The sequence below is a fragment of the Streptomyces atroolivaceus genome (assembly GCF_000717025.1).
GTDB classification, from domain to species: Bacteria; Actinomycetota; Actinomycetes; order Streptomycetales; family Streptomycetaceae; genus Streptomyces; species Streptomyces atroolivaceus.
In genome coordinates, this window is sequence record NZ_JNXG01000005.1 from 1 (window position 1) to 57,671 (window position 57,671).

42 protein-coding genes (1 of these 42 running past the window's edge) are annotated in these 57,671 nt (G+C 69.5%); 25 read left to right on the forward strand and 17 right to left on the reverse strand.

Going from position 1 to position 57,671, the window contains the following annotated elements; translation table 11 throughout:
• The first annotated feature begins 433 nt into the window (after window positions 1-433).
• Both yicI and OO67_RS13325 read left to right on the forward strand, forming a co-directional pair.
• Window positions 434-2,671: an alpha-xylosidase gene (yicI, locus tag OO67_RS13320; RefSeq protein ID WP_033300049.1), complete on the forward strand. Its 2,238-nt coding sequence runs from the start codon at window positions 434-436 to the stop codon at window positions 2,669-2,671.
• 224 nt (window positions 2,672-2,895) lie between these two features.
• On the forward strand, window positions 2,896-3,519 hold the full coding sequence (locus OO67_RS13325) for a histidine phosphatase family protein (protein ID WP_033300051.1): 624 nt from the start codon (window positions 2,896-2,898) through the stop codon (window positions 3,517-3,519).
• Window positions 3,520-3,525: 6 nt separating this feature from the next.
• On the opposite strand, the gene OO67_RS13330 is transcribed toward OO67_RS13325, so the two are convergent.
• Both OO67_RS13330 and OO67_RS13335 read right to left on the reverse strand, forming a co-directional pair.
• Window positions 3,526-3,732 carry a DUF397 domain-containing protein gene (locus OO67_RS13330; protein WP_033300052.1) on the reverse strand — a complete coding sequence of 69 codons (207 nt, stop codon included), beginning with the start codon at window positions 3,730-3,732 and terminating at the stop codon, window positions 3,526-3,528.
• Complete coding sequence (locus tag OO67_RS13335; protein WP_033300407.1) at window positions 3,729-4,562, reverse strand: helix-turn-helix domain-containing protein; 834 nt, start codon at window positions 4,560-4,562, stop codon at window positions 3,729-3,731. The genes OO67_RS13330 and OO67_RS13335 overlap by 4 nt, the downstream gene beginning before the upstream one ends.
• Before the next feature lie 386 nt (window positions 4,563-4,948).
• On the opposite strand from OO67_RS13335, the gene OO67_RS13340 reads away from it, so the two are divergent.
• Complete coding sequence (locus OO67_RS13340; protein ID WP_033300054.1) at window positions 4,949-6,646, forward strand: LCP family protein; 1,698 nt, start codon at window positions 4,949-4,951, stop codon at window positions 6,644-6,646.
• 102 nt (window positions 6,647-6,748) lie between these two features.
• Here OO67_RS13340 and OO67_RS13345 read toward each other — a convergent pair whose 3' ends face one another.
• The 3 genes from OO67_RS13345 to OO67_RS13355 form a co-directional block, all read right to left on the reverse strand.
• On the reverse strand, window positions 6,749-7,399 hold the full coding sequence (locus OO67_RS13345) for a class F sortase (RefSeq protein ID WP_033300055.1): 651 nt from the start codon (window positions 7,397-7,399) through the stop codon (window positions 6,749-6,751).
• A 52-nt stretch (window positions 7,400-7,451) separates the two neighbouring features.
• Window positions 7,452-8,213 (reverse strand): hypothetical protein, encoded by a 762-nt coding sequence (locus tag OO67_RS13350; protein WP_033300056.1) that lies wholly within the window; start codon window positions 8,211-8,213, stop codon window positions 7,452-7,454.
• A 551-nt stretch (window positions 8,214-8,764) separates the two neighbouring features.
• Window positions 8,765-12,613 carry a GH92 family glycosyl hydrolase gene (locus OO67_RS13355; protein ID WP_033300058.1) on the reverse strand — a complete coding sequence of 1,283 codons (3,849 nt, stop codon included), beginning with the start codon at window positions 12,611-12,613 and terminating at the stop codon, window positions 8,765-8,767.
• Window positions 12,614-13,110: 497 nt separating this feature from the next.
• Between OO67_RS13355 and ngcE the strand changes: the two genes are divergently transcribed.
• Entirely contained in the window at window positions 13,111-14,559 is a 1,449-nt protein-coding gene (gene ngcE / locus OO67_RS13360; RefSeq protein ID WP_033300059.1) for an N-acetylglucosamine/diacetylchitobiose ABC transporter substrate-binding protein, read from the forward strand.
• Between the two features lie 35 nt (window positions 14,560-14,594).
• Here ngcE and OO67_RS13365 read toward each other — a convergent pair whose 3' ends face one another.
• Window positions 14,595-15,821: an RNA-guided endonuclease InsQ/TnpB family protein gene (locus OO67_RS13365; RefSeq protein WP_051709356.1), complete on the reverse strand. Its 1,227-nt coding sequence runs from the start codon at window positions 15,819-15,821 to the stop codon at window positions 14,595-14,597.
• Window positions 15,822-15,849: 28 nt separating this feature from the next.
• On the opposite strand from OO67_RS13365, the gene OO67_RS36515 reads away from it, so the two are divergent.
• From OO67_RS36515 to OO67_RS13425, 12 genes are all read left to right on the forward strand, one after another.
• The gene (locus OO67_RS36515) at window positions 15,850-16,011 is read left to right on the forward strand and encodes an Arc family DNA-binding protein (protein WP_033300060.1); all 162 of its coding nucleotides are present in this window, start codon (window positions 15,850-15,852) and stop codon (window positions 16,009-16,011) included.
• A 138-nt stretch (window positions 16,012-16,149) separates the two neighbouring features.
• The gene (locus OO67_RS13375) at window positions 16,150-17,073 is read left to right on the forward strand and encodes a carbohydrate ABC transporter permease (RefSeq protein ID WP_033300061.1); all 924 of its coding nucleotides are present in this window, start codon (window positions 16,150-16,152) and stop codon (window positions 17,071-17,073) included.
• A gap of 97 nt (window positions 17,074-17,170) precedes the next feature.
• Entirely contained in the window at window positions 17,171-18,088 is a 918-nt protein-coding gene (locus OO67_RS13380; RefSeq protein WP_033300062.1) for a carbohydrate ABC transporter permease, read from the forward strand.
• 450 nt (window positions 18,089-18,538) lie between these two features.
• Window positions 18,539-20,797: a glycoside hydrolase domain-containing protein gene (locus OO67_RS13385; protein ID WP_033300063.1), complete on the forward strand. Its 2,259-nt coding sequence runs from the start codon at window positions 18,539-18,541 to the stop codon at window positions 20,795-20,797.
• Between the two features lie 6 nt (window positions 20,798-20,803).
• On the forward strand, window positions 20,804-21,295 hold the full coding sequence (locus OO67_RS13390; RefSeq protein WP_033300064.1) for a hypothetical protein: 492 nt from the start codon (window positions 20,804-20,806) through the stop codon (window positions 21,293-21,295).
• Window positions 21,292-22,053 (forward strand): hypothetical protein, encoded by a 762-nt coding sequence (locus OO67_RS13395; protein WP_051709359.1) that lies wholly within the window; start codon window positions 21,292-21,294, stop codon window positions 22,051-22,053. The genes OO67_RS13390 and OO67_RS13395 overlap by 4 nt, the downstream gene beginning before the upstream one ends.
• A gap of 1,012 nt (window positions 22,054-23,065) precedes the next feature.
• Window positions 23,066-24,265, forward strand: coding sequence for an ROK family transcriptional regulator (locus OO67_RS13400; RefSeq protein ID WP_033300414.1), 1,200 nt, complete (start codon window positions 23,066-23,068; stop codon window positions 24,263-24,265).
• Between the two features lie 122 nt (window positions 24,266-24,387).
• Window positions 24,388-25,485 (forward strand): substrate-binding domain-containing protein, encoded by a 1,098-nt coding sequence (locus OO67_RS13405; RefSeq protein WP_033300066.1) that lies wholly within the window; start codon window positions 24,388-24,390, stop codon window positions 25,483-25,485.
• A gap of 214 nt (window positions 25,486-25,699) precedes the next feature.
• The gene (locus tag OO67_RS13410) at window positions 25,700-26,494 is read left to right on the forward strand and encodes an ATP-binding cassette domain-containing protein (protein WP_078597891.1); all 795 of its coding nucleotides are present in this window, start codon (window positions 25,700-25,702) and stop codon (window positions 26,492-26,494) included.
• Complete coding sequence (locus OO67_RS13415; RefSeq protein WP_033300069.1) at window positions 26,491-27,816, forward strand: sugar ABC transporter permease; 1,326 nt, start codon at window positions 26,491-26,493, stop codon at window positions 27,814-27,816. The genes OO67_RS13410 and OO67_RS13415 overlap by 4 nt, the downstream gene beginning before the upstream one ends.
• Window positions 27,817-28,215: 399 nt before the next feature.
• Window positions 28,216-30,129, forward strand: coding sequence for a 1-deoxy-D-xylulose-5-phosphate synthase (gene dxs / locus OO67_RS13420; protein ID WP_033300070.1), 1,914 nt, complete (start codon window positions 28,216-28,218; stop codon window positions 30,127-30,129).
• Between the two features lie 146 nt (window positions 30,130-30,275).
• Window positions 30,276-31,778: an amino acid permease gene (locus OO67_RS13425; protein WP_033300071.1), complete on the forward strand. Its 1,503-nt coding sequence runs from the start codon at window positions 30,276-30,278 to the stop codon at window positions 31,776-31,778.
• Between the two features lie 4 nt (window positions 31,779-31,782).
• On the opposite strand, the gene OO67_RS13430 is transcribed toward OO67_RS13425, so the two are convergent.
• Together OO67_RS13430 and OO67_RS13435 are read right to left on the reverse strand one after the other, a co-directional pair.
• Window positions 31,783-32,184 carry an NYN domain-containing protein gene (locus tag OO67_RS13430; RefSeq protein ID WP_033300072.1) on the reverse strand — a complete coding sequence of 134 codons (402 nt, stop codon included), beginning with the start codon at window positions 32,182-32,184 and terminating at the stop codon, window positions 31,783-31,785.
• 17 nt (window positions 32,185-32,201) lie between these two features.
• A complete protein-coding gene (locus OO67_RS13435; RefSeq protein ID WP_033300073.1) occupies window positions 32,202-33,296 on the reverse strand; it encodes an LCP family protein in 1,095 nt (364 codons plus the stop codon).
• A 288-nt stretch (window positions 33,297-33,584) separates the two neighbouring features.
• On the opposite strand from OO67_RS13435, the gene OO67_RS13440 reads away from it, so the two are divergent.
• From OO67_RS13440 to OO67_RS13465, 6 genes are all read left to right on the forward strand, one after another.
• Window positions 33,585-34,709: a PLL family lectin gene (locus tag OO67_RS13440; RefSeq protein ID WP_033300074.1), complete on the forward strand. Its 1,125-nt coding sequence runs from the start codon at window positions 33,585-33,587 to the stop codon at window positions 34,707-34,709.
• Between the two features lie 501 nt (window positions 34,710-35,210).
• A complete protein-coding gene (locus tag OO67_RS13445) occupies window positions 35,211-36,653 on the forward strand; it encodes a stealth family protein (protein WP_244300171.1) in 1,443 nt (480 codons plus the stop codon).
• A gap of 15 nt (window positions 36,654-36,668) precedes the next feature.
• Window positions 36,669-38,279, forward strand: coding sequence for a sugar phosphotransferase (locus tag OO67_RS13450; protein ID WP_033300075.1), 1,611 nt, complete (start codon window positions 36,669-36,671; stop codon window positions 38,277-38,279).
• A 92-nt stretch (window positions 38,280-38,371) separates the two neighbouring features.
• Entirely contained in the window at window positions 38,372-40,039 is a 1,668-nt protein-coding gene (locus OO67_RS13455; protein ID WP_244300172.1) for a stealth family protein, read from the forward strand.
• Window positions 40,036-42,132 (forward strand): glycosyltransferase family 4 protein, encoded by a 2,097-nt coding sequence (locus tag OO67_RS13460; RefSeq protein ID WP_033300077.1) that lies wholly within the window; start codon window positions 40,036-40,038, stop codon window positions 42,130-42,132. Before OO67_RS13455 ends, OO67_RS13460 begins: the two co-directional genes overlap by 4 nt.
• Before the next feature lie 21 nt (window positions 42,133-42,153).
• Entirely contained in the window at window positions 42,154-43,545 is a 1,392-nt protein-coding gene (locus OO67_RS13465) for a GDSL-type esterase/lipase family protein (RefSeq protein WP_033300079.1), read from the forward strand.
• A 121-nt stretch (window positions 43,546-43,666) separates the two neighbouring features.
• On the opposite strand, the gene OO67_RS13470 is transcribed toward OO67_RS13465, so the two are convergent.
• The 5 genes from OO67_RS13470 to OO67_RS13490 all read right to left on the reverse strand — a co-directional run bounded on the left by OO67_RS13470 (window position 43,667) and on the right by OO67_RS13490 (window position 50,217).
• Window positions 43,667-45,799 (reverse strand): 3-hydroxyacyl-CoA dehydrogenase NAD-binding domain-containing protein, encoded by a 2,133-nt coding sequence (locus tag OO67_RS13470; RefSeq protein WP_033300080.1) that lies wholly within the window; start codon window positions 45,797-45,799, stop codon window positions 43,667-43,669.
• Window positions 45,796-47,016, reverse strand: a complete 1,221-nt coding sequence (locus OO67_RS13475) for a thiolase family protein (RefSeq protein WP_033300084.1) — start codon at window positions 47,014-47,016, stop codon at window positions 45,796-45,798. The genes OO67_RS13470 and OO67_RS13475 overlap by 4 nt, the downstream gene beginning before the upstream one ends.
• Before the next feature lie 269 nt (window positions 47,017-47,285).
• A complete protein-coding gene (locus OO67_RS13480) occupies window positions 47,286-48,560 on the reverse strand; it encodes an HRDC domain-containing protein (RefSeq protein WP_033300086.1) in 1,275 nt (424 codons plus the stop codon).
• A gap of 117 nt (window positions 48,561-48,677) precedes the next feature.
• Window positions 48,678-49,340, reverse strand: a complete 663-nt coding sequence (locus OO67_RS13485) for a helix-turn-helix transcriptional regulator (protein WP_033300087.1) — start codon at window positions 49,338-49,340, stop codon at window positions 48,678-48,680.
• A gap of 217 nt (window positions 49,341-49,557) precedes the next feature.
• Window positions 49,558-50,217, reverse strand: a complete 660-nt coding sequence (locus OO67_RS13490; RefSeq protein WP_033300088.1) for a DUF3000 domain-containing protein — start codon at window positions 50,215-50,217, stop codon at window positions 49,558-49,560.
• Window positions 50,218-50,375: 158 nt separating this feature from the next.
• Here OO67_RS13490 and hemE point away from each other — a divergent pair, with 158 nt between their 5' ends.
• Window positions 50,376-51,419, forward strand: a complete 1,044-nt coding sequence (gene hemE, locus OO67_RS13495) for a uroporphyrinogen decarboxylase (RefSeq protein WP_157841672.1) — start codon at window positions 50,376-50,378, stop codon at window positions 51,417-51,419.
• 7 nt (window positions 51,420-51,426) lie between these two features.
• Here the strand turns inward: hemE and OO67_RS13500 are convergent, their stop codons facing one another.
• Together OO67_RS13500 and OO67_RS13505 are read right to left on the reverse strand one after the other, a co-directional pair.
• Window positions 51,427-52,806, reverse strand: a complete 1,380-nt coding sequence (locus OO67_RS13500) for an FAD-dependent oxidoreductase (RefSeq protein ID WP_033300091.1) — start codon at window positions 52,804-52,806, stop codon at window positions 51,427-51,429.
• Window positions 52,807-52,857: 51 nt separating this feature from the next.
• Window positions 52,858-53,832 (reverse strand): DUF4349 domain-containing protein, encoded by a 975-nt coding sequence (locus OO67_RS13505; protein WP_033300093.1) that lies wholly within the window; start codon window positions 53,830-53,832, stop codon window positions 52,858-52,860.
• Window positions 53,833-53,958: 126 nt separating this feature from the next.
• Here OO67_RS13505 and hemG point away from each other — a divergent pair, with 126 nt between their 5' ends.
• Both hemG and hemQ read left to right on the forward strand, forming a co-directional pair.
• Window positions 53,959-55,446 (forward strand): protoporphyrinogen oxidase, encoded by a 1,488-nt coding sequence (hemG, locus tag OO67_RS13510; RefSeq protein WP_033300094.1) that lies wholly within the window; start codon window positions 53,959-53,961, stop codon window positions 55,444-55,446.
• Window positions 55,447-55,450: 4 nt separating this feature from the next.
• Window positions 55,451-56,164 (forward strand): hydrogen peroxide-dependent heme synthase, encoded by a 714-nt coding sequence (hemQ, locus tag OO67_RS13515; protein ID WP_033300095.1) that lies wholly within the window; start codon window positions 55,451-55,453, stop codon window positions 56,162-56,164.
• Between the two features lie 277 nt (window positions 56,165-56,441).
• Here hemQ and OO67_RS13520 read toward each other — a convergent pair whose 3' ends face one another.
• Window positions 56,442-57,218, reverse strand: a complete 777-nt coding sequence (locus tag OO67_RS13520) for a TIGR04222 domain-containing membrane protein (protein WP_033300096.1) — start codon at window positions 57,216-57,218, stop codon at window positions 56,442-56,444.
• Window positions 57,219-57,335: 117 nt separating this feature from the next.
• Window positions 57,336-57,671: the 3' end of a TIGR04222 domain-containing membrane protein gene (locus tag OO67_RS13525; RefSeq protein WP_033300420.1), read on the reverse strand. 690 nt of this gene lie beyond the right edge of the window; 336 of the gene's 1,026 nt are visible here — the last part of the coding sequence; its start codon lies off the right edge, out of view; its stop codon occupies window positions 57,336-57,338.

A 57,671-nucleotide genomic window follows, 5' to 3' on the forward strand; every position in this document is an offset into this window, starting at 1 on the left:
CAGCGCGGGACGCGTCGCGTCACCGAACGGGTCGTTGCCACGCCAGCCCACGGTCCACAGACCGAAGGTGAACCTGTCCGCGGGAGTGGGAGTGAAGCGGTCCGACATTGCACAGCCTCTTGTCGACGTCAGGCACGGGCGACAGCTCCGCCGCCCGGGCCAATTTGTTTGGTTGCAGAATTAATACGCCATCCCGTCGAAGGTTTCTAGACCATTTCCGTGACGTATCGGTCACGTGGCGCCAACATGGCTGATCCGGGGCAGCATCCTGCGATCGGGCTGCTCGGGCATTTCGGAAATACCCGTCACGCGTCAACCCTGTCGGTCACATTTGTTTTGTGTACGATCAAAATCGAGAGGACCCGCAGCCGCGCTTGCCGCAGGCGCCCTGACGTCCCGCCCAGCACCCCCTGATCGGCTAAGGACCACCCCCATGAAGTTCACCGACGGCTTCTGGCAGATGCGCAGCGGTGTGCACGCCTCGTACGCCACCGAAGTCCGCGACGTCCGCCTCGACGACGACCGTCTCGCCGCCTACGCCTCCGTCAAGCGCGTCACGCGCCGCGGCGACACGCTCAACGCCCCGCTGATCACCGTGGAGGCCCACGCGCCGGCCGAAGGTGTCATCGCGGTGCGCCTCACCCACCACGCCGGCAGGCGCCGTAAGGGCCCCGACTTCGAACTGCCGGGCGCGGCGCAGCGGTCCGCCGCCACGACCCGCACCCAGGGCGCGGCCGCCGAGCTGAACAGCGGCCCGCTCACCCTGCGACTCCCCACCGAGGGCGCCTTCGGCCTGGAGTTCCTCGACGGGGACGGCCGGGTCCTGACCTCCGCCGGACGCAAGGGCACCGCGTTCGCCACCGTCGAGGACGGCGGCCACCACATGTTCGCCCAGCTCGCCCTCGGTGTGGGCGAGACCGTCCACGGCCTCGGTGAGCGCTTCACGCCGTACGTGAAGAACGGCCAGGTCGTCGACATGTGGCAGGCCGACGGCGGCACCAGCAGCGAGCAGGCGTACAAGAACATCCCGTTCTACCTGTCCTCGCGCGGCTACGGCGTCTTCGTCAACCACCCCGGCAAGGTCTCCTTCGAGGTCGGCTCCGAGGCCGTGGGCCAGGTGCAGTTCAGCGTCGAGGACCAGACGCTCGAGTACTTCGTCGTCGCGGGCCCCACCCCGAAGGACCTCCTGTCCCGGTACGCCGCCCTCACCGGCCTCCCCGCTCTCCCCCCGGCCTGGTCGTTCGGTCTCTGGCTGACCACCTCTTTCACGACCTCGTACGACGAGGCCACCGTCACCTCGTTCGTCGACGGCATGGCCGAGCGAGGCATCCCGCTGAGCGTCTTCCACTTCGACTGCTTCTGGATGCGCGAGTACCAGTGGTGCGACTTCGAGTGGGACCCGGCCGTCTTCCCCGACCCGGAGGGCATGATCGCCAGGCTCAAGGACAAGGGCCTGAAGATCTGCGTCTGGATCAATCCGTACATCGGGCAGAAGAGCGCCCTGTACGAAGAGGGCGTCAGCAAGGGCTACTTCGTCGAGACAGCTGACGGTGACATCTGGCAGTGGGACAAGTGGCAGGCCGGCATGGCGCTGGTCGACTTCACCAACCCGGAGGCCACCGCCTGGTTCCAGGGCAAGCTGAAGGGCCTGCTCGACCAGGGCGTCGACGGCTTCAAGACCGACTTCGGCGAGCGCATCCCGACGAACGTCGTCTGGCACGACGGCTCCGACGCGGAGCGCATGCACAACTACTACACGCACCTCTACAACAAGGCCGTCTTCGAGATCCTGGAGCAGGAGCGCGGCCAGGGCGAGGCCGTCCTCTTCGCCCGCTCGGCCACCGCCGGCGGTCAGCAGTACCCGGTCCACTGGGGCGGCGACTGCTGGTCCTCCTTCGAGGCCATGGCGGAGTCCCTGCGCGGCGGCCTGTCCCTGTCGCTCTCGGGCTTCGGCTTCTGGAGCCACGACATCGGCGGCTTCGAGGGCACCCCCGACCCGGCCGTCTTCAAGCGCTGGCTCGCCTTCGGCCTGCTCTCCTCGCACAGCCGGCTGCACGGCTCGTCGTCGTACCGCGTGCCGTGGGAGTTCGGCGACGAAGCGGTGGACGTGGCGCGGCAGTTCACCCGCCTCAAGCACCGCCTCATGCCGTACCTGTACGGCGTGGCCGTCGAGGCCCACCGCACGGGCGTCCCCACGATGCGCCCGCTGCTGCTGGAGTTCCCGGACGACCCGACGGCCCGCACGGTGGACCGCGAGTACCTGCTGGGCCCGGACGTCCTGGTCGCGCCGGTCTTCACCGACGACGGCGAGGTCGAGTACTACGTGCCCGAGGGCACCTGGACCCACCTGCTGACGGGTGACACGGTCACCGGCCCCGTCTGGCGCCGTGAGACCCACGGCTTCGACAGCCTGCCCCTGCTGGTCCGCCAGGGCGCTGTCCTGGCGCTGGGCGCGGACGAATCCCGCCCGGACGGTGAGTGGCTCGACGACCTCGAGCTCCGTGTCTTCGCCCCCGCCGGAACGGGCGACTTCGTCCGCACGGTGACCGTCCCCGACCGCACGGGCGCGGTGGCGGCGACGTACGAGGTGGTGCGCGAGGGCGGCGAGGTCCGCGTCTCCACGGACACGGACCGGCCGTACACGGTCACGGTCGTCGGCGAACCGGCCTGACGGCCGTCAGGCTCCGAACGGCTCGCGGCATACGGCGGCGGCCCGCCACCACTCGCTGTGGTGGCGGGCCGCCGCACATGGCCCCGTCGTCCGGGCACGTGGTGGTCGGGGGACTCTCCGGGGCGAGCCGCCCCGCGCCTGCCCGGATGGAATGCGATCGTGGGCCGTCAGGTTGGCATTAGCGGCACACACGTACGACCACGGCATACAGAGCGGAAGTTCCCATGGGCGAGTTGATCCTGATCCGGCACGGCGAGACCGAGTGGTCCCGGTCCGGGCAGCACACGAGCTGGACCGACCTGCCCCTGACCGAACTCGGGGAGCGCCAGGCCCGAGCCCTCGTACCGCTCCTCGCCGAAAGGGAGATCGGGCTCACCCTGGTCAGCCCCTACCTCCGTGCCCGCCGCACCGCCGAACTGGCGGGGCTGACCGCGCCCCGCGAGACGCCCGACCTGCGGGAGTGGGACTACGGGGCGTACGAGGGCGTGACCACGGTCGAGATCCGCCGCACCCGTCCCGACTGGAACCTCTGGACGGACGGTGTCGCGCCCGGCCCCGAGGAACACCCGGGGGAGAGTCCGGAGGAGGTGGGCGCCCGCGCGGACCGGATCCTGGCGGAGGTCAGGGCGGCGGCGTCCCGCCTCGGCGACGCGGACATCGCACTGGTGGCCCACTCGCACTTCCTGCGTGTGCTCACCGCGCGCTACCTGCGGCTGACACCCGCGAGCGGGGAGCTGTTCCAGCTCGCCACCGGCGCGGTCTCGCGCCTCGGCACGGAACACGACAAGCCGGTCGTCACGGCGCTGAACATGGCCCTGCCGGAGAGGCTGTTCGCCGCCATCGAATGACCGGTGTCAGAGCGAGCCGCCCCTGAGGGCCTCGACGAACCGCGTCCAGTGGGCGGCGCGGAAGGTGAGCGCGGGGCCGTCGGGGGTCTTGCTGTCGCGTACGGGAACGATGCCGGGGAGGCCGTCGGCGATCTCGACGCACTCACCGCCGTCGCCATTGCTGTAGGACGCCTTGCGCCAGGCAGCCGTACTCAGGTCGGGCGTGGTGGTCATGGCGTCGCGAACTCCTTCGCCGCCGCGGCGATCCGGTCCAGGGATGCCGCCGGCGACAACGCGGCAGCCCTGGCCAGATCGTAGGCGGAGTGGTGCTGCTCCACCAGCACGGGCTCCTCGATGAGTTGACCGCTGTACGCAGCCTCCGTGTACACGACGGCAGGAGCCTCGGTGAACTGCATCAGCGTCATCGACGCATGCAGGAGGGGGTGTGCCCCGGCAGAGAACGGGAGTACCTGAGTGATGAGCCGGGGGCGAGACGCTGTCTGCTCGGCAAGGTGGCCGAGCTGCGCGGCCATCACTGCCGGTCCGCCCACCGGCAGGAGCAGGGCGGCTTCGTGAATCAGAACCCAGAGCACGGGTGCAGTAGGAGAGTCGAGGAGTGATGTCCGCTCCATTCTGGTGCGGACGTACCCCTCGATGACCTCTTGGTCGGCGAACGGGTGGGCGGACCGGGTGAGCGCGCGTGCGTAGGACTCGGTCTGCAGAAGGCCCAGAACGAGCATCGAGGTGAAACTTCCGATGGACGAGGCCTGCAACTGGAGCTCCGCAGCATCCGCGAAGTAGCCGGCAACCTTCGACGTCCGCGCCAGTTGGCACAGGCGCTGAAGGTGTTCGCCGCTCCCCAGCAATTCGTCCAGGGCACGAGAGATCTCCTCCTGCGGCCGCCGCTCGGCCGCCTCGAACAGGCCGATGTACGTGCCCGAGCAGAACACCCGCTCACCCAGCTCGTTCTGCGAGAGGCCCGCCGCCTCGCGAAGGCGGCGCAGCTCCGCACCGTAGAAGGCGCGCGGGTTGGCGTACGGGTCGAGATCCTTCGGCAGTGGCATGCCGGCACCGTAGCGCTTACCCCACCCCCGTATGTGCCGCATGCGACGCCGTCACCCGCACGGGTATCGAAAGGCATTGCTGTACCAGGCGTTTTACACGGTTTCGTGTCGGTGCCACCCTCCGCAGCACGCAGCAGTGTGGGAGCGCTCCCGGCATCGCAGAGTGGCGGCCGGTGCCTGTCCAGGCTTCGGCCGCTCTCGACACCACCGCACGAGATCCCGGCAGACTGACAACTGGGTTGGTCCACAACAGAATTGATGCCACATCAGAACGCTTGCGGCACAGCATGTTTGTGGTGAACAGCATGAAACAACAGACCCCCCAGTAGCATGACGTGTCGAACAATTAGGCGACTCGTGTGGCACCTGACAGAGAACTGGGGAGCATGGACGCGCAGACCTATGGAGGGGCGGACGAGGTAGACCCCGCGGACCAGTGGGTGGTCAATCCCAGGACCGGTGCGTACGAACTGCGCCTGGGCGGCCCTTCAGCACCTCGTCCTGACAGCGATGCCGTCGCCGAACCCCCGGTCCGCGACGACGCCGCCGCCCCCGTGCCCGCCCGCGTTCCCAGGCAGCGCAGCCGCCGCGGCGCGCCCCCGCCGGAGGCCGCGACCGGCTCCGGACGCCGCAAGCGCAAGCAGCGCGGCAGGAAGAAGGTGCTGGTGTGGACCGGAGGTGCCCTGGCGCTGGTCCTCGTCGGTACGTCGGTGTACGCGTACTACTGGTACGACCGCCTCGACGGCAACATCAGCACCGTCGACATCGGCGACGTGGGGAGCGACAGCGTCCTCGAGGGCGGGCCGGTCAACATCCTGATCATCGGCAACGACATCCGCGTCGGCAAGGGCAACGAGGACTACGGCAACCGGGACAACGTCACCGGCCACGCCGACACCACCCTCCTCTTCCACATATCCGGCGACCGCTCCAACGCGACCGTGGTGAGCATTCCCCGCGACCTCATGACCACCATCCCGGACTGCGACACCCGACAGTCCGACGGCTCCACCAAGGTCATCGCGGGCTCGAAGGTCCCCACCAGGTTCAACGAGTCCTTCGGGGTGAACGGCCGCGACCCGGGTTGCACCATGCGTACGGTCGAGGGCATCACGGACCTCGAGGTGGACCACTTCATGATGTTCGACTTCAACGCGGTCAAGACGCTTTCCACCGCGGTCGGCGGCGTCAAGGTGTGTCTGAAGAAGCCCATCAAGGACGAGGGCGGCGGGTCCAAGCTCGACCTGCCGGCCGGGGAGAGCAGGATCGCGGGCGAGGACGCGCTGTCGTTCCTCCGTAACCGGCACGGTCTGAAGAACGAGAGCGACCTGGACCGGATCGAGATGCAGCAGAAGTTCGTCGCGTCGATGATGCGGCAGCTGAAGGAAGACACGCTGAGCAGTCCCATGAAGATGCTCGACGTCGCCGAGGCGGCCACCAAGGCCCTCACCGTGGACAAGGGGATAGGCAGCGCGGGCAAGCTCGTCACCCTCGCCAAGGAGCTCGGCAAGATCGACCTGAAGAACATCACCCTGATGACGCTGCCGGTGATCGACAACCCGGACGAGCCCACGCCCGTCACCGTCGTCCCGAATCCGGTCGAGGCGCCGAAGGTCTTCAGCATGCTGCAGAACGACGTGTCCTTCACCGAGGTGAAGAAGGAGCAGAAGGCGGCCAAGGACAAGCAGGCCGCTCTGCTCGAAGGTCCTCGGGCGGAGGCGCAGGACGTGCGCGTGGACCTCGCCAACGGCGGGGCGCCGGGCGGGTCGGCGAGCGCGGTCCTCGCCTGGTTGCAGAACTCGAAGGGCGTGTCGAAGTCCAGCAACGTCGGCAACGCCCCGAAGGAGGTGGCGAAGACGACACTGGAGTACGCGCCGAACCAGGCCGACCAGGCCCGTGCGCTCGCGGATCTCATGGGTCTGCCGGCCTCGGCGCTGAAGCCCGGCACGACGGACGCCACCGGGACGGAGCCGATGATGCTCGTGCTCGGGGCGGACTTCGAGCAGGCCGGCAAGCCCATCGCCCCGCCGAAGAAGGTGGACGTCAAGCAGTCCCGGGCCGACGAGAGCGTATGCGGCACGTAGTCGCGCAGAGGCGGGGCGGGGCGGGGCGGGACGGGCGAGCAGCGCGGACGGCCGGTACCTCGCCCCCGAGGCACCGGCCGGTTCCGTGTGGCGTGGCCGGACTCAGGCCGCCTTCTTCGTGAGTGACGTGAGGTGGGCGAAGACGACGACGTTGGACGAGTAGCCGCCCTTCTTGTCGAAGCGACCGCCGCAGGTCAGAAGCCTGATCTCCGGGCGGCCGGTGGCGCCGTACACCTTGTCGTCGGGGAATTTGTCCTTCGTGTACGTCTTCACCTCGTCGACGGTGAAGACCGCGGTCCGTCTGTCCGCCCGGGTGACCTTCACGGTGTCACCCCGGCGCAGGACGTTGAGGTTGAGGAAGATGGCCGGCCCCGTCGCGGTGTCCCGGTGGCCCACGAGCAGCGCGGTTCCGGACTCACCGGGGGAGGGGCCCTCGCGGTACCAGCCCACCTCCTTCGGCCTGCTCAGCGGCGGGGCGCCGAGCCGGCCCTTCTTGTCCAGACCGAGGCCGGTGACCGGGGCCTCGATGAAGATCGCGGGGATGGCGACCTTCAGCGGACGGGAGTGCACCAGCGGTGTGTGCGAGACGGGCACCTTCGCCTGCGGCTTGTGAGGTGCCCTCTCGAACGGCGGCGCCCCGCCGCCCGCGGCGTCGCTGCCGCGGGCGGCGGTGACCGACGAGGCGTCATCGGGCGAGTCCGAACTCGCCCACACGACGCCGGTCACCAGCGAGAAGGTCACACTCAGGGTCATCGTGAGCCGGCATGCACGGCTCGGACCCCGTCGTCGCCGTCGGCCGCGCGTGCTATGCCTCGTTGCGGGCACGACGGCGTGCGGATCGGCGGACCATGAGCAGCCCCGCGATTCCGGCGGCACCGGCGACGAGCGCGGCCGAGGTCCCGATGTTCGACTCGCTCTCGTTGCTGACGCCCTCCATGTCGGGGACGCCGCCGCCGCCGGCGGGCACCGCGCCGGACGGCTTCTCGTACGACTTCTCGGAGCCCTTCTCCTCGGAGCCCTTCTCCTCGAAGGTCTTCTCCTCCGCGCGCGTCCCGGCACCCGACTCCGACGCGGAACCACGCCCGCCGTCGTCCGAGCGGTTGCCACCCGGTCCGCCCTGGCCGGGCCTGGAGCAGTCGACCTCGAAGCTCTTGGACTTCAGGGGCGGGACCACCGGCGGGGCGCCGGGGACCACGGTCGGCCACGAGAGCAGGTACGTGCCCTCGGGAAGGAGGTACTCCTGGCTACGGGCCTTGCCCGAGATGAGCGGCAGGGAGGCCGTGAGGGTGTCCCCCGGGGGCACGGTCGGAGGCTGCTCGGCGATCGTCCAGGTGATGAACGGCAGTTCTCCGAAGTTGTTGGCCTCGAGGACGAACTTGCAGACCTCGACCCCCTCGCGCTCACCACGGGAGTGCCAGCCGACCGAACTGATGTCGATGTCGCCGCTCTCCCCGAGGGCGAACGCGTTGGGGGCCCCGGCGAGGGTGACGCCTGCGACGGCGACCACAGCCGCCATCGTGGTGCCCGTACGGACGCTGCGGGAGCGGACGGAAGCGGAAATGCGCATGCTGGGCTCCTTCAAGCCGAGATGATTGTCGTACTGATCACCTGATCGCCTAAGAAATGGCACGGATCACCCGAAAAGCTCGTCGGGACACCGCGAAAGCGCGCAAAAATACCCTGACTAGCCGACAAGGGGCATGGCGTCGGCAGGAGTGAGTGCCTCGGGCGCGGCGAAGAGGAGCCGCGAGCCGCCTCGGTGGCCGGCCGCTCAGGGGACCGGAGGAGTTTCCCGGAGATCAGCTCGGAGCGCGCCGGCCGTCCCTGCGGGCGTGAACGGGGGCGCGGCGATCGCGGCCCGGCCGACGGGCCGGGAGAAGGACGGAGCGGTGAGGCGGGCGAGGGCTTCGGGCAGGACGACCACAGCGCCGCTGCCGGGAGGGCGGTTCTGCGGGTACGGTCCGGACGGTGCCCGGACGGCGCGATCCACCGGGCCGCGCGCCGGCGCGGGAGTTCCCGCTCCGGCGGGTTCCGGGGGCGTACGGAGCAACACGCACCGGGGGCCGGCCACCCGCTCGTGCGGGTGGCCGGCCCCCGGCCGTAACTCCGTTCAGGCGGTCAGGAGATCAGCTCGATCTCCGCCAGCGTCGCCGGCTCCGTGGGCACCAGCCGGTACTTCGCGTACGCCGCCGGGGCCTGCACCGAGAAGACCCGGGTCTGCTTGTCCCAGGCGAACGTCTGGCCGGACCGCTTGTCGAGGTCCTTCCAGGACGTGCCGTCCGCCGATCCCTGCAGCACCCAGCCGGTGGGCGCCTTCGCCGCCGTGGCCGAGGTCAGGGTGTACTGGACCGCCTTCGTGCCCTCGGGGGCCGGCAGCTCCGCCGACTCGACCGCCGCCGTGGTGGCGGAGGTGTCGTCGAAGAGGGCGCCGTCACCCTTGAGCACATCAGCCCTGGGGGCCGGGGCCTTGTCGTCCTTCTGGATGGAGACCGGGGCCGCGTCCTTGCCCGTGCCCCAGGCGGACGGCTCGGCGCCCATGTCGAACTCCAGCGTGCCGCCCTTGGCCAGTACGTCGTGCGGGAGCGCGGTGGAGGTCCACTTCTTGCCGTTGACCTTCAGGCCCTGCACGTAGATGTTCTTCGCGCTGTTCTTCGGGGCCTTGACGACCAGCTTGCGGCCGTTGTCCAGGTGGACGGTCGTCTTCGTGAAGAGCGGCGAGCCGATCGCGTACTCACCGCTGCCCATCACCAGGGGGTAGAAGCCGAGCGAGGAGAACAGGAACCAGGCCGACTGCTCGCCGTTGTCCTCGTCGCCGTGGTAGCCCTGTCCGATCTCGCTGCCCGTGTAGAGCCGGCCGAGGACCTCGCGGACCTTCTCCTGGGTCTTCCAGGGCTGCGAGGCCGCGTTGTACATGTACGTGGCGTGGTGGGCGACCTGGTTGCTGTGCCCGTACTGCCCCATCCGCACGTCGCGTGCCTCGGTCATCTCGTGGATGACGCCGCCGTAGCTGCCGACGAACTCCGGTCCCGCAGTCTCCGGCGTCGAGAAGTAGGTGTCCAGCTTCTTGCCGAGACCCCCGCGGCCGCCGTACAGATTGGCCAGGCCCCGGCTGTCCTGCGGGGCGGTGAAGGCGTAGCCCCAGCCGTTGGTCTCCGTGTAGTCGTAGCCCCAGACGCGCGGGTCGTACTGGCCGGAGGGAAGCCGCCAGTCGCCGTTGGCCTTCTTGCCCTGGAAGAAGCCGGCCTTCTCGTCGAAGAGCTTGACGTACTTCTGTGCCCGGTTCAGGAAGTACTCCGACTCCTCCTTGTAGCGCGCCTTCTTCGTCTTCTTGTAGAGCTCCTGGCCCATCCGCGCGATGCCGTAGTCGTTGACGTAACCCTCCAGCGACCACGACAGACCCTCGTGGGTGGAGGTGTTCGCGTAGCCGGTGAACACGGAGGTGTCCAGGCCCTTGCGGCCTACGCCCGAGGACGGCGGGGCCACCGTGGCGTTCTTGACCGCCGCGTCGTACGCCGCCTCGGCGTCGAACTTCACGCCCTTGACGTACGCGTCGGCGAACGCCACGTCGGAGCTGGTGCCGGTCATCAGGTCCGCGTAGCCGGGGGAGGACCAGCGGGAGGTCCAGCCGCCGTCCTTGTAATGCTGTACGAAGCCGTCGACCAGCTCACCGGCCTTCTTCGGGGAGAAGAAGGAGTACGCGGGCCACGTCGTGCGGTAGGTGTCCCAGAAGCCGTTGTTGACGTACACCTCGCCGTCGACGATCTTCGCGCCGGTCTGCGTCGGGGTGTTCTCCCCGGCCGCCTTGGAGAAGGGGCTCGCGTACTTGTTCTTGCCCTTCACCCGCTCGTGCCCGGAGTTCGGGTAGAGGTAGAGCCGGTAGAGGCTGGAGTAGAGGGTCGTCAGCTGGTCGGCGTTCGCACCCTCCACCTCGATCTTCCCCAGGATGTCGTCCCAGGCGCCCTGGGCCTTGCGCTGCACCCGGTCGAAGGAGGCGGACTCCGGGATCTCCATGGCCAAATTCTTCTTCGCCTGGTCGACACCGATCAGCGAGGTGGCCAGTCGCAGGTTGACCGTGCGGTCCTTGCCCGCGTCGAAGCGGAAGAAGCCGGTGACGTCGTCGCCCCCGCCGCCCTTGAGCTTGCCGCTGTCGGTGACCGGCGCGTCGAAGACGCCGTACACGAACATGCGTGTCGCCCCGGTGGACAGGCCGCTCCTGACGTCGGAGTAGCCGGAGAAGGAGCCCGTCTCCGGGTCGAGGGTGAGCCCGCCCCTGTTGTCGACGTTGTCGAAGACCAGGCTCGCGTCGTCACCGGGATAGGTGAACCGCATCCGCGCCGCGTGGTCGGTCGGCGCCATCTCGGCCTTGAGGCCGTTCTCGAACGTGACGCCGTAGTAGTGCGGCTTCGCCGTCTCGTTCTCGTGCCGGAAGGGCAGCGCGCGCGCCGTGCGGGAGGCGTCGGGAGTGCCGGAGGCCGCCGACGGCATCATCTGGAAGGTCTGGCGGTCACCCATCCAGGGGCTCGGCTCGTGGCTGGCGCTGAACGCCTGGAGCGTGGGGAGGTTGTCCTCGTTGTTGCCCCGGGCGTAGTCGTACAGCCAGCTCGTGGAGCCCGCGTTGGTGACCGGCGTCCAGAAGTTGAAGCCGTGCGGGACCGCGGTCGCCGGAATGTTGTTGCCGCGCGAGAAGCCGCCGCTCGAGTTGGTGCCGCGTACGGTCGAGGCGTAGTCCGAGAGGTGCGCCTTGCGCTTCTCCGGGGCCTTCGGCGTGATGGTGACGTCGTCGACCCAGCCCTGGAACTTCGACGGGCCCTTGGGGGAGTCGTACGCCACCAGGATCCGGTCGACGGTCTTGCCGGCGGCTACCGTGCCGATCCGCGAGGCGACCTTGTTCCACTGGTTCACGTACAGCCGCTTGGCGTCTGCCTGGCCCTGCGGGGTGAGCAGTCCGCCGTGGCTGTCGGTGGCCTTCAGTCCGCTCAGGTAGGTGCCGTCGGTGAACGCCAGGTCCACCGCCACGTGCGTGGCCGGGTAGTTGAGGTCCGTCGCACCCATCTGCGGGTAGACGAGGTAGGAGAGCTCGGTGTCCTTGGTGACCGCCGTATTGACGTCGAAGACCTTGTTGTACGAGTACGCGTGGCCGTCCGGCTTGTGCGTACCCGCGTAACGCAGGGCCTTCCTCCCGGTGAACCCGGCTCCCTGCTTGGCGGTGGGGGAGCCCGAGGGCCCCCGGTCGGCCTGGGTGCGCATGTCGTCGGGGGCGGGGGCCGAGGTGTCCCCGTCCGAGAACTGGACGTCTGCGAGCTGGAGCGCGTCGGACGAGCCGTTGTTCTTGGTGATCTCCAGCCGGAAGTGCTGGTAGGCGGTGTCCGTGGTGAAGTCGTACGTCTTGGTCTGGAAGCGCTCCGAGAACGTCTGGCCGGTGCGGGTGTCGAGGTCCGTCCAGGTCTTGCCGTCGGTGGAACCCTTCAGCGTCCAGTCCTTGGGGTCCCGCTCGTCGTGGTCGTTGGCCGAAGTGAGGGCGTAGGACGTCACCTTCACGGGTTCGGCGAGGTCGAATTCGACCCAGCCGGTGGGCTCGAAGGCCAGCCACTTGGAGTTGGGCTCCACATCGGCCAGGTTCTCCTTGACCTCGCCGCCCGCGGTGTTCTCTCCACTGGCGCGCAGATCCGTGACCTGATCGGTGACATTGCCCGGTATTCCGGCGGAGAATCCACCGTCGACACCGGACGCCCTCTTCTTTCCGTCGGCGCCCTCTTCGACGGTGTTGCGCCAGTCCGGCTGCTTCTCGTCGGTCTCGAACGAGGAGCTGAACGACGTTTCCCCGGACGGCTTCCGGTCGGGGCCCGCCGGCTGGGCGAGGGCCGCTGTGGGGGCCGCCAGGGCCAGGGTGAGAGAGGCCGCGAGGACCGCGGCGGAGTGGCTGTGTCTGTGGCGCGAGCCGTGCTGAGGACCACGTAGGGGCTGCATACGGAGCCGTTCCTCCCGGGGACATGCTCTGGACAACGTTGTCATTGTGGGATGCGGGTTCCAGTAGGGAGCCAAGTGGCTGCATGTGTCAAGGGTGTTGCGTGGGGTCGACGCCGACGATTCGACCGTATTGCGGAAAACGGCGTTTCCTCGCGAGGGCGCGCGGTGCCGAGGTGTCCGTGAGGTCTCAACTCGGGAAAGACTGCCGCTCAACCATGCATTCGATCTTGCTCAGTTGGCGGCGAGTGGACTATACCTGTCGGCGTCTGCACAGCCGCTTCACAACGGCCCGCGGGCACGGGGGAGGGTGGACAGCTGTGGGCGCGCGAGGTGGCCTGCCGTACGTTCTCCCGGAACTCCTCCACTGCATCCGGCAAATCGGCACATCTGCACGACCCAAGCGCAACTGACCGCGGTGGCGGGGCCCTTCGCCTAGGCGAATTCACTACGGGTGACCGGTACACCGCCTGAGTCCTGGAGAAGGCGAGGACTTGAGCATGGGATCCACCTCCGGCCGCACGAATGAGGGCCTTGGCCGTCGCGACGTGATCAAGCGTTCGGCCGCACTCGGCCTGATCGCTGTTCCGACGATGAGCTTCCTTTCGGCTTGCGCCAGCAGCGACAGCGGAAGTGACGAGAAGGTCGACAAGGGCACCAAGAGCGCGAAGAACCCGCTCGGTGTCAACGAGACCGCCGCCCTCGAAGTCGTCATCTTCAACGGTGGCTTCGGCGAGCAGTACGCCATCGACGCGGAGAAGAAGTACAACGAGGCCTTCCCCAAGGCTCCGAAGGTGAAGCACTCCGCCACCGAGAAGATCCAGTCGATCCTGCAGCCGCGCTTCAACGGCGGAACCCCGCCGGACCTGATCGACAACTCGGGCGCCGAGCAGATGGACATGGGCGTCCTGGTCGGCAAGAAGCAGCTGGCCGACCTCACCCCGCTGATGGACGCCCCGTCCTACGACGACCCGGCCAAGAAGGTCCGCGACACCCTGCGCCCCGGTGTCCTGGAGATGGGCCAGTTCGACGGTGACCCGGTCTGGGTCATGTACTACGCGTACACGGTCTACGGCGTCTGGTACTCGCAGACCGCGCTGGAGAAGCTCGACGCGACGTACCCGGAGACCTGGGACGACATGCTCGCGCTGTGCGCCAAGGCGAAGAAGCAGGGCATCGCCGGCTGGACGTACCCGGGCAAGTACCCCTACTACCTGCCGTTCTCGCTCTACCCCTTCATCGCCAAGATCGGCGGCCGGGAGGTTCTCGACAAGATCGACAACCTGGAGCCGAACGCCTGGAAGGACCCGGCCGTCAAGGCCGCGTTCGAGGCGTACTACGAGCTCTTCGCCAAGGGGTACATCCTCAAGGGCACGCCCGGCCTCACCCACATCCAGTCGCAGACCGAGTGGACCAAGGGCAAGGCGCTCTTCATCCCGAACGGTTCGTGGGTGGAGAACGAGGCAGCGCCCACCACGCCCGCGGACTTCAAGATGACGGTCGGTGCGCCGTCGAGCCTCGACGCCTCCGACAAGCTGCCCTTCGGCACCGTCTGGGCGTCCGGCGGCGAGCCGTTCATCGTCCCGGCGAACTCGAAGAACCCCGAGGGCGGCATGGAGCAGCTGCGCATCATGCTCAGCGAGGAGTCCTCCAAGAACTTCACCCAGAAGGTCAAGTCGCTGACGGCCCTCAACGGCGGCACCGACGGCCTGACGCTGTCCACCGCGCTGCAGTCCGGCGTCGACGTCCTCGCCAAGGCCGGCGAGAACGTGGTGAACCCGCGCCTGCAGGACTGGTACGCGAAGCTGCAGAAGGAGCAGATCGGTATCGCCGGAATCGGCGAGATGATGGCCGGCCGCGCGACCCCGGCGGAGACCATCAAGAAGATCCAGGGCTTCGCAGACGCGGCGGCCAAGGACCAGTCCATCAAGCACTACAAGCACCATTGACATCCTCCCTCAGCTGGAGCAGAGGGATTCCTGGCTCAGGCTGCCTCCGGGAGCGACGCTCCCGGCGGTTTTACGCCCTCAGCACCAGCCGGGATGAGACCAGCCCGGACCAGCATCACGCGTGCGGAGTTCTTGTCTCTGGGAGACACGGCTCCGCACGCGGTGCAGGTGTAGGTACGTTCCGAAAGAGGAAGTGCGTGCTTGGTTCTCGCTCCGCACGACGCGCAGTCCATGGTGGTGTGCGCGGGGTGCACGAGGTGGATGTCCCGCCCGTGCTTGCGTCCCATTTCGATCAGGGCACGCTTGGTGGCGCCGATCGCGGCGTCGGCCGCCTTTCGGGCCATGGTGGTTCTGGCGAGGAACCTCGGTCGGAAGTCCTCCACAGCGATGGCGTCGTGGTCGGTCGGGACGCGCTTGGCCCACTTACGGGCGGTGTCCTGCCGCTGCCGTGCGACCTTCTTGTGGAGCTTTGCCGCCGCACGGGACGCCGTCCGGTAGCCCTTCGATGCGGTCGTCCCGCGCGCGGGCTTCCGCCTCGCCATCTGCTTCTGGTACCGGGTGAGCTTCGCGGCGGCACTCTTCCCGTGCTCCGGGTGGGGAAGGTCGTGCAGGTCGCTGGTAGTGGTGGCGGTCTCCTTGACACCCCAGTCGATACCGATCGCCCGGCGAGTCTCCGCGAGAGGCCGGGTCTTGGCGGCGACGACGAACGAGGCGTACCAGTGGCCAATGCTGTCCCGGTACACGCGCACCGACGAGGGAGCGGACGGAAGGTCGCGGGACCACACCACCGTCAGCACGACGCCGCCCGCCAGGTGCAGACGGCCGTCCTTGAGCCGGAAGCCCCGGGTGGTGTAGTTCAGCGTCGGCGGTGCGTCCCGCTTCCTCTTCGCCCTGGGCATGGCCGCACGCTGTTTCACCGGCAGGCGCTTCTCGATGTCCTTGAGCGCCTTGGATCGGGCCTTGGCGAAGTCCCGGATGACCTGCTGCTGAGGGACCGAAGCGCCCTCGCGGAGCCAGGGAAGCCTGGCGCGGGCCTCGGTCAGCATCTTGTCGAGCTGTGCCGGACCGCACGTCAGCCTGCTGGCCGGGTGTGCGCGGTTGTGAGCATGTGTCTGCAGAGACTTGGCGACGCATTCGTTCCACACCCAGCGACAGCGGTCCCACTCGGTGAGCAGCGCCGTGCGGGCGGACGACGACACACGAAGCCGGTAGGTGTACCGGGCGTGGCCAGCACCCCCCGCTGTCTCCTGCAGTGTCGCCATGACACCATTCTACCACTACGCTTGAGGCATGAATCATGAAGAAGTGCGCATCACGCTTCGCTTGCCCGCTGAACTTCACGCGTGGCTGTCCGCCGTGGCCAAGCGAGACCGGCGGTCCCTCAACTCGGAGATCGTTCACAGGCTGGAGGTCGAGCGCGGCAACGTCTCGACAGACGACCAGTCACCCTGACGGCGATCGCTCTTTCCTCACCCCGCTCCGCAGGGGTCCTGTTCCTCCCCGGCCTGGAGGCCGGGGCATCCTCGGAGGTAACCAGTGAGCAACCGTCACCAGCGGCGGCACCCGCTCAGAGATCGGGGTCGGTAAACGATGCAGCACGGTAAGTACCGGTTCATCGTGGGGTTCCTGGTAGCCCCACTGGCGTTGTACGCCATCTTCGTCATCTGGCCCTTCGCCCAGTCCATCTACTACTCGTTCACGGACTGGACCGGACTGAGCCCGGACTTCCAGATGGTCGGCTTCGACAACTACAGCCGGATGCTCGACGACGACATCTTCTGGAAGTCACTGCAGCACAGCGTGCTGCTGGCGCTGCTGCTGCCGCTGGTGACGCTGGGCCTCGCGCTCTTCTTCGCCTTCATGCTCAACGTCGGCGGCCGGCGGCGTAAGAACGCCGCGGTCGCCGGCGTGCGGGGCTCCTCGTTCTACAAGGTCGCCTACTTCTTCCCCCAGGTCCTGTCGATCGTGATCGTCGCCCTGCTCTTCCAGTTCGCGTTCAACCCGACGTCCGGAATGCTGAACGAGACACTGAAGGCCGTCGGCCTCAAGAGCCTTCAGCCGGACTGGCTGGGCGACCCCGATCTGGCGCTGTACTGCGTGATGGTCGTGCTGATCTGGTCGACGGTCGGGTTCTTCGTCGTCCTCTTCTCCGCCGGGATGGCTTCGATCCCGAAGGACTTCTACGAGGCGGCCCTCCTCGACGGAGCGAGCCGCATCACCACGTTCTTCAAGATCACACTGCCGCTGCTCTGGGACACCGTGCAGTCCGGCTGGGTCTACATGGGCATCCTGGCACTCGGGGTGGAGGCCTTCACCGCCGTACAGGTCATGACGGTCGGACCGGGCGGTCCCGACTACTCCACCACCGTCCTGCCGCTGTACGTCTACCAGACGGCCTTCCGGGACGCCCAGGCCGGCTACGCGACCACCATCGGCGTCGGGCTGCTCATCGTCACCATGCTCTTCGCGGCCGTCGTGATGCGGCTGGGCCGGCGCGAGCGGCTGGAGTACTGATGCCGGTCATCCCGAGGTGCGGCGACCGGACGGCCCGCGGCGCGCAGACGAGTTCGGCCCCGGTGGCCGGCCCGACAGTTGTACGAGGTGAGCACACATGAAGGTCACTGAGATTCCTCCCGCCGTCCCGGCCCCGCGCTCACCGGTGACGAAGGAGGACGCCCCGGCCGGCGGGCCGGCGAAGAGCAGCGAGGGCAAGGTCCTCAACGTCTTCTCGCACGGTGTGCTGATCATCTGGGCGGTACTCGTCGTGATGCCGCTGCTCTGGGCGGTGATGTCGTCCTTCAAGTCGGACGACTCGATCCTGTCGACACCCTGGTCGCTGCCGGACAGGCTCCACTTCGAGAACTGGTCACGGGCCTGGAACCAGGCCCACATGAGCGACTACTTCTTCAACACCATCCTGGTGGTGGGCGGTTCGCTCGTGGGTACCCTGCTGCTGGGCTCCATGGCGGCGTACGTGCTGGCGCGGTTCGACTTCCCGGGGAACCGCTTCGTCTACTTCCTCTTCATCGGCGGGATGAGCTTCCCGATCATCCTCGCGCTGGTCCCGCTGTTCTTCGTCATGAACAACATGGGCCTGCTGAACTCGGTGCACGGGCTGATCCTGGTCTACATCGCGTACTCGCTGCCGTTCACCGTGTTCTTCCTCACCTCGTTCTTCCGGACCCTGCCGACCTCGATCGCGGAAGCGGCCATGCTCGACGGCGCCTCGCACACCCGGACGTTCTTCCAGGTGATGCTGCCGATGGCGAAGCCCGGCCTGATCAGCGTCGGCATCTTCAACTTCCTCGGACAGTGGAACCAGTACATGCTGCCGACGGTTCTGAACACCGATCCGGACGGCAAGGTGCTCTCCCAGGGCTTGGTCGAACTGGCCACCAGCCAGGGGTACAAGGGGGACTGGTCGGGTCTCTTCGCGGGCCTGGTCATGGCGATGCTTCCGGTCCTCGCCGCCTACATCGTCTTCCAGCGCCAGGTCGTGGCGGGGCTCACGGCGGGGGCACTGAAGTAGTCCACCGGGTACCAGGAAAGGCCGCGTCCGTGAGGGCGCGGCCTTCTGCCGTCGTACGAGGTTCAGTGGCCTCGAATCAGTGGCCTCGAATCGGGGTGGGCCTACCCCCGTTCCTGTATTCCAAACGGCCTTTCCGTGTGGATGTGGCATCGGTTGGAACACGGGGTCATCACAAGATATGGCCCGTACCAGGCATACGTCCCGCACCCGCGCGAACAGGACTTGATCAACAGTCAGCAGCCCGTAAATAGTGACGGCAGGTCACCTCGGTGGCTGCGACGAGCGCTTGTCGGGCGTCTGTCGGTACGGGGGCCAGGGGGGATCCTCGCCATCTGCGTGAGCGCATTCGACGTGGTGGCGGACCGCGAGTCGCATCGACATCCGCCGGGCGGAACCCTCTCCTTCGCGTGCTCCCGGATCCATTTCTCCGTTCCCGTGAAAGGGGAGCTCATGGCTGACGAGATGGTGCAGCGGGCGCAGAGATTCATCAACACCACCTATGGCAACGGCGCCACCCTGGGGATCTCGAAGCTCGAGGAGGACGGCCGGACGAGCTGGACCGTCATGTACGCCCTCACCAGGGCGCTCCAGTACGAGATGGGTATCAGCGGGCTGTCGAACAACTTCGGCGCGGGCACTCTCGCGGCGATCGCCGAGAAGTACGGCAAGCTCGACGCGAGCACCGTTCCCTCCGCCAACTTCTGCCGCATCCTCCAGTCGGCCCTCTACTGCAAGGGGTACGACGGGGGTGAGATCGACGGCACGTACAACTCGCGGGTCCAGGAAGCCGTGGCGAAGCTGCACCAGAACATGGGCGTCAGCAGCACCTACCCGGGCGGCGCCCTGTGGCCCAAGACGGTCAAGGGCCTGTTCAACATGGACGCCTACGTCACGGTCAACTCCGGGTCCGAGACCATCAGGTCCATCCAGCAGTGGCTGAACGGCCGGTACGTCCTGCGCAAGGACTTCTACGTCATCCCCTGCGACGGCCACCACTCGCGTGATGTCGCCAAGTCGATGCTGTACGCCATCCAGTACGAGCTGGGCATGGCCGACGGTACGGCGAACGGGGTGTTCGGCCCCGGCACGCAGTCCGGGCTCAAGAGCCACACGCTGTCCACGGGCAGCAGCGGTGTGTGGGTGCAGCTCTTCACTGCCGCCATGGTCCTCAACAAGCGCCCGGTGTCCTTCTCCTCCTCGTTCACCTCCTCGCTGTCCTCCTCCGTCAGCACCTTCCAGTCGTTCATGCACCTCGCGGTCAATGGCCAGGCGGACTTCCGCACCTGGTCCTCGCTGCTGGTCTCCTACGGTGACCAGACGCGTCAGGGCGAGGCCTGCGACGGCGTCACGAAGATCACCCCGGCCCGTGCGCAGGCCCTGAAGAGCGCCGGATACAAGTACATCGGCCGCTACCTCTACAACCCCTCCACCACCGACCTGCCCGAGAAGGAGATCCAGCCCGGCGAACTCGCCACGATCAAGGAGTACGGGCTGCGCTGTTTCCCGATCTACCAGACGTGGGCGCGCTCGGTCGACTACTACAGCCCCGCCCAGGGCGTGGCGGACTGCGCCAACGCCGCCTACAAGGCGGAGGAGCACGGCTTCAAACCGGGCAGCCGGATCTACTTCGCGGTCGACTACGACGCGGTCGACGAGGAGGTCACGTCCCACATCCTGCCGTACTTCCAGAGCCTCAGGGCCCAGATGACCCGGATGGGCAGTCCGTTCAGGATCGGGGTCTACGGACCGCGCAACGCCTGCTCCCGGATCTCCGACGCCGGCTACGCCGAGACCAGTTTCGTCTCCAACATGTCCTCCGGCTTCTCCGGGAACCTGGGCTACGCGATGCCGGAGAACTGGGCCTTCGACCAGATCGTCACCAAGTGGATCGGCTCCGGCGACGGCAGGATCGAGATCGACAACAACATCGCCTCCGGACGCGACACCGGCCAGGGCGACTTCGACGCCCCTCCCGCGCAGAAGCAGGACATCGGCTTCGACCTCTCCTACTGGGACGCCCTCGCGGACGAGGCGACCGCCTACATGAAGTTGATCGGCAGAGGTGAGCAGTCGAACAACATCTACACGCGCAGGCAGTGCCTGGAGACGATCATGTCGCTCGACGACGTCATCACCTCCACGGCCCGCCGCTACCGGATGCGCAAGGCGCTCATCCAGACCACCGCGTTCTGGGAGTTCTGCCACTACGGCAAGGAGGACGTCACCGCGGACGGCGGCGTCGGGCTCTACTACACCGGCTACCTCCCCGACTGGGCCGAGGGCCTGCCCGGCGTCACCCGGCTGCAGGACAGCAGCACCGGGGTCGGCCAGATACAGGGCCGCATCGGCATCCTGGCCTGGAACAACTCCATCCGCGCTGGACTGGCCGACGGGACCGTCCTCGATCCGGCGGACGTGTCCCCGAACCCGGACGCCGACCGCTACAAGATGTGGATCCAGCTCCTGGAGGACAACGCCTTCAACGTGCGCACCGTCGCCCACATCCACATCTGGGGCGCCGACGGCAAGCAGGGCGACGTCCCCGAGACCCCGCAGCGCCGGCCGGCCCTCGACTACGACGAGACCGAGATCTACGAGGTGCTGCGCCGCTACCAGGGCCCCTCGGAGCCCGCGTTCAGCGACGCGACCCTGAGGATGCCCCTCTACCGGATCTTCGAGAAGTACAACAGCGCGATCCGGGGAGCCTGACCCTCCGTGCTCGCAGCATCGGACCCCTACCAGGGGCACGGTTTCACGGCGCTCACGGTGATCCTGCTGGCGGGCACTGCGGCCCTGTGCGGTGCCGTGGCCTTCCTGTGCTCACGGTTCACGCGGCAGAACCGCTCCGCCCGTACCCCGGTGGCCGTCTGGCGGGACCTGGCCCTGCTGTCGTCCGCCGGGGGGCTCGCCCTCTACCTGTGGGGCTGTCTGCACCTGTACCTGCTGGACCGCCAGGACCGCGGGACCCGCTGCGCGTACGTCGACGGCGTCCTGCAGCGGCCGGGGGCCGAGGCGACCGTCGGAGAGTTCGTCCCGCTGCGGCTCGTGTGCCGCATGCCCGACGGCAGCAGCCACACCGCCGTCGTCCCCGAATACATCAACCCCACCATCGCCGTACTGCTGCTGCTCGCACTCGCGGCAGGGATCGTCTCCCTCCTGCTCCACCGCAAGCGGCACGCGACCCATCGGAAGGCAGGCAGATCGTGATCCGTACCGAGATGTCCCGCAGACGTGCCCTGACCACGGCAGCCGGCGTCACCGCCGCGAGCCTCGCCACGGGCGGTGTCCTCACCACCCCCGCCGCGGCCGCCCCGGCCGCGCCAGGAGCTCGCCCCCTCGAGAACGACACGCTGAAGAAGGCGCTGAGCGACCTGGAGGGCCGCCGGCGGCGGCTCCTGACCGGCCGTCCGTCCGGCAACGGCTGGGAGATGCAGAAGGCATTCGACGCGGAGGGCGAGATCGTCACGTACTCCGTGCCGGGCACCGGGCTGACCGTCCCCCTGCGCGAGGGCGACGCCGCCGCCCTGCTGGTCCACGTCGTCCGGCGCTTCCACTACGAGATCGAGGCGCTCGGCCTGCCGGGGGAACCGACGCCGATCCAGGGGTGGGTGGCCCCCTCCGAGGTACGCGACAGTGCACAGCCGCAGTCGAACCAGGCGTCCGGCACCGCGGTGGTGATCAGGCCGGGCTCGTACCCCCGTGGGGTGCGCGGCGGCCTCACCGCGGCGCAGCTTCTCGTCGTCCGGGACATCATCGCCGACACCGAGGGCCTGGTCCGCTGGGGCGGCGACGACCGACCCGTACAGGAGGGGCTCTTCTACCTCGTGGCGGGCCCCGGCGACGAGAGGCCGGCACGGGTCGCGGCGAAGCTGCGCGCCTGGCGGGAGGCGCCCGGCCTGGGTGCCGGCGTCGTCGCTGACGTGACGGCGCCGGCCCGGCGCCGCCGCGCCGAGCGCTACCGGTAGGCGCCCTGGAGCGCGCCGACGGCGCGCTGACGCCGGGCCCGCGCGCGGCACGGGTGCGCGGGGCGGATGTTCCTGTCCGCCCCGCACACCCGGGGCCGCACGCCTGCACGTCCGCACGCTCCCCCCCCCCGCATGCCCGCCGGCCGCACACGGTGCGTGACTCCCGCCGGTCTTCGCCGAGCCGCGCACGGTCGCCGGGCCCCGGTGTGCGGTACCCGGGCCGGTGGGGCTGTCAGCGGTGTCCGGCGCCTGTTCAGCTCCTCTTCAACTGCCTGTCGGCGCCCGTTCCCCTTGTTCGGGCAGAGGGCCCGCGGCGCCGCGCGAAGCGCTCCCACGAGCAAATTCCCCCGCGACCCGATACCCCCTCCGTGAGGGCGCGCCCACCGGGGGAGAGGGTCGTCCGGGTGGCCTGCCCCGCACCGGCGGAGGCGGGGTGGAACGTGATCCGGTGGGCGTCCGGGATCCCGCGAAACCCGAGCCCACCGCCCTGCCGTGCTCGTCCCGACCCAACAGGCGTGTCCGCGCCCGGGTGACGAGGAGACGCCGCTCGAGCCATGTCCGCGGTGCCGCTGCGCAGACGTGGCGCCACGGTGTCGGCAGCCCCCGAAAAGGGGAGCCGGTGATGTGTTCAGGCGCAAAGGTGCACCGAGAGAGATCCCGCGCTCAGGACGCGCGCGTCCTGAATGTCCATCAGGACGCAGGCGGGGCTTCGTGGTGAGGTGCGGGCCGGCCGGCCTGTCCGGTTATGGCTTCCGGATCCGTGAAACAGGTGAACGCGTCGGGTGCGGCCGTTCGCGCCCGCGGCCGTCGCGGGCCGCCGCGGGAGGACCGATGCCGGTGTACGGCAGGAGCCGCTTTCCTCCGGGTTCGGGGTGTCGGCGGACCGCGTCTGCCGCGTGCGCGGCCGCCTGCTCGTCCGATGCCTCCACTGCTCAGGTCTTGACGGGGGGCACCCCAAAACGCTCAGCTTAGGGTTCACATGTTGGAGAAAACGGCAGGAGTGAGTGAGTCGATGGAGACTCCGGGGTCGCAGACATCTCTGCATCGGGCCAACCTTGAGCGGGTCGTGCGTGCCGTAAGAATGGCGGGGTCCCTGACCCAGGCCGAGATCGCCAGGAGCACCGGTCTCTCCGCAGCCACCGTCTCCAACATCGTCCGTGAACTCAAGGAGGGCGGCACGGTCGAGGTGACCCCCACCTCGGCGGGCGGGCGCCGGGCCAGGAGCGTCTCCCTGAGCGGGGACGCCGGCATCGTCATCGGGGTGGATTTCGGCCACACCCACCTACGGGTGGCCATCGGCAACCTGGCGCACCAGGTGCTGGCCGAGGAATCCGAGCCGCTGGACGTCGACGCCTCGTCGGCGCAGGGCTTCGGGCGGGCGGAGCAGCTGGTCAATCGTTTGATCGAGACCACCGGGATCAGCCCCGGGAAGGTGATCGGCGTGGGCCTCGGCGTACCGGGCCCGATCGACGTCGAGTCCGGCACGCTGGGCTCCACCTCGATCCTGCCGGGCTGGACGGGCATCAATCCCAGCCAGGAGCTCGCCGGACGCCTCGGCGTGCCGGTGTACGTGGACAACGATGCCAACCTCGGCGCGCTGGGAGAGCTCGTCTGGGGCAGCGGCAGGGGCGTCAAGGATCTGGCGTACATCAAGGTGGCCAGCGGCGTCGGCGCCGGTCTGGTGATCGACGGGACCATCTACCGGGGGCCCGGTGGCACGGCCGGCGAGATCGGCCACATCACCCTCGACGAATCGGGTCCTGTCTGCCGCTGCGGTAACCGGGGCTGCCTGGAGACCTTCACCGCCGCCCGGTACGTCCTGCCGCTGCTGAAGCCCAGCCACGGGTCCGATCTCACCATGGAGCGGATGGTCCAGCTGGCCCGCGAGGGGGACCCGGGCTGCCGCAGGGTGATCGGCGACGTGGGCCGGCACATCGGGAGCGGTGTGGCCAACCTGTGCAACCTGCTCAACCCGAGCCGTGTGGTGCTCGGAGGCTCCCTCGCGGAGGCGGGGGAGCTGGTGCTGGGGCCCATCCGCGACTCGGTCTCGCGGTACGCCATCCCCAGTGCCGCGCGGCAGCTCTCCGTGCTTCCCGGGGCGCTCGGAGGACGGGCCGAAGTGCTGGGGGCGCTGGCCCTCGTGCTGAGCGAGATGGGGGATTCGACCCTTTTGGAGAGCACCCTGCCCGGGGCCACTCCTGCCTTCACTTAGATAACGAATGGCACCGTTGTCATCTCGTTAAGAATTTACTCCTTGACGCCGCCCCGGCGGCCGAGTTGACTTCCAGCCACCTCGGCCGCAACGTTGCGGCCTCGTCAGGGAGGCAAACCCCCATGAACGCAGTGACGCGACGCATCGTCATAGGTACGGCCGCTCTTTCCATGGCAGTCTCGCTTGCCGCTTGCGGCAAGGCGGGTGACGACGCGGACGCAAGCGGCGGCGGTGACAGCAAGACCATCGGCCTGCTGCTGCCGGAGAACAAGACCACGCGTTATGAGACGTTCGACCGCCCCATCATCGAGGCGAAGATCAAGGAACTGTGCGACGACTGCGAGGTCAAGTACAACAACGCCGCACAGGACACCGAGACCCAGAAGAAGCAGTTCGACGCGCTGGTCACGCAGGGTGTGAAGGTCATCATCCTGGACTCCGTCGACTACAAGGCCACCAAGTCCTGGGTCCAGCAGGCCGAGAAGAAGGGCGTCAAGGTCGTCGCGTACGACCGGCTCGCCGAGGGTCCGATCGCCGCGTACGTCTCGTACGACAACGAGAAGATCGGCCGGCTGCAGGGTGAGGCCCTGGTCAAGGCGCTCGGCGCCAAGGCCAAGGACAGCAACGTCGTGATGATCAACGGCTCGCCGACCGACCCGAACGCCCCGTTCTTCAAGAAGGGCGCCCACACCGTTCTGGACGCCCAGGTGAAGAAGGTCGTCTACGAGCAGGACATCCCGGACTGGTCGCCGGACGAGGCCAACAAGAAGATGGGTGCCGCCATCGACTCGCTGGGCAAGACGGGCTTCCAGGGCGTCTACTCCGCCAACGACGGCATGGCCGGCGGCATCATCACCGCACTCGACAAGCAGGGCGTCAAGGTCCCGGTCGGCGGGCAGGACGCCGAGCTCGCGGGCCTCCAGCGCATCCTGGCGGGCACGCAGGCCTTCACGATCTACAAGCAGATCAAGCCGGAGGCCGAGACCACCGCCGAGATCGCCGTCGCGCTGCTCAAGGGCGAGAAGATCGACGACCTCACGCCGGTCAAGGTCGACAGCCTCAGCGGCGAGTTCAAGGGCATCCCCTCGAAGCTCTACGACGCGCAGATCCTGACCAAGGAGAACATCGCCTCCACGATCATCGCGGACGAGGTCTACAAGGCCGAGGAGATCTGCACCGCCGAGTACAAGGCGGCCTGCGACGCCGCCGGCATCAAGTAGGACTCCTCCGGACCGCCCCCGCCCCCGGGCGGCGGTCAGCGGGACGAGACCCCGGGGCCGCGGGAGCACACGACGCCCGCGGCCCGGCCACTCGGCTCCCAGCCGGCCCGGCACCCGCCCTTCCGACGCCCCGCAAGCGCGGGCGGGCGCCGGGCCCACTCCGCACACCCCCTTGCTCAGCAGCACCATCCCCGCCGGTCAGGCGGCGAAGGAGATGATTCACGTGTCCGCTACGCCCGTGCTGGCGTTGCGCGGAATCTCCAAGCGGTTCGGCGCCGTCCAGGCGCTCACCGACGTGGACCTGGAGATTCACCCCGGAGAAGTGGTCGCCCTCGTCGGCGACAACGGAGCCGGCAAGTCGACGCTCGTCAAGACCATTTCGGGCGTCCACCCGATCGACGACGGCGCCATCGAATGGGAGGGAAGGACGGTCCGGGTCAACCGGCCCAACGACGCCCAGGAGCTGGGAGTCGCCACCGTCTACCAGGACCTGGCCCTCTGCGACAACCTCGACGTCGTCGCCAACCTCTTCCTCGGCAGCGAACTGCGCAAGGTCTCCGTCCTCGACGAGATCGCGATGGAGAAGCGGGCCAAGGAACTCCTGGACACCCTGTCCATCCGGATCCCGAGCGTACGGATCCCCGTCGCCTCGCTCTCCGGCGGGCAGCGCCAGGTCGTCGCGATCGCACGCGCCCTGATCGGCGACCCCAAGGTCGTCATCCTGGACGAGCCGACCGCGGCGCTGGGTGTCGAACAGACCGCCCAGGTCCTCGACCTCGTCGAGCGGCTGCGCGAGCGCGGCCACGGCGTCATCCTCATCAGCCACAACATGGCCGACGTCCGCGCCGTCGCGGACAAGGTCGCGGTGCTCCGCCTCGGCCGCAACAACGGTGTGTTCGACGTAGCGAGCACCTCCCACGAAGAGATCATCGCCGCGATCACCGGCGCCACGGACAATGCCGTCACGCGTCGCGAGGCACGCACGGCCACGAAGGAGGACGCGAAGTGAGCGACCTCGCCAAGACCCCGGGGCCCTCCACGGAGAAGCCCGCCTCCGACTCCGCCTCGACGGCACCCGCCGTCGAGCCGTCGGCGGCCCCCATACCCGCCGTCGACCCGCGCCTGCTCATCCGCGAGGAGGGCATCAAGGGCTACTGGTCCGAGTTCACCCGCAAGGTGCGCGGCGGCGAGCTCGGCTCGCTGCCGGTCTTCATCGGGCTGATCGTCATCGCGATCGTGTTCCAGCTGCAGAACAGCAACTTCCTCTCCGCCAGCTCCGTCGCGAACATCGCGGTCTACAGCTCCGGCCTCGGCATCATGGCCGTCGGCATCGTGTTCGTGCTGCTGCTCGGTGAGATCGACCTCTCGGTCGGATCCGTCGCCGGCGTCGGCGCGGCCGTCTGGGCCGTGCTCAACGTCAACAACGGCTGGAACGACTGGCTGGCGATCCTCGTCGCCGTGCTCTCCGGCATGGCCCTCGGGGCGCTGCACGGCTTCTTCTTCGCCAAGATCGGGGTACCGGCCTTCGTCGTCACCCTGGCGGGCTTCCTCGGCTGGAGCGGTCTCCAGGACTGGATGATGGGCGGCGAGGGCTCGATCAACACGCCCTCCGGCAGTGTCGTCGAGAACCTGACCAACTACTTCTTCGAGGACAAGGCCGCCGGCTACGGGCTCGCCCTGGTCGCGGTCCTCGCGTACGCCGCCTCGCTCCTGGTGGACAGCAAGCGCCGCAAGGCGGCGAGCCTGCCCGCCCGCCCCGTCGCCGAGATCGTCCTGCGCACCGCCGTCGTCGCCGTCCTGTGCTTCGCCGTCGCGTACGTCCTGAACGAGCCGGCGGGGGCCCGTGGCCTGCCGCTCGCCCTGGTGCTGTTCCTCGCGGTCCTGATCATCGCGGACTTCGTCGCCCGCCGGACGACCTTCGGCCGCCAGGTCTTCGCGGTCGGCGGCAACCCGGAGGCGGCACGCCGCGCCGGTATCAACGTCGACCGGGTCCGCATCACCGTCTTCGCCCTCTCCGGCACGCTGGGCGCCTTCGGCGGACTCTTCATCGCCAGCCTCTCCGGCGGCGCCACCAAGAGCGTCGGCGCCGGCAACACCCTGATGCTGGTCATCGCCGCCGCCGTCATCGGCGGAACCAGCCTCTTCGGTGGCCGGGGCAAGGTCTGGTCCGCGCTGCTCGGCATGATCGTCATCCAGTCGATCCAGCAGGGCCTGAACATGATCGGCATGGCCAACGCCGTCCAGTACATGATCACCGGTGCGGTGCTCCTGGCCGCCGTGGTCATCGACTCGGTCTCCCGCCGGACGCAGAAGACCGCGGGCCGCGCCTGACGCCGTACGCACCATGGTCTGAGTGCCCGGCATCCCGGCGGATGCCGGGCACGGTCATGCGGCGGCCGGCATCCCCGCGCCCCGTCCGGACGGCTGAGGAATCCGGGCCCGGCCGGCGCCGTCCGGCCGGGCCCGGACACGCTGGTTCCGCCTGCCCGAGATCTCGGGCACATCTGTTCGACTCTGCAGGGCCCTCGCCTCCGGCCGCGAGTGGGCCGACGACGCCCTGAGCGTCCTTCGCTCGTTTTCCCCGAAACGCGGGATGCGAGCCGAATCACATCTTTCCCGCCCAAGGTGTGACACACGACCGCGCCCCCTGAGGACCGGCGCCCTCCGCGGAACATTAGACTCTCCGGGATCGGCAAGAAGTTCGACCGGCTCACACGCAAGGAGGCACGGGTGGACCTGCTGACCCGCATCACGGGACCGCGCGACCTGGACCGGCTCGGCCTCGAGCAGCTCGACCAGCTCGCGGGGGAGATCCGTACCTTCCTCGTCGAGGAGGTCTCCAAGACAGGCGGCCACCTCGGCCCGAACCTGGGCGTGGTCGAGCTGACCATCGCCCTGCACCGGGTCTTCGAGTCCCCGCAGGACAAGGTGCTCTTCGACACCGGTCACCAGAGCTACGTGCACAAGCTGCTCACCGGCCGGCAGGACTTCTCGAAGCTCAAGAGCAAGGGCGGTCTCTCCGGCTACCCGTCCCGCGCCGAGTCCGAGCACGACGTCATCGAGAACTCGCACGCCTCGACGGTGCTCGGCTGGGCCGACGGCCTGGCGAAGGCCAACGAGGTCCTCAAGAAGGACGACCACGTCGTCGCGGTCATCGGCGACGGCGCGCTGACCGGCGGCATGGCCTGGGAGGCGCTGAACAACATCGCCGCCGCCAAGGACCGCCCCCTCGTCATCGTCGTCAACGACAACGAGCGTTCGTACGCCCCGACCATCGGCGGTCTCGCGAACCACCTCGCCACCCTGCGCACCACCGACGGGTACGAGCGGTTCCTGGCCCGCGGCAAGGACCTCCTGGAGCGCACGCCCGTCGTCGGCAGGCCGCTGTACGAGACCCTGCACGGCGCGAAGAAGGGCCTCAAGGACTTCATCGCCCCCCAGGGCATGTTCGAGGACCTCGGCCTGAAGTACGTCGGTCCCATCGACGGCCACGACATCGAGGCCCTCGAATCCGCACTCCAGCGGGCCAAGCGCTTCGGCGGGCCCGTCATCGTGCACTGCCTCACCGAGAAGGGCCGCGGTTACACCCCGGCGCTGGAGGACGAGGCGGACCGCTTCCACGCGGTCGGCAAGATCCACCCGGACACGGGTCTGCCCATCTCCACCTCCGGTCTCGACTGGACCTCGGTCTTCGGCGAGGAGATGGTCAAGCTCGGCCACGAGCGCGAGGACATCGTCGCCATCACCGCGGCCATGCTCCAGCCGGTCGGCCTCGGCAGGTTCGAGGAGGCGTTCCCGGACCGCATCTACGACGTGGGGATCGCCGAGCAGCACGGCGCGGTCTCCGCGGCGGGCCTGGCCACCGGCGGGCTGCACCCCGTCTTCGCGGTGTACGCCACGTTCCTGAACCGGGCGTTCGACCAGGTCCTGATGGACGTCGCCCTGCACAAGTGCGGGGTGACCTTCGTCCTGGACCGGGCGGGCGTCACGGGCACCGACGGCGCCTCGCACAACGGCATGTGGGACATGTCGATCCTGCAGTGCGTGCCGACCCTGCGCATCGCCGCCCCGCGCGACGCCGACCAGGTCCGCGCCCAGCTGCGCGAGGCCGTCGACGTGGACGACGCGCCCACCGTCGTCCGCTTCTCCAAGGGCGCGGTCGGACCCTCGGTCCAGGCCGTCGGCACGGCGGGCGGCATGGACATCCTGCGAGCACCGGGCACGGACAGGCCCGACGTCCTCCTGGTCTCCGTCGGCGCCCTCGCCCCGATGTGCCTGGAGATCGCGGCACTTCTGGACGCCCAGGGCATCTCCACCACCGTGGTCGACCCGCGCTGGGTCAAGCCCGTCGACGAGGCGCTCGCCCCGCTCGCGGCGGAGCACCGGGTGGTCATCACCGTCGAGGACAACAGCAGGGCCGGCGGTGTCGGCTCCGCCATCGCCCAGGCGCTGCGGGACGCCGGCGTCGACGTACCGCTGCGCGACTTCGGTATCCCGCCGGTGTTCCTCGACCACGCCTCGCGCGGCGAGGTGATGGCCGAGATCGGGCTGACCGCCCCGGACATCGCGCGCCAGGTCACGGGCCTCGTCGCCAAGCTCGACGGCCGGTACGAGAGCCGCGCCGTGGAGCCCGTCCGCGACTGATCCGCCCCGCGCCGCACTGGGCCGGTCGCCCACCCCGCACGGGTGGTCCGACCGGCCCATTCGCGTGAAATCGGGCCCTGCGGAGCGTGCCGGGGGCGGCCGGTTACGAATCATGGCGTGCACGACGAGTGCGTGGAGGTACGCCGGTGAGCACGCAGCAGGACACGCCCCCCAGCGGGAACGGGCTGTTCAGGACCAAGACGGTCGAACAGTCCATCCGTGATACCGAGGAACCGGAGCACGCGCTCAAGAAAAGCCTCTCCGCGCTGGACCTCACGGTCTTCGGAGTGGGTGTCATCATCGGCACCGGGATCTTCGTCCTCACGGGCAAGGTCGCCAAGGAGACCGCCGGCCCGGCCACGGCCCTCGCCTTCGTCGCGGCGGGCATCGTCTGCGCGCTCGCCGCCCTCTGCTACGCCGAGTTCGCCTCCACCGTCCCGGTGGCCGGTTCGGCGTACACCTTCTCGTACGCCTCGCTGGGCGAGCTGGTCGCCTGGATCATCGGCTGGGACCTGGTGCTCGAATTCGCGCTGGGCACCGCGGTGGTGGCCGTCGGCTGGTCCGGCTACGTCCGCTCGCTCATGGACAACGTCGGCTGGACGATGCCCGAGGCGCTCTCCGGCCCCGACGTGGCGAGCGGATTCGGCTTCGACGTCCTCGCGTTCGTCCTGGTGCTGATCCTCACGGTCATCCTGGTCCTCGGGATGAAGCTCTCCGCCCGGGTGACCACCGTCGTCGTCGCCATCAAGCTGGCGGTCGTCGGCATCGTGATCATCGCCGGACTGTTCTTCATCAAGGGGTCCAACTACTCACCCTTCATCCCCGAGGCCGAGAAGCAGCCCTCGGGCGCGGGTCTGGACGCACCACTGGTCCAGCTGATCTTCGGCTACGAACCGACGAACTTCGGCATCATGGGCATCTTCACCGCGGCGTCCATCGTCTTCTTCGCCTTCATCGGCTTCGACGTCGTGGCCACCGCGGCCGAGGAGACCAAGCTCCCGCAGCGGGACATGCCGCGCGGGATCCTCGCCTCGCTCATCATCTGCACGCTGCTCTACGTCGCCGTGTCGATCGTCGTCACAGGCATGCAGCACTACTCCGAACTCTCCGTCAGCGCCCCGCTGGCCGACGCGTTCAAGGCCGTCGGGCACCCCTTCTACGCGGGCGTCATCAGCTTCGGCGCGGCGGTCGGGCTCACCACCGTCTGCATGATCCTCCTGCTCGGCCAGACCAGGGTCTTCTTCGCGATGAGCCGCGACGGACTGCTCCCGAGGTTCTTCTCGGTGACGCACCCGCGCTTCGGCACCCCGTACCGTCCGACGATCCTGCTCGGAGTGGTCATCGCGATCGTGGCCGGCTTCACGAGCATCAACGAGCTGGCCACCCTGGTGAACATCGGCACGCTCTTCGCGTTCGTGGTCGTCGCGCTCGGCGTCATCGTCCTGCGCCGCACCCGCCCCGACCTCCACCGCGCCTTCCGCACCCCGTGGGTCCCGCTGCTCCCCATCGTGTCCGTCGCCGCCTCGGTCTGGCTGATGCTGAACCTGCCGGCGGAGACCTGGCTCCGGTTCGGGATCTGGATGGCTCTGGGCGTGTTGATCTACTTCGTGTACGGCCGCAGAAACAGCCGTATGACGAAGGCCTCCTGAGCTTTCAGGCCCCTCGTGGGGGCGGCAGCGGACGTACCGTGCGGGGGCCGGTGCAACGCGCCCCGTACGCTTCGACCCGCTGCCGCAGCCCCCGGTCGGCGGTGACGACGACGCAGGGGCGTACGCCGTGGGCGGCGGCGGCCAGTTCGGTGATCAGGTCGTCCCCGCTGCCGGGTGCGGTCGCCACGCGCACCCCCGGCACGGACGCGACTCCCCGTGCCGCGCCCTCCACGACGAGCACGAGTTCCACGGGGCCGGCGTGCCCCGCGATCCCCTCGGCGGCGTACGTGACCAGCGAGTCCCGCAGCCGCTCGGCGGCGCCGTAACGGTCCCTCCACCACCCGTCGGGTACCGACCCGACGACGTTGGCCCCGTCGACGACCACCAGAGTCCGCTCACCGGTCATCCCCGAAGGATGCCAGGTCAGCCGCCGGTGGCCGGAGACTTCTTCGCCGACTCCGGAATCGTGCCGTCCGTGCGGATGGCCTTCCAGAGCTCGCCCGCCTCGGGTTCCGTGGCCACGACACGGTTGGGATCCTGCTTGTCGTACGCCACCGGCAGCATGATCGTCTCCATGGAGGAGGGATCGACGCCGTTCATCGAGCGTGCGAACTCGCTGAGCGAGGTCAGGGAGGCGAGCCCCTCGTCGGTCGTCAGTGACTTGGTCGCGGAATTGGCGATCTTGTACGTGGTAGCCGGACTGCCCAGCAGGTCCTGCGACTTGATCTCCTTCAGCAGTGCCATCAGGAACTGCTGCTGCAGACCGATCCGTCCCAGGTCGCTTCCGTCGCCCACGCCCTTCCGGGTCCGGACGAAGGCCAGTGACTCGGTCCCGTTCAGCTTGTGCTGACCTGCCGTCAGGCCGAGCCCGGAGGCCTCGTCGCGGATCGGCTCCTCGACGTCGACGGTGACGCCGCCTATCGCGTCGACCAGGTCCTTGAAGCCCGCGAAGTTGATCTCCAGGTAGTGGTCGATGCGAACCCCGGACATCTTCTCCACCGTCTTCACCACGCAGGCGGGACCCGCGAGGGCGTAGACCGCGTTGAACATCTCGCGCTTCTTCTCGGGCAGTTCCGAGCCGTCGGACGCGACACACTCGGGCCGGGTCACGAGGGTGTCGCGCGGGATGGACACGGCGACGGCCTCGGACCGGCCCTCGGGTATGTGCACCACCATCGTGGTGTCGGACCGCGCCCCGCCGACGTCGCCGCCCCCGCCCAGTTCCTTGTTCTCCGCCCCGGCACGCGAGTCGGAGCCGAGGACGAGGAGGTTCTGACCGGTGGTGGGGAGCTTCTCGGGGCGGTCGGCGCCGAGCGCCTTGTTGATGTCGACGCCCTTGATGTTGCCGTCGAGGTCCTGGTACATCCAGTACGCGGTGCCGCCGCCCGCGAGCAGGAGCACGAGGACGACCCCGAGAGTGATCTTGAGGCCGCGGCGGCGCCCGCGTTCCTTCTTGCGGCCCCGCTTCGGTGCTTCCGCCCGTCGTGAGGCGCGTGGGGGTACGGCGTCGTGGCTCATCCTGCGCGAGTCCCTTGGTCTGTGGCCCGTGAGGGCCGGTGTGGAGTTGGGGACTCGGGTGGGGCCGGTCCACATACGTGGGGGGCTGACCGATGAGTATAGACAAATTTTCGAATCACTCCGGCCGGTGCGGGAAAGTGAACACCCGGCGGCGAGGCGGTGTCGATCGAACGCGGATTCTATGATGGTCGGTGCCAGACCCGTCGTGCGTCCTTGACGTGGCCGTGCAGCAGCCGGTGCCGGATCCGGGGCCGGGCGGGGAAATCATGGGAAGGACGACCTCACATCATGCGGGTCAAGTCTGGGCGCGCCGACCGGGGGGCCACCTCCGTGCGAGCTGTTCGGGAGCACCGGAACGACGACCGTCACACGGTCGTGGCAGCCGTCGACGGGCAGTGGCTGGTGCGCGGCAAGGACGGGAGGCTGACCGCCTACGCGCGCCACACCGACGGAGTGCTCCGGTGGACGGAGACGCGGCCGGGCGGGCCGGAATGGTCCGGCCCCGACCTCTTCGAGATCGCTCACCTGACGCACCTCTCCCTCGCGCAGGGCGCCGACGGTTACGTGCACTTCCTCGGGCGCCGTTCGGTTCCGACGAAGGACGGGCCGCCCGTCGTCGATGTGATGCATGCCATCCAGTACCAGAGCGGCCGCGCGCTCAGCGGGTGGCACTCCCTCGGTAATCCGCGCAAGAACACCGACCAGGCATCCGGCATGGGCGCGCCGGTCGGCACCGTCAGCCCGTCGGGGCTGGTGCACTTCTTCGTGCGCACCGCTGCCGGGGGCGTGATGCTGCGGCGGGACGACAAGGCCGGCACATGGGAGTCGTGGCACAACATGAACGCCCGTGGCGCGGAGGAGGGGATCGCGGTCACCCTGGGTCTTTCCGGAGCTGTCGATCTCCTCGTCCAGGGACCGGGCTCCGCGATGCACTGGCGGCAGACATCTCCGGACGGGAGCTTCTCGCGGGAGCAGGACATACCCGTCCAGATGGCGCCGGCCAGCGTGACGGCGCTGGAGACGGCCCCGGGCCGGTGCACGTACTACTGGACCGATCCGGCCACGGGGGGCGTGGTGGCCTATCGCCTCGGGGGCTGGGTGATCCCCCTGGGCGGCGCCCCGGCCGAAGGGCCGGTCTCCGTCCTGCGGGCCGCGCTCGACGGCTACGACTGCACGGTCCTGGCCCACCGGGACCCCGACGGTCACGTCATGGTCGCGGCGTGCGGTACCGAGAACGAGGCAGGCGGTCTGTGGTGGTCGCCGACCGGCGAACGGACGGGGATGCCCCCGGCGTTGGCGATCGACAGCATGGGGCGTGTGGTGCTGGGGGTGATCGGCGCCGACGGGGCGCCGTACATCGCGCGCCAGAATTCCGAACCGGGCCTGGCCATGGGACCCGCCGAGCGCCTCTGACACCCGCCCCGTGCCCGAGGCCTGTCGGTCATGGGCGCCATGGTCGATGTGTCCTCCATATCGCCACTTTTGGCGGTTTGTGGCTTTCGGGTCGGACATTGACACACGGCCAACAACTGATGAAGATGTGACCGCTCTGTGAAAGTTGAAGGTTCTTTCAGTTGTCATCCATGACTGCTTGTGTCGAATCGGCCGCACAGGGTGGCGGCATCCACGGGGGATGCGCGTAGCGCTCTGCTGGTCGGCGACCGCAGGCAGACCAAGGAGTGATGGCGTGCGGCGGCGTTTGTCCGGCCCGGGTGGGGGGTGGCGGGTGTGACGATCTTTCCTGGGCCAACTGTCGGTCCTGTCATGGAGACGCTTCCCGGCCACGTGCCGGGTCCCCTCCCCACGGCACCCTCCTCCCCCCGGCAGCCGAGTGCGTCCGGCGGTGCGACGGACGACGTCTATGTCGAGCCGGGACTCACCCCTCTGGGAGCTCGAGAGGCGAATCGTTCCGCCGTGGCGGACCTGCTTCAGTCGGCAGGTGTCTCCTTCTTCGCCGTGCGTGGTTCGTCGGACCACGGGACCGTCATGGCGGTGGCCGAGGAGGACCGCGAAGTCGTCCTGGGGGCCCTTTTCAGGGGCATGGGGCAGTACGCGGGTCACCTGAGCGTCATCGACCCGCAGGCGTCGGCGCCGGTCGCTCCGCGTTCGTCCCGTGACCCCAAGGCCTGGCGCGGTGTCCGTACGGCGTCCGCCGTGCGGGCCAGCTGGTATCGCACCGACCCCGGCAGGCATCTGCTGCTGGGCCACGAGTACGGCTGCACGGTGGAGTTCTGGAGGTGGCACGGGACGCACCTCGTCGCACCCCGGGCCAACAGGGTCACCTGGGCGGTGTCGGGTGAGGGCGGAAACGTGCTCGGAGCTCCGCGGCTGTTCAGCCGCTTCGTGTCCGACCACACCTCACCGCACGAGGCGCCCCCGCTCGCCACCAGGCCCGAGTTCCTGGTGAGCTGTGTCGAGGACATCGCCTTCCCCGTGGACGCTGTCTACACGTGGGTCGACGGGAACGACCCCGCCTGGCAGCAGCGCAAGGCCGCGGCGAAGGGTGAGGTCTACCACGCCGAGTCCGCGAGCGACGCGCGCTTCATCAGCCGCGACGAACTGCGCTACTCGGTCCGGTCCCTCCACATGTTCGCCCCGTGGATCCGCAACATCTACATCGTCACCGACGACCAGGTTCCGGTGTGGCTCCGCGAGGACGTACCCGGCATCCGGGTGGTGAGTCACCGGGAGGTCTTCCGGAACGCCGCCGACCTGCCCACGTTCAACTCGCACTCGATCGAGAGCCAGCTGCACCACATCGACGGCCTGTCCGAGCACTTCCTGTACTTCAACGACGACATGTTCATCGGCCGGCCCGTGGCACCGCACGCCTTCTTCACGCCGAGCGGAACGGCGCGGTACTTCCCCTCGCGCAACCGCATACCGCAGGGGGCGGTCGTCGAGACCGACACCCCGGTCGACGCGGCCTGCAAGAACAACCGCGCCCTCCTGAAGGAACGTTTCGGCCGGGTGATCACGCAGCCGATGGAGCACATCCCCTACGCGCTGCGACGCAGCGCGATGGAGGAGGCCGAACAGGACTTCCCGCAGGCGTGGGCCCGAACGGCCGCCAGCCGCTTCCGGGCGATGACGGACCTGTCCACGACCTCGTCGTTCGGGCTCTACTACGCGGCACTGACCGGCCGTGCCCAGCCGGGGTCCATGCCGTTCACCTATCTCCAGCTGGCTGTTCCCGATCTGGCGGACCGGTTGCAGCGGCTCCTCGACAGCCGGAGCCAGGACTCCTTCTGTCTGAACGACGCCTTCTCCACGCCGGAGGACATCGAGGCGCAGCAGGAGCTGCTCGACGGATTCCTCAACGCCTACTTCCCAGTTCCCAGTCCCTACGAGCGATGAATCGGAGTTCATGACATGACCGATTCGAGTTCGGCCGCCAGGGTCTACAAACGCATCATCCCCCAGCCGGTGCGTGCCGTCGCGGGCAGCCGTGTGCCGCCCGGGGTCCGGCGCAAGGTCAAGGGCGGCTTGGTGCGCACCCTGAACCGCCGCGAGGCGCGCCTGCACAGACGCGCGCTGCGGCTGGTCAGGAAAGGGGACTTCGCGAGTGCCTCCGAGCGCAGGACGCGCACACCGGACGGCCGTGTCGGCCACGTGCACCAAGGCCTGACCGTCGATCTGGCGCGCCGCCTCGACCACGATCTGGTGACCGCGGCTCTGGACGCAGCCGACATCCCCTGGTTCGCCGTGCCCGCCCTCGACGACCGGCGCATCTGCCTTGCCGTGGAACAGCAGGACAAGGGGCAGGTCCGCAGGGTGCTCCGTGCCTTGCTGGAGGAGCACACCGGATACGTCGTCTCGGCGTCCCCCGTCAACAACGACACCCGCTTGGTCCCGGGGAGTCACCTCAAAGCCTGGAAGAACTACGGCCGGGCCAAGGTCATCCGGCTCACCTGGCTGCGCACCGAACCCACCGAGAACCTCTGGGTGGGGGAGGACCAGGGCATCGAGATCGAGTTCTGGACGGTCAACGACGATCTGCCGCACGAGCGCCTGGTCGGGCCCCGCCCCAACCGTGTCCAGCGCGTCGTCTCCCGGGACGCCGTGGGCATCGAGATCGGCTTCGAACGGCTCTCCGGCTACTGCGACATCGACGGTGACCTGGACCCTTCGGTCACCCTCGAGCAGTTCGACATAGCCCGTCTCGAAGAGATCTCCTTCCCCGTCGACGCCGTGCTGCTGTGGCAGCACCCGGGCGCCTGGGGTGAGGAGCTGCTGCGGGCGTCCCTGCGGTCCCTCCACCAGTACGCCCCATGGGTCGACGTCGTCCACGTGGTGGCGCAGGCGCCGGCCCCCGCATGGCTCAAGGGCGACGACGGCAGGCTGGTCGTGGTCCCGGACCAGCACGGGGGCGACGGCCACCTCCACCTCCTGCCCGACATCGCGGAGCACTTCCTCCTGTTCAGGCCGGGTGCGCTCCTCGGCCGGCCGACACGCCCGTTCGACTACTTCACGCCCAACGGCACCACCCGGCCACGCCGGGGCATGTGGACGGCGGAGGAGTCGTTCGCGCCCTGGACCGTGCACGCGTATTCCGCTACCGGCCGTGCGGTGACGCAGTCGTTCGCGCCGGGACCGCAGCCGTTCACCTGCTCGGTCCTGGGCCGGCTCGCGGAGAGCGGGACGGTGGCGGAGCCCTCGCCCGACGGGCAGGTGCAGCCGAGGCTTCCCGGATCGCATCCGGCCGACGGGCTGGCCCACCACTTCGCGTACGCCCACGGGTCCGCCGACCCCTCGGGCGAGACGACCGCTGTCGTGCACGCGGCCCTTCCGGGCATCGCTCTGCAGCTCGAACGGCTCCTCGTGCGCCGTGACCTGCAGCAGCTCCAGTTCTTCGGGCTCGGGAGCAACGAAGCTCTCGGCCGTGGCGGCAGCAAGGCGGTCGTCGATTTCCTGCACCGCTACTTTCCCGTGCCAAGTCCGTTCGAGCACGGTCACCCAGAGGACCCGGAAACGTACACGTGAGCACAAGTAATCCGGAGGCATCCGCTGTCGTCGGGGTGTACCGCACTTTCGTTCCGCGCTCGCTGAGACGTCGCGTCGCCCGGCGTGTCCCCATGCGCCTGCGCACCGGCCTCAAAGGGCTGCTGCGACGCCTTCACGTACTCACCTGGACCGCACGGTTCGTCCGGGGACGCAGGGCGCACCGCCGCTGGCCGCACCTCTTCCGCGCATCGGAGAGTCTGGCGGTCCTCTCGGGGCGGGGAGGAATGATCGCGCTCGTGCGTGCGACCACGTCTCCGCTGGGCCTGCGGGAGGCGAATCTGGAGCTGATCGTCTCGTTGCTCGAAGAGGCGGGCATCGACTACTTCGCCGTCCGGGGCAACTCCGACTTCAGATCCGTCCTCGGCGTCTCCGAGACGGACCGGGAACGTGTGGTGGCCGCCCTGGCGACGACCCGCCTCACCGCGCCCGTGTACGTATCCGCCTGCTCCGGCGAGCGGCTCGTCGGGAGGTCGTCCCTCTGCGGCTCCGCCCGTGCCCGTCGTACCGGCCGCCGGGCTCGTGTGCTGCGGACCGGCATGGTGTGGGCCGACCCGGGCAACTCCCTCGTGCTCGGCCTCCGTTACGGGTGCGACATCGAGTTCTGGCGTCCCGAGGGCGGCCGACTGGTCGCCCCCCGGCCCAATCGCGTCACCGAGGACGTGGCGCTGGACGAACCGCGGGTCAGCGTGCCCGTCAGCCGGCTGACGGGGTTCGCCGCCCTGCACACCCGCCGCACCCGCTCGGTGCGCACGATCGAGGCATGCGCCGACGTGCTGCCGGAGGACGTGCGTTTTCCCGTCGACGTCGTCTACACGTGGGTGGACGGATCCGCCCCGGAGTGGCAGCGGCGTCGTGCCCAGTTCGGTGACGGCGGTTACCACGCCGAGTCGGCGAACGCGGCCCGGTACATCAGTCGCGACGAACTCCGCTATTCCCTGCGCGCGTTGGAGCAGAACGCACCCTGGGTCCGCCATGTCTACCTGGTGACGGACCGGCAGAGGCCCGAGTGGCTCAACCTGCGCAGTCCCCGTCTCACGGTGATCGACCACACGGAGATATTCCAGGACCAGGCTGCCCTCCCGACGTACAACTCGCACGCCATCGAGAGTCAGCTGCATCACATCGACGGCCTGTCCGAGCACTTCCTGTACTTCAACGACGACATGTTCCTGGGCTGCCCGACCACGCCCGCGGACTTCTTCCTGTCGAACGGGATGACCCGCACCTTCTTCTCGCCCTCACAGGTTCCCAGGTGGGGCGTCGCCGACGGGGACCGGCCGGTCGACGCAGCCGGCAAGAACAACCGGAAGATCATTCTCGAAAGTTTCGGCTCCGCCATCGTGCAGAAGCTCCGGCACGCGCCGTACGCCTTGAGGCGCAGTGTCCTCTACGAGATGGAGAAGGAATTCTCCGAGGCGCACCACAGCACCTCGCACAGCAGGTTCCGGAGCGCGACCGACATCTCCATCCCGTCCTCGCTCTACCACTACTACGCGTACTTCACGGGGCGAGCCGTTCCCTCCGAGATCAGTTTCGCCTACCTCGATCTGGCGAAGCCGGAAATATCCAGGAGGCTGGGCATCCTGCTGGCCCGGCGTGACCGGCAGGCGTTCTGCATCAACGACACGGTCTCCGACTCGTTCGAGGTGAACAGGCAGACCCTCATGCTCAACGCGTTCCTGGAGTCCTACTTCCCGGTACCGAGTCCCTTCGAGCGGAAGGAACGTGAGGCCGGATGAAGATCTCGTTCCTGATCAACAACATCTACGGCATCGGCGGCACCAATCGCACGGTGATCAACCTCGCCGAAGCGCTGGCGGTCCGGCACGAGGTGGAGATCGTCTCGGTCTTCAGGCGGGCCACCGCGACGAAGTTCGAGATCTCCCCGCGCATCGCGGTGCGCGCGCTGGTGGACCTCCGCTCCGGATCGGCGGACGCGAAGGCCGCCGGCAGTGACGAGCCGAGTGAGGTCGTCCCGCGCCAGGAGGAGTTCTACGCCCAGTACAGCAAGTTCACCGACGCGAGGATCATCCAGGATCTCAGCCGGACCACCGCGGACGTGGTGGTGGGCACCAGGCCCAGCCTGAATCTCTTCGTCGCTCGGTACACCCGTGACTCGGCCCTGCGCGTCGCCCAGGAGCACATGACTCATCTGGCGATCCCGTCGACCGTCCGGGCCGAAATGGCCCGTGTCTACCCACGGCTCGACGCCGTGACGACGGTCACGGAAGCCGACGCCCACTCGTTCGCGGAGAACACCCCGGTTCCGGGCATCCCTGTCATCGGTATCCCCAACAGCGTGCCGCGCCCCGTGGTCGAGCCCGCGGACGGCTCCCACAAGGTGATCGTCAGTGCCGGCCGCATGCACCGGGTCAAGCGTTACGACCTGCTGATCCGTGCTTTCGGCATGCTCGCCGACGAGTTCCCGGACTGGCAGCTGCGGATCTACGGCGACGGAGGGGAGGCGGCCAAGCTGCGGGCGCTCGTCACCGAACTCGGACTCGCGGGACGTGCGCTGCTCATGGGCGGTTTCTCGCCGATCGAGTCGGAGTGGGCCAAGGGGTCGATCGCCGCCGTCACCTCCAGCGCCGAATCCTTCGGCATGACTCTGGTGGAGGCCATGCGGTGCGGACTGCCCGTCGTGTCCACCGACTGCCCCGTGGGGCCGCGCGAGATCCTGCGCCACGGTGAGGACGGCCTGCTGGTCCGGACCGAGGACGCGGAGGCCGTCGCCCAGGGCCTGCGGATGCTGATGTCCGACGACAGGCTCCGCCGCGACATGGGTGCGGCCGCCCTGCGCAATTCCGCGCGCTACGACCCGGAGGCGGTCGCCGAACGTTACGTCGAGCTCTTCGAGGGCGCGATGCGCCGGCGGTCCGCCTCGGACCGCGCCTACCGGACCCCTTCCCGCACCACGGCGGCCGTGTCCGCCCAGCCGACGGTACCGCCCGTATCGATCGCGGCGGCGACGGTCGATGTCGCCGCGGACGACGCGGGCTGGCTGAGGTTCTCGGCCGTGGGTCCGCAGGACGGCAAGCACCGCTGGCAGTTCGTCCTCAGGCACAACCCGTCCGACGGGAAGCGGCTGCCGGACATGCCCCTGCGCACCACCCGCAAACCGCTCGGCAACGGCGGCACGCGTTACACGGCCGCGCTGACCCCCTCGGCCCTGGACGATCTCGGCGACGGCAGGTGGCGGGTCACCATGTCGTCGGCCAAGTCGGCCAACGTCCACATGAAGGCCGGGATCCGGGACACGCGCAGGCTGATCGGGGCGAGGGAGGCCATCCTGGCCGGCTCCAGGCCGGGCCCCGTCGGCTGGAACCTGCCCTACGCGCAGCCGAACGGAAAGCTGATGCTCCGTACGGTCCTGCGGCAGGACCACGTCGAGTCGACCGCTGTCGACGTCGACGAGCACGGCATCACGCTGACCGGCGTCCTCTGCGGAGCGAGCCGGATCGAGCCGGGTGCGCTCTTCGTCATCAGCAGGCGCGGGTCGCACTCGGCCAACTTCACCGTGCCCGTCCGGGTGCTCGCGAACAACGCCTTCCACGCCGAGGTGCCGGTCCGCAAGGTCGTGGACCACCGCCTCGATCGCTGGGAGGACTGGGACTGGTGGCTCCAGCCCTCCCCGGACAACTGGCGGAAGATCCGTGTGTGTCATCTCCTGGAGGACTTTCCCGACGTCAAGGGTGCGTTCGTGTACCCCGCGGTACCGGTCGTGGGGGATGAGACGTCGGAGTTCGTATCCGTCCACCCGGCCAAACCCGTCCGGGTGCGCCCCTACTGCTCCGCGTCAGGGGCCATGGCCATGAACGTCGTAGACCGCTAGAACTCCTTGAATGGCGATAAAATGAACCGCACCATATTTGTCCTCGGGGATTCCGTTCCGGCGCCGCGCACGGACCAGGAAGCGCCCATGGCCGGCTGGGGGCAGAAAATACAGGAACTGCTCGTCGGCCCGATCGAAGTCGCGAACTACGCGCGCAGCGCGATGACCACGCGCAAGTACTACACCGAACGCTTCGCCGGGCTCCTGAACCGGATGAACGCGGGGGATGTCGTCCTCATCGGGTTCGGCGGTGTGGACCACATGATCCACAACGGCATGCGCTACGTCCCGGTGCCGGAGTACCAGGAGCTCCTCGGGCTCTTCACGGACTACATCCGGAGTGAGGGCGGGGTGCCGGTCATGGTCACTCCCACGGCGCGCTACGCCTTCTCCGCGACCGGTGAAGTGAAGAACACCCGGGGTGAGTACCCGCGCGCCATGGCGGAGGTCGCCGCGGAGCGGGGCGTCCCCCTGATCGACCTCACGGGCATCACCATGAGTCTCTGGTCCCGGATCGGCCCGACCCGGCTGCGTCAGTACTTCTGCTGGGTCGACGCGGGTGAACACCCCCTGCACCCGGACGGCAACATCGACTCCAGCCACCTGAACCACCCCGGGGCCTACGAGGTCGCACGGCTGGTCGTGGCCGGCCTCGTCGAACGGTCCGTGCTCACCCGGGCCGACGTGGACGTCGCGGCGCTCATGGAACCGGAAGGGCTGCCCCCGGTCTCTCACGAGTTCACGGTCCAGTCGCCCGAATCGGCGCTGGACTACGGGATGCGCACCGGTGGGGCGCCGAGTTTCGCCCGTCCGGTCGCGGGAGCCCGGGTGGGCCCCATGACCAAGTTCTCGGGCACCGCCGCGCCGGGCACCGACTACCTCCTCTTCTTCGAGCAGGGGCAGTACATCGGGGGAACCGGTGTGGGCGGTGCGGGTCAGTGGCTGTGGCGCCGCGCGGTCGAGTGGGCCCCGGGGGACCACGTCATCCAGTGCGTCGGGCTCCGGGCGGACGGGTGTTCACCGACGGCCGAGCAGCACTTCCAGGTGATCGCCGGGGTGGCGCCTCCCGTCATCACCGCACCGAAGGAGAACAAGTTCGCGGGTCCCAAGGTGCGCTTCGCCGGGCGCACGCAGGGCGCCACGAAGGTCGTGCTGATGGAGGGCGGCCGGCTGATCGGCGCGACCGCCGTCGACGAGAAGGGCGAGTGGCACTTCACCCACTCCCACCGCTGGCGGGCGGGGCACCACACCGTCGAGGTCATCGCACTGTTCGGCGCGCAGGAGTCCGCTCCCGCCGGCGTACGGTTCAAGGTCGTCGGCATCCCGGAGGACAGCAGCATCCGGGCGGCGGGCAGCTCCCGCGAGGAGTGCGGCGAGGCGTGCAACCACAGGCCGTTCACCGGTACCTGGTGACCGGTGGGACGGACGACACGCCGCCGCTCCGTCCGGCCTCGGCGCTGTTGTCCGTCCGGCCCCGCACATGAGGACGGGCCGTACGGAAACGATCCGTACGGCCCGTCCTCGCCGGCTCGTGTTACGCCGGGACGCTCGCCACGCCCTGCGTCAGGAACGGCTTGCCGTTGACCCGCTCCGAGACGCCCTCGCGGTCCAGGTACGGCGTGATGCCGCCCAGGTGGAAGGGCCAGCCCGCGCCGGTGATCAGGCAGAGGTCGATGTCCTGGGGCTCGGCGACGACGCCCTCGTCCAGCATGAGGCCGATCTCCTGCGCCACCGCGTCCAGGACGCGGTCACGGACCTGGTCCTCCGTCAGGACGGTGTCGCCCTGCTCGAGGAGCGCCGCGACCTCCGGGTCCAGCTCCGGCTTCCCGGAGTCGTAGACGTAGAAGCCGCGCTTGCCCGCCTTCACCACGGCAGCGAGGTTCTGGGAGACCGTGAAGCGCTCCGGGAAGGCGCGGTTCAGGGTCTCCGAGACGTGCAGACCGATGGCCGGCCCGACCAGCTCCAGCAGCACCAGCGGGGACATCGGCAGGCCGAGCGGCTCGATGGCCTTCTCCGCCGTCGCGACCGGGGTGCCCTCGTCGATGATGTTCTGGATCTCGCCCATGAAGCGGGTGAGGATGCGGTTGACGACGAACGCCGGGGCGTCCTTCACCAGGACCGCGGTCTTCTTCAGCTTGCGGGCGACGCCGAAGGCCGTGGCCAGCGAGGCGTCGTCGGTCTGCTCGCCGCGCACGATCTCCAGGAGCGGGAGGATCGCGACCGGGTTGAAGAAGTGGAAACCGACGACCCGCTCGGGGTTCTTCAGCTTCGACGCCATCTCGGTCACCGAGAGGGACGAGGTGTTCGTGGCGAGGATCGCGTGCGCCGGGGCGACCGCCTCGACCTCCGCGAACACCTGCTGCTTGACGCCGATCTCCTCGAAGACGGCCTCGATGATGAAGTCGGCGTCGGAGAAGCCCTCCGCCTTGTCCAGCACACCGGAGACCAGGGCCTTCAGCCGGTTGGCCTTGTCCTGGTTGATGCGGCCCTTGCCGAGCAGCTTGTCGATCTCGGCCTGGACGTAGCCCACACCCTTGTCGACGCGGTCCTGGTCGATGTCCGTGAGGACGACAGGGACCTCCAGGCGGCGCAGGAAGAGCAGGGCGAGCTGGCTGGCCATCAGGCCCGCGCCCACGACGCCGACCTTGGTGACCGGGCGGGCCAGCGCCTTGTCCGGCGCGCCGGCCGGGCGCTTGGCGCGCTTCTGGACCAGGTTGAAGGAGTAGATCCCGGAGCGCAGCTCGCCGCCCATGATCAGGTCCGCGAGGGCCTGGTCCTCGGCGTCGAAGCCGGCGCCCAGGTCGCCGTCCTTGGCCGCGGCGATGATCTCCAGCGCGCGGTACGCGGCCGGGGCGGCGCCGTGCACCTTGGAGTCGGCGACGGCCTTGCCGCGGGCGACTGCCTGGTCCCAGGCGTCACCGCGGTCGACCTCGGGGCGCTCGATCGCGATCTCGCCCTTGAGGACCGACGCGGTCCAGATCAGCGACTGCTCCAGGAAGTCCGCACCCTCGAAGATCGCGTCGGCGATCCCGAGCTCGAAGACCTGCTTGCCCTTGAGCTGACGGTTCTGGTTCAGCGAGTTCTCGATGATCACCGAGACGGCACGGTCGGCGCCGATCAGGTTGGGGAGCAGCACGCAGCCGCCCCAGCCGGGGACCAGACCGAGGAAGACCTCGGGCAGCGAGAACGCGGGCAGCGCCTTGGAGACGGTGCGGTACGAGCAGTGCAGGCCGATCTCGACGCCGCCGCCCATGGCCGCGCCGTTGTAGTACGCGAACGTCGGGACCGCGAGGCCGGAGAGGCGGCGGAAGACGTCGTGACCGCCCTTGCCGATGGCCAGCGCGTCCTTGTGCTCCTTGAGGAGCTCGACGCCCTTGAGGTCGGCGCCCACCGCGAAGATGAACGGCTTGCCCGTGACACCCACACCGGTGATCGAGCCCTCGGCCGCCTCCTTCTCGACCTGGTCGATGGCGGCGTTCAGGTTCGCCAGCGACTGCGGGCCGATGGTGGTCGGCTTGGTGTGGTCGAAGCCGTTGTCCAGCGTGATGAGGGCGAACCGGCCCGCGCCGCCGGGAAGGTCGAGGTGGCGTACGTGTGCCTGCGTGACGACCTCGCCGGGGAACAGCTCGGCCGCGCCCTTCAGAAGCTCAGTGGTGGTGGTGCTCACTTGTTGCCTCCGTCGAAATTCGGGTTCTCCCAGACGACCGTCGCGCCCATGCCGAAGCCGACGCACATGGTCGTCAGGCCGTAGCGGACCTCCGGCTGCTCCTCGAACTGGCGGGCCAGCTGAGTCATCAGGCGGACGCCGGAGGAGGCGAGCGGGTGGCCGTAGGCGATCGCGCCGCCGTACTGGTTGACGCGCTGGTCGTCGTCGGCGATGCCGTAGTGCTCCAGGAAGGCGAGCACCTGCACGGCGAAGGCCTCGTTGATCTCGAAGAGACCGATGTCGTCGATGGAGAGACCGGCCTTGGCCAGGGCCTTCTCCGTCGCCGGGATCGGGCCGTAGCCCATGACCTCCGGCTCGACACCCGCGAAGGCGTACGACACGAGGCGCATCTTGACCGGGAGGCCCAGCTCGCGGGCGGTCTCCTCGGACGCGAGGAGCGAGGCGGTGGCGCCGTCGTTGAGACCCGCGGCATTACCGGCCGTCACGCGGCCGTGGGCGCGGAACGGGGTCTTCAGCCCGGCCAGGGACTCCAGCGTGGTGCCCGGGCGCATCGGCTCGTCGGCGGTGACCAGGCCCCAGCCCGTCTCACCGGCCTCCGCGTTGGTACGGCGCACGGAGACCGGCACCAGGTCCTGCTGGATCTTGCCGTTGGCGTAGGCCTTGGCGGCCTTCTCCTGCGAACGGACCGCGTACTCGTCGGCGCGCTGCTTCGTGATCGACGGGTACCTGTCGTGCAGGTTCTCCGCCGTCATGCCCATGAAGAGGGCGGACTCGTCGACCAGCTTCTCCGACACGAGACGCGGGTTCGGGTCCACACTCTCGCCCATCGGGTGGCGGCCCATGTGCTCGACACCGCCGGCGATGACGACGTCGTACGCGCCGAAGGCGATGGAGCCGGCCGTCGCGGTGACGGCGGTCAGCGCACCCGCGCACATGCGGTCGATGGAGTAACCGGGCACCGACTGGGGCAGGCCGGCCAGGATTCCGGCGGTACGCCCGAGGGTGAGGCCCTGGTCGCCGATCTGCGTGGTCGCCGCGATGGCGACCTCGTCGATCTTCGCGGGGTCCAGGTCCGGGTTGCGGCGCAGCAGCTCCCGGATGGCCTTCACGACGAGATCGTCGGCGCGGGTCTCGTGGTAGATGCCCTTCGGGCCCGCTTTGCCGAACGGGGTGCGGACGCCGTCGACGAAGACGACGTCCCGGATGGTACGAGGCACGGTGGCTCTCCTCCAGGGGGCGGGATGGCACTGCTGCGGGCGCACACATCGGCGCGCCTCGACCCTCATGCTACTTGCGGGTAACCAGACTGCCCACCCCCCACCACCGGAGCGGTGAACGTCACACACGGAGGGGGCCCCGCCGGTGGCCCGTGAAGGCCGGGTAACTGGCGTGAAATCGATCCTCCCGGACGTCGGGGCCCGGGGTGTGGTCCCGACACGCGTGCACCCCCCTGCCGGATCCGGCAGGGGGGTGCACACGAGTGGTGTCAGGCGCTCGTGTCCAGGGCGCGCAGGAGCAGGGGGCCGACCTGTTCGATCTGCCAGTTGCGCGCGCCGTGTCCGGCCAGCGCGGTCTCGACCGTCTCCGGGGTCAGCACCTTGGGCGGTTCCCAGCAGACCCGGCGCACGGTGTCCGGGGTGATCAGGTTCTCCTGCGGCATGTTCAGCCGCTCGGCGAGCTCCGACACGGCGGTGCGGGCCGCCGACAGCCGGGCCGCGGCGGCCGGGTCCTTGTCCGCCCACGAGCGCGGGGGAGGCGGACCGGCCGGCTGCTGACCGGGCTGCGGCAGCTCCGACTCGGGCAGTTCCCTGGCCCGGTCGACGGCCGCCTGCCACTGCTCCAGCTGACGGCGCCCCATGCGGTGCCCGAAGCCCGGCAGCGCGGTGAGCGCGGTCACGTTCACCGGGAGGGCCAGGGCCGCCTCGATGATCGCGGCGTCACCGAGCACCTTGCCGGGCGAGATGTCACGGCGCTGTGCCACCTGGTCACGGGCGGTCCACAGCTCCCGCACGACCGCGATCTGACGGCGGCGGCGCACCTTGTGCATACCGGAGGTACGGCGCCACGGGTCCTTGCGCGGGGGGGCCGGCGGCGCCGAGGCGATCGCGGCGAACTCCTCCAGCGCCCACTCCAGCTTGCCCTGTCGGTCGAGCTCCTCCTCCAGGGCGTCACGCAGGTCCACCAGCAGCTCGACGTCGAGCGCGGCATAGCGCAGCCAGGGGTCGGGCAGGGGCCGGGTGGACCAGTCGACCGCTGAGTGGCCCTTCTCCAGGGCGTAGCCGAGGACGTTCTCCACTATCGCTCCCAGGCCGACGCGAGGGAATCCCGCCAGCCGTCCGGCGAGCTCCGTGTCGAAGAGCGAGGTCGGGGTCATGCCTATGTCGCGCAGGCAGGGCAGGTCCTGGGTGGCGGCGTGCAGGATCCACTCGGCTCCGCCGAGGGCCTGGCCGAGGGCGGACAGGTCGGGGCAGCCGACCGGGTCGATCAGTGCGCTCCCCGCTCCCTCGCGGCGCAGCTGCACGAGGTAGGCGCGCTGTCCGTAGCGATAGCCCGACGCGCGCTCGGCGTCGACGGCGACGGGGCCGGTACCGGCGGCGAAGGCCGCGGTCACCCGGGCCAGGGCGTCGTCGGTCGCCACCACCGGGGGGATGCCCTCGCGCGGTTCGAGCAAGGGGATCGGCGCCGGGGCGACGTCGTCCGGGGGAGCGCCCCCGGTGGTTCGCAGTGAGGTGTCTGCTGCGGTCTCTTGGGCGTCGGTCACATGCCAAGGGTATCTGTGTATGTGCGTCGCCCGTCGACGGAACGTTCCGTCGACGGGCGGCCATGCACGTAAACCGGCCGGTTGCGCATCCGCGCAGGTGCCGGCAGGGCTCGGGGGTCAGTGGATGATGCCTGTGCGCAGGGCCACGGCGACCATTCCGGCGCGGTCTCCGGTGCCCAGCTTGCGGGCGATGCGGGCGAGATGGCTCTTGACGGTGAGGGCGGAGAGGCCCATCGAGACGCCGATGGCCTTGTTGGACTGGCCTTCGGCGACCAGGCGGAGCACCTCCACCTCACGGCCGGAGAGTTCGCGGTAGCCGCCCGGGTGGCTCGGGGAACCGGGAGGCCTGCGATGCATACGGGCGGCGTTGGCGCCGATCGGGGCGACGCCGGGGCGGGTGGGGTGGCCGATGTTGGTGCGGGTGCCGGTGACGACGTAACCCTTCACGCCGCCCGCGAGGGCGTTGCGCACCGCGCCGATGTCATCGGCGGCGGAGAGGGCGAGGCCGTTCGGCCAGCCGGCGGCTCGGGTCTCGGACAGCAGGGTCAGCCCGGAACCGTCGGGCAGGTGGACGTCGGCAACGCAGATGTCGCGCGGGTTGCCGACGCGGGGGCGGGCCTCCGCGATGGACGACGCCTCGATGACGTCACGAACTCCGAGGGCCCACAGATGGCGGGTGACGGTGGAACGGACGCGCGGGTCGGCCACGACGACCATGGCCGTCGGCTTGTTCGGGCGGTAGGCGACCAGGCTTGCGGGCTGCTCGAGGAGAACGGACACCAGGCCTCCTGGGGAGTGGCGGGACGGGCCGGCTCGGGGATGAAGCCGGGCGATCCGTGCTTGAAGGGTCATTGACCTCTTCGGCAGCAGGTGCGTCCTCCTTTAGAGGAAGATCGCGATTTAGTGAGTAACAATTCGGGCAAATAGGACGCGCGATCGATTGTACGAAAAGAGAGCCGGTCCCTGTGCGACCGGCTCTCCCTAAGATCACGCAGCGTTATGGGGCCTGGGGTCCGCGCCGCTGGGGAAGCGTCACCACCGCCGCGTCGGCCGTTCCCGACGGCGGAAGACCGGCCAGCTGGCACAGCAGATCGCCCCACGCGACCAGATGCGCCGCCATGTCCGGCACCCCGCCGCGCCCCTCGCGCGGCGTCCACGAGGCCCGGATCTCGATCTGCGTCGCCGGGCGGCGCTCGGACAGCGCGCCGAAGTAGTGCGAGCCGGCGCGCGTCACCGTTCCCCCGGCCTCGCCGTAGGAGAGGCCCCGGGCGTCCAGTGCCCCCGTGAGCCAGGTCCAGCACACCTCGGGCAACAGCGGATCGGCCGCCATCTCCGGCTCCAGTTCGGCCCGTACGAGCGTCACCAGACGGAACGTGCCCTGCCAGGCCTCGTGGCCGGACGGATCGTGCAGGAGGACCAGCCGGCCGTCGGCGAGATCGTCCTCGCCCTCCACGACGGCGGCCTCCACGGCGTACGCGTGCGGGGCGAGCCGCTGCGGCGGTCGTGTGGGCTCGACCTCCAGTTCGGGACGCAGACGGGCGGAACGCAGCGCGTCGACCGCCGACCGGAACGCGTGCGGGGCGGTGTCGCCGTCCGCGCCCCCCTCGTCGTCAGCGCCATCGGATTGATCGGAGAATTGTCCCTGAGCCGGAGCCATGCGGGGAAGAGTAGGCGGAACCGGAGCGCCGTGCAGGGAGGGACACCCATGCGGCGTCCGGCTCGTTGTCACTCCGTGCGAAGATTCTGTGCGTGAGTGCCAACGACCTTCCCCCAGAGCTCAGCTCCGTCCGATCAGGGGAGGGCCCGTCCTCGGGCCTGCGTACGCCCCCCGCCACCCGTGACTCGGCCTTCCTCAAGGCCTGCCGCCGCGAGCCGGTGCCGCACACCCCGGTCTGGTTCATGCGTCAGGCGGGGCGCTCGCTGCCCGAGTACCTGAAGGTCCGCGAGGGCATCGCGATGCTCGACTCCTGCATGATGCCGGAGCTGGTCACCGAGATCACGCTTCAGCCGGTACGCCGGCACAAGGTCGACGCCGCGATCTACTTCAGCGACATCGTCGTGCCGCTCAAGGCCATCGGCATCGACCTCGACATCAGGCCCGGCGTCGGACCGGTGATCGCCGAGCCGATCCGCACCCGCGCCGATCTGGCCCGGCTGCGCGACCTCACCCCCGAGGACGTCCCGTACGTCACCGAGGCCATCCGCATGCTCACCGCCGAGCTCGGCGCCACGCCGCTCATCGGATTCGCCGGTGCGCCGTTCACCCTCGCGAGCTACCTCGTGGAGGGCGGCCCGTCCCGCAACCACGAGCGCACCAAGGCCATGATGTACGGCGACCCGGAGCTCTGGGCCGACCTGCTCGACCGGCTCGCGGAGATCACCGGGGCGTTCCTGAAGGTCCAGATCGAGGCCGGCGCGTCCGCGGTCCAGCTCTTCGACTCCTGGGTCGGCGCCCTGGCCCCGGCCGACTACCGCCGCTCCGTGATGCCGGCCTCCGCCAAGGTCTTCGACGCCGTCGCGTCGTACGGCGTCCCGCGCATCCACTTCGGCGTGGGCACCGGCGAGCTGCTCGGCCTCATGGGCGAGGCCGGCGCGGACGTCGTCGGCGTGGACTGGCGTGTCCCCATGGACGAGGGCGCCCGCCGGGTCGGGCCCGGCAAGGCGCTCCAGGGCAACCTCGACCCGGCGGTGCTGTTCGCGCCGACCGAGGCGGTGGAGGAGAAGACCCGCGAGGTGCTCGACGCCGCCGCCGGTCTCGAGGGGCACATCTTCAACCTCGGTCACGGCGTCATGCCCGCCACCGACCCGGACGCACTGACGCGCCTGGTGGAGTACGTCCACCAGCAGACGGCGCACTGACCCCCTCCTAGGTGCCCGCCGCCCGCACCGCCGACACGGCCTTGCGGGCGGCCACCAGGACCGGGTCCCAGACCGGGGAGAACGGCGGGGCGTAGCCGAGGTCGAGTGCGGTCATGGCCTCCACCGTCATCCCGGCGGTGAGCGCCACCGCCGCGACGTCCACGCGCTTCGCCGCCCCCTCACGGCCGACGATCTGCACGCCCAGGAGCCTGCCGGTCCGGTACTCCGCGAGCATCTTCACCGTCATCGGCTTCGCCCCCGGGTAGTAGCCGGCACGGCCTGTCGACTCGACCGTCGCCGTGACGTAGCGCAGGCCGACCGCACGTGCGTCCTTCTCGCGCAGCCCGGTCCTGGCGATCTCCAGGTCGCAGACCTTGCTCACCGCCGTACCGACCACGCCGGGGAACGTGCCGTAGCCGCCGCCGACGTTGGAGCCGATCACCTGGCCGTGCTTGTTGGCGTGGGTGCCGAGCGCGATGTGCCGGGTGCGGCCGGCGACGAGGTCCAGCACCTCGACGCAGTCCCCGCCCGCCCAGATGTCGTCCTGCCCGACGACCCGCATCGACAGGTCCGTCAGGAGACCGCCGTGCGGGCCCAGCGGCAGGCCGGCCTCACGCGCCAGGGCGGTCTCCGGCTCGACGCCGATGCCGAGCACGACGACGTCCGCGGGGTAGGTCTCCGCCTCCGTGGCGACCGCCGTGACCCGGCCGTCCCGGCCGGTGTCGATGCGGGTGACCGAGGCGCCGTTGACCGTGGTGATGCCCAGCCCGTCCATCGCGTCGTGGACCAGCCGGCCCATGTCCGGATCGAGTGTCGCCATCGGCTGTGCGCCGCGGTTGAGCACCGTCACCTCGAAGCCGCGCTTGAGCATCGCCTCGGCCATCTCGACCCCGATGTAGCCCGCGCCGACCACGACCGCCCGGCGGCCCGTCGCCCGGTCCAGCGATTCCAGGAGCGCCTGCCCGTCGCCCAGGGTCTGCACGCCGTGGACGCCCGGCGCGTCGATTCCCGGTAGATCGGGGCGCACCGGCCGGGCGCCCGTGGCGATCACCAGCTTGTCGTAGCCCGTCCAGTACGTCTCGCCGCTGTCACGGTCCAGCGCCCGTACCCGGTGCCCTGCCACGTCGATCTCCGTCACCTCGGTGCGGGTGCGCAGATCGATGGAGCGGGCCCTGTGCTCCTCCGGCGTACGGGCGATGAGGTCGTCGGGACCTTCGACGTCGCCGCTCACCCAGTACGGGATGCCGCAGGCGGAGTACGACGTGAAGTCGCCGCGTTCGAAGGCGACGATGCTCATCGCCTCGGGCCCCTTGAGCCTGCGGGCCTGCGACGCGGCGGACATGCCCGCCGCGTCGCCTCCGACGACCACCAGTCGCTCCGCCGTCATGTCAGGTCCCTTCGCCGCCGTATGCAGGGTCAGGGGCCCACGCTACGGCGCCTACGGGGCCGGTGGGGCCTGCGGTGCCTCCGACGGCTCCCGGGGCGCCGTACGGCGCCGTGGCAGGCGGCCGCGCAGCAGTCGCCACAGGAGCAGCAGTACGGCCGCGGCCGCCAGGAACGGTGCCGTGGCGCCGATCGCCACCGCGATCCACCGCAGCATCGTCACGAACGCGTCCCAGCCGCCCGCCAGCGCGTCGAGGAAACCGGTGTGTTCGTCCTCGGGGTCCTTCCCGTCCTCGTCGGGCTCGCTGAGTTCGAGCGTGACGGTCGCGAGGGAGGTGCGGTCCGCCAGCGACGCCTGCTGGGCGAGCAGGGACTCCAAGTCGGACTGCCGACTGCTCAGTTCGCCCTCCAGGGTCACCACGTCGGTGAGCTTCTCCGCCTTGTCCATCAGGTCGCGGACCCGTGCGACGCTCGCGCGCTGCGTGGCGATCCGGCTCTCCACGTCGACGACCTGGCCGGTGACGTCCTTCGCGTTCGACGTGCGGGACAGGAGCTTCCCCGACCCGGCGAGTTCGCGCAGGACCTCGTCGTACCGGGCCTGGGGCACGCGCAGGACGAGATGCGACATGTCGTGGGTGTCGTCGACCCGTTCCGTGGTCTCCTCCGTGACGAGTCCGCCGGCGTCCTCGGCGGCGCCGCGGGCCACGGCCACCGCCTTCGGCACGCTCCTCACCTCGATGGAGAGGGTGGCCGTGCGGATGACATGGACCGCGACCGCGGAGCCCGGTTTCGGGGCCGTGGAGGCGCCGTCGGCGGACTTCCCGGCGGCGTCGGCACCGGCGCCGGCCGCGGCGGGCGCCGCCGCCTTGTCGTCGGACGCGGATCGCAGCCCCTGCCCCCCGCTGTCGGAGGCTCCGCATGCTCCTGTGGCCAGGAGGGCGACGAGCACTCCGGCGGCCGCGAGCGCGCGTGCGCGGGGCCGGCCCGACCGAGCGGGTGGATGACTGTCCGTGTGGCGTTCGTATGGCATGACGCGTCCCCCCAGGGCCGTTGTCGACAGTGCTGGTTCGACGTACGGCCCGGTACGTGGGTTTCCCGCAGGCGGTTTCGAAGTGGTCACGTTCGGGACTCGGGACGGGTTTGAGAGAGTGGACCCATGCAGCGTCCTCTTCAGCGCGACACCACACGCACGGGCCATGCCGTCGTCATCGGCGGTGGCATCGCCGGACTCGCCGCCGCCCACCGGCTGTTGGCCTCCGGCCTCCGGGTCACGGTCCTGGAGGCGACCGAGCGGCTCGGAGGCAAGCTGATGACCGGCGAGATCGCCGGCACCCGGGTCGACCTCGGCGCCGAGTCGATGCTCGCGCGCCGGCCGGAAGCGGTCGACCTGGCCCGCTCGGCCGGACTCGGCGACCGGCTCCGGCCGCCTGCCACCGCCACCGCCTCGGTATGGACCCGTGACGCACTGCGCCCCATGCCCAAGGGACACGTGATGGGCGTCCCTGGCGACCCCGCGGCGCTCGGCGGCCTTCTCTCGCCCGAGGGCCTGGCCAGGATCGCCGAGGAGCGCGACCTCACCCCGACCGCCGTCGGCGACGACGTCGCCGTCGGCTCGTACGTCGCCGACCGGCTCGGACGTGAGGTCGTCGACCGGCTCGTGGAGCCGCTGCTGGGCGGGGTGTACGCGGGTGACGCCTACCGGATCTCGATGCGTGCGGCCGTGCCGCAGCTGTTCGAGGCCGTGAAGGAGGGCGGCCCGCTCCTCGACGGCGTACTCCGCATCCAGGAGAGGGCTGCCGCCCGGGAGCAGACCGGACCGGTCTTCCAAGGCATCGAGGGGGGTATCGGAACCCTGCCGGGCGCGGTGGCCGGCACTGTACGGGCCGGGGGCGGCGAGATCCTCACGGAGACCCCGGTGCTCGGCCTGACCCGGACCGGCGGGGGCTGGGACGTGCGCACCGACAGCGGGGTGGTCACCGCCGACGCCATCGTCCTGGCCACCCCCGCCTGGTCCGCTTCGACCCTGCTCGCCGCCGAGTGCCCGGCCGCCTCGGTCGAGCTCGCCGCCGTGGAGTACGCGTCGATGGCCCTGGTGACCATGGCCTTCCGGCGCACCGACATCGAGAACACCGAGGCGCTCCGGGAGCGCTCCGGATTCCTCGTACCGCCCGTCGACGGCCGCACGATCAAGGCCGCCACCTTCTCCAGCAACAAGTGGCAGTGGGTCGCCGACGCGGCCCCCGACCTCTTCGTGCTGCGTACCTCCGTCGGCCGCTACGGCGAGGAGGAACACCTCCACCGGGAGGACTCCGAGCTCGTCGCGGCGTCCCTGGGCGATCTCGCGTCCGCGACCGGACTGGCGGCCCGGCCCGTGGACACCGAGGTCACCCGGTGGATCGGCGGGCTGCCCCAGTACCCGGTGGGTCATCTCACCCGGGTCGCCCGGATCCGCGACGAGGTCGCCAAGCTGCCCGGGCTGCGGGTGTGCGGAGCGGTCTACGACGGTGTCGGGATCCCGGCCTGCGTCGCGAGCGCGCACCGTGCCGCGGACGAGATCGTCCAGGAACTCACGGGGCCGGCCGCGGGAGAGATCGACAACACGTGGACCCGGGTTCGGGGCACCGGTGGCGAGGCGGGACAATAGCCGTATGAGTGCGCCAGAAAAGCTTCCGAACGCAGGCAAGAAGGCCAAGGACCTCAACGAGGTCATCCGCTACACCCTGTGGTCCGTCTTCCGGCTGAAGGACGTCCTTCCCGTGGACCGCGCCGGTTACGCCGACGAGGTCCAGGAGCTGTTCGACCAGCTCGGGGCCAAGGACGTCACGGTCCGCGGCACCTACGACGTGTCCGGTCTGCGGGCCGACGCCGATCTGATGATCTGGTGGCACGCCGAGACCTCCGACGAGCTCCAGGAGGCGTACAACCTCTTCCGGCGCACGAAGCTGGGCCGCGCGCTCGAGCCGGTCTGGTCGAACATGGCGCTGCACCGCCCCGCCGAGTTCAACAAGTCGCACGTGCCGGCCTTCCTGGCCGACGAGACCCCGCGCGACTACATCAGCGTGTACCCCTTCGTGCGCAGCTACGACTGGTACCTGCTGCCCGACGAGGACCGGCGCCGTATGCTCGCGGACCACGGGAAGATGGCCCGTGGTTACCCCGACGTCCGTGCCAACACGGTCGCCTCCTTCTCGCTGGGCGACTACGAGTGGGTCCTCGCCTTCGAGGCCGACGAGCTCTACCGCATCGTCGACCTCATGCGTCACCTGAGGGCCTCCGAGGCGCGGCTGCACGTACGTGAGGAGGTCCCGTTCTACACGGGGCGCAGGAAGTCCGTCGCAGAATTGGTGGCCGGACTCGCATAGCCAGCGTTTCCGGTCATCCCGACCCGGAAGATCAGTTGGCGGGCAACGGCGTGTGAGACGCCGCCCGCCGTTCCAGCGACACCGGGTCCGGTGCCGGGCGCACATCGGCCGACGGCCGGCGAACTGTCGTGGCCCACGGGGGAGTCAGCCATTCCTCTCCGTGGGCGGCCGCTCGCCGGGTCCGGCCGATGTGCCCCGGGCCTACAACTGGATATGACACCACGAGGGCCGCTCCCGGCGACGGGGGCGGCCCTCGTGGTGCACGGCCCCGGACGGGTCAGCCTCCGGTCCGCGCCCCGCTCAGCAGGGCCGCGCGCAGGCCGGGGTCCTCCAGCGCTCCCACGCCTCGTACCGCCACCGCCGCCAGGAGGTCGCGGTCCGCGCCGTACGTGGGGGCGGGCAGCGAGTCCAGCCAGTGCTGCCCGGAGGGGGAGGCCCACGGGCTGTACGGGTGGCTCTCCACCCGCGCGATGGCCAGGCAGCCCAGCGTCAGTACGAGCGGCAGCCCGAACCAGGCGGCCACCGGACCGGCGTACCCCGTCTCCTGACCGGGCATCAGCACGGCGGCGGCCGCCAGGACCACCACGAGCACCGCGGCACCCCGCACGCTCCGCACCGCCGAATCGAGGCTCGTCCGCGCCCCGTGCGGTACGGCCAGGCCCGCCGCGACGAGCCGGTCGGCGAGGGAGCGTACGGCGTCGGCTGCTGCGGCGGCGGCGCGTATGGGGGCTATCCGGGACTGGCCTTCCGGGCCGATCGCGCGGATGACCGTGCGTTCGACCTCGTCCCGTCCCTCCGGGTCGACGACCGTGGCCCAGCCCGTGTGAGCGAGCAGCAGCCGGCGCCGCAGGTGCATGGAGACCAGCGCCAGATCGGCCACCCGCTGCGGGCCGCCGGCCAGGAACGCCGTCTCGTACAGGCTGAGTTCAGGGGAGACGGGCGCCCGTGCGGCGCCGGGAGGCCGCAGGGCGGCACTCGCGGTGAGGAGGCACAGCCGGATGCAGGAGACGGCGGCCGCGCACCATGCGACGAGAAGGAGGAGGACCCAGAGCATGGCGGAGTTCTATGCGAAACCCGCAGGGAAGCGCCATGGGTTGTTCACGATTTGGACGAATCCCGGTCACAGGCGGTCATCGGTGGCTGAATGTCGCGCATGAAGACTCCGCGCCCTTCATGAGCTGCTGCCGCAACTGGAACCCCCGCCGCCGCTCGACCCACTGCTGCAGCTGGAGCCGCCGCTGCTGCCACAACTGGACCCGCTGCTGCCGCAGCTCGATCCCGAGCTGCACGTGGAGCCCGTTCCCGAGTCGCCGCCCCCTCCGGTGGAACCGCCGCAGCCGCCGCCGCCCGGCCCCACCCCCGCGCACCACAGCACCGGCACGAACGCGGCCGCGGCGGCGGGCGAGTACGAGGACGAGGAGGCCGACGGGGTACGCCGCGTGGGCCGTTGCCGGGCGGCGGCCACCAACTGCCCCTGGAGCTCGGGGTCGGGGAGTGCCCCCAGCCC

What these genes read in the sequence shown, in the direction of transcription:
- yicI (WP_033300049.1), top strand. Translation starts at nt 434, where the DNA reads ATGAAGTTCACCGACGGCTTCTGGCAGATGCGCAGCGGTGTGCACGCC.
- OO67_RS13325 (WP_033300051.1), top strand. Translation starts at nt 2,896, where the DNA reads ATGGGCGAGTTGATCCTGATCCGGCACGGCGAGACCGAGTGGTCCCGG.
- OO67_RS13330 (WP_033300052.1), bottom strand. Translation starts at nt 3,732, where the DNA reads ATGACCACCACGCCCGACCTGAGTACGGCTGCCTGGCGCAAGGCGTCC.
- OO67_RS13335 (WP_033300407.1), bottom strand. Translation starts at nt 4,562, where the DNA reads ATGCCACTGCCGAAGGATCTCGACCCGTACGCCAACCCGCGCGCCTTC.
- OO67_RS13340 (WP_033300054.1), top strand. Translation starts at nt 4,949, where the DNA reads ATGGACGCGCAGACCTATGGAGGGGCGGACGAGGTAGACCCCGCGGAC.
- OO67_RS13345 (WP_033300055.1), bottom strand. Translation starts at nt 7,399, where the DNA reads ATGACCCTGAGTGTGACCTTCTCGCTGGTGACCGGCGTCGTGTGGGCG.
- OO67_RS13350 (WP_033300056.1), bottom strand. Translation starts at nt 8,213, where the DNA reads ATGCGCATTTCCGCTTCCGTCCGCTCCCGCAGCGTCCGTACGGGCACC.
- OO67_RS13355 (WP_033300058.1), bottom strand. Translation starts at nt 12,613, where the DNA reads ATGCAGCCCCTACGTGGTCCTCAGCACGGCTCGCGCCACAGACACAGC.
- ngcE (WP_033300059.1), top strand. Translation starts at nt 13,111, where the DNA reads ATGGGATCCACCTCCGGCCGCACGAATGAGGGCCTTGGCCGTCGCGAC.
- OO67_RS13365 (WP_051709356.1), bottom strand. Translation starts at nt 15,821, where the DNA reads ATGGCGACACTGCAGGAGACAGCGGGGGGTGCTGGCCACGCCCGGTAC.
- OO67_RS36515 (WP_033300060.1), top strand. Translation starts at nt 15,850, where the DNA reads ATGAATCATGAAGAAGTGCGCATCACGCTTCGCTTGCCCGCTGAACTT.
- OO67_RS13375 (WP_033300061.1), top strand. Translation starts at nt 16,150, where the DNA reads ATGCAGCACGGTAAGTACCGGTTCATCGTGGGGTTCCTGGTAGCCCCA.
- OO67_RS13380 (WP_033300062.1), top strand. Translation starts at nt 17,171, where the DNA reads ATGAAGGTCACTGAGATTCCTCCCGCCGTCCCGGCCCCGCGCTCACCG.
- OO67_RS13385 (WP_033300063.1), top strand. Translation starts at nt 18,539, where the DNA reads ATGGCTGACGAGATGGTGCAGCGGGCGCAGAGATTCATCAACACCACC.
- OO67_RS13400 (WP_033300414.1), top strand. Translation starts at nt 23,066, where the DNA reads ATGGAGACTCCGGGGTCGCAGACATCTCTGCATCGGGCCAACCTTGAG.
- OO67_RS13405 (WP_033300066.1), top strand. Translation starts at nt 24,388, where the DNA reads ATGAACGCAGTGACGCGACGCATCGTCATAGGTACGGCCGCTCTTTCC.
- OO67_RS13410 (WP_078597891.1), top strand. Translation starts at nt 25,700, where the DNA reads ATGATTCACGTGTCCGCTACGCCCGTGCTGGCGTTGCGCGGAATCTCC.
- OO67_RS13430 (WP_033300072.1), bottom strand. Translation starts at nt 32,184, where the DNA reads ATGACCGGTGAGCGGACTCTGGTGGTCGTCGACGGGGCCAACGTCGTC.
- OO67_RS13435 (WP_033300073.1), bottom strand. Translation starts at nt 33,296, where the DNA reads ATGAGCCACGACGCCGTACCCCCACGCGCCTCACGACGGGCGGAAGCA.
- OO67_RS13440 (WP_033300074.1), top strand. Translation starts at nt 33,585, where the DNA reads ATGCGGGTCAAGTCTGGGCGCGCCGACCGGGGGGCCACCTCCGTGCGA.
- OO67_RS13450 (WP_033300075.1), top strand. Translation starts at nt 36,669, where the DNA reads ATGACCGATTCGAGTTCGGCCGCCAGGGTCTACAAACGCATCATCCCC.
- OO67_RS13455 (WP_244300172.1), top strand. Translation starts at nt 38,372, where the DNA reads ATGCGCCTGCGCACCGGCCTCAAAGGGCTGCTGCGACGCCTTCACGTA.
- OO67_RS13460 (WP_033300077.1), top strand. Translation starts at nt 40,036, where the DNA reads ATGAAGATCTCGTTCCTGATCAACAACATCTACGGCATCGGCGGCACC.
- OO67_RS13465 (WP_033300079.1), top strand. Translation starts at nt 42,154, where the DNA reads ATGAACCGCACCATATTTGTCCTCGGGGATTCCGTTCCGGCGCCGCGC.
- OO67_RS13490 (WP_033300088.1), bottom strand. Translation starts at nt 50,217, where the DNA reads ATGGCTCCGGCTCAGGGACAATTCTCCGATCAATCCGATGGCGCTGAC.
- OO67_RS13500 (WP_033300091.1), bottom strand. Translation starts at nt 52,806, where the DNA reads ATGACGGCGGAGCGACTGGTGGTCGTCGGAGGCGACGCGGCGGGCATG.
- OO67_RS13505 (WP_033300093.1), bottom strand. Translation starts at nt 53,832, where the DNA reads ATGCCATACGAACGCCACACGGACAGTCATCCACCCGCTCGGTCGGGC.
- hemG (WP_033300094.1), top strand. Translation starts at nt 53,959, where the DNA reads ATGCAGCGTCCTCTTCAGCGCGACACCACACGCACGGGCCATGCCGTC.
- hemQ (WP_033300095.1), top strand. Translation starts at nt 55,451, where the DNA reads ATGAGTGCGCCAGAAAAGCTTCCGAACGCAGGCAAGAAGGCCAAGGAC.
- OO67_RS13520 (WP_033300096.1), bottom strand. Translation starts at nt 57,218, where the DNA reads ATGCTCTGGGTCCTCCTCCTTCTCGTCGCATGGTGCGCGGCCGCCGTC.